The organism is Vibrio gazogenes (assembly GCF_023920225.1).
GTDB classification, from domain to species: Bacteria; Pseudomonadota; Gammaproteobacteria; order Enterobacterales; family Vibrionaceae; genus Vibrio; species Vibrio gazogenes.
Genome location: NZ_CP092587.1, coordinates 1,326,445 through 1,384,115 on the forward strand (window position 1 = coordinate 1,326,445; position 57,671 = coordinate 1,384,115).

Annotated in this window: 49 protein-coding genes and 1 pseudogene (2 of these 50 only partly in view); 30 read left to right on the forward strand and 20 right to left on the reverse strand. The window is 44.4% G+C overall.

Translation table 11 applies throughout. The annotated features are described in order from the left end of the window. The 5 genes from MKS89_RS06065 to MKS89_RS06085 all read left to right on the forward strand — a co-directional run. Positions 1-1,585: the 3' portion of a dipeptide ABC transporter ATP-binding protein gene (locus MKS89_RS06065; RefSeq protein WP_207521993.1), read on the forward strand. The gene continues 92 nt to the left of window position 1, outside the view; the window shows 1,585 of its 1,677 coding nt (coding positions 93-1,677); its start codon lies off the left edge, out of view; the stop codon is at positions 1,583-1,585. 14 nt (positions 1,586-1,599) lie between these two features. Continuing rightward, positions 1,600-3,174, forward strand: coding sequence for a hydantoinase/oxoprolinase N-terminal domain-containing protein (locus MKS89_RS06070; protein WP_072961004.1), 1,575 nt, complete (start codon positions 1,600-1,602; stop codon positions 3,172-3,174). Next, a complete protein-coding gene (locus tag MKS89_RS06075; RefSeq protein ID WP_072961006.1) occupies positions 3,167-4,240 on the forward strand; it encodes an S-methyl thiohydantoin desulfurase family protein in 1,074 nt (357 codons plus the stop codon). The genes MKS89_RS06070 and MKS89_RS06075 overlap by 8 nt, the downstream gene beginning before the upstream one ends. Positions 4,241-4,294: 54 nt before the next feature. Continuing rightward, the gene (locus tag MKS89_RS06080; RefSeq protein WP_072961008.1) at positions 4,295-5,869 is read left to right on the forward strand and encodes an ABC transporter substrate-binding protein; all 1,575 of its coding nucleotides are present in this window, start codon (positions 4,295-4,297) and stop codon (positions 5,867-5,869) included. Positions 5,870-5,934: 65 nt separating this feature from the next. After that, entirely contained in the window at positions 5,935-6,864 is a 930-nt protein-coding gene (locus tag MKS89_RS06085) for a DUF1177 domain-containing protein (protein WP_072961010.1), read from the forward strand. 17 nt (positions 6,865-6,881) lie between these two features. On the opposite strand, the gene MKS89_RS06090 is transcribed toward MKS89_RS06085, so the two are convergent. The 4 genes from MKS89_RS06090 to MKS89_RS06105 all read right to left on the reverse strand — a co-directional run bounded on the left by MKS89_RS06090 (position 6,882) and on the right by MKS89_RS06105 (position 14,387). After that, positions 6,882-9,242, reverse strand: coding sequence for a response regulator transcription factor (locus MKS89_RS06090; RefSeq protein WP_072961011.1), 2,361 nt, complete (start codon positions 9,240-9,242; stop codon positions 6,882-6,884). Between the two features lie 269 nt (positions 9,243-9,511). After that, on the reverse strand, positions 9,512-10,294 hold the full coding sequence (locus tag MKS89_RS06095) for a peptidoglycan binding protein CsiV (protein WP_072961013.1): 783 nt from the start codon (positions 10,292-10,294) through the stop codon (positions 9,512-9,514). 54 nt (positions 10,295-10,348) lie between these two features. After that, positions 10,349-13,813: a transcription-repair coupling factor gene (mfd, locus tag MKS89_RS06100; protein ID WP_072961015.1), complete on the reverse strand. Its 3,465-nt coding sequence runs from the start codon at positions 13,811-13,813 to the stop codon at positions 10,349-10,351. A gap of 7 nt (positions 13,814-13,820) precedes the next feature. Beyond that, complete coding sequence (locus MKS89_RS06105; protein ID WP_072961018.1) at positions 13,821-14,387, reverse strand: PilZ domain-containing protein; 567 nt, start codon at positions 14,385-14,387, stop codon at positions 13,821-13,823. A 164-nt stretch (positions 14,388-14,551) separates the two neighbouring features. On the opposite strand from MKS89_RS06105, the gene lolC reads away from it, so the two are divergent. The 3 genes from lolC to lolE are packed head-to-tail and all read left to right on the forward strand — an operon-like array spanning position 14,552 to position 17,687. After that, on the forward strand, positions 14,552-15,760 hold the full coding sequence (gene lolC / locus MKS89_RS06110; protein WP_072961020.1) for a lipoprotein-releasing ABC transporter permease subunit LolC: 1,209 nt from the start codon (positions 14,552-14,554) through the stop codon (positions 15,758-15,760). Then, positions 15,753-16,427 carry a lipoprotein-releasing ABC transporter ATP-binding protein LolD gene (gene lolD / locus MKS89_RS06115; RefSeq protein WP_072961023.1) on the forward strand — a complete coding sequence of 225 codons (675 nt, stop codon included), beginning with the start codon at positions 15,753-15,755 and terminating at the stop codon, positions 16,425-16,427. Before lolC ends, lolD begins: the two co-directional genes overlap by 8 nt. 12 nt (positions 16,428-16,439) lie before the next feature. Then, on the forward strand, positions 16,440-17,687 hold the full coding sequence (gene lolE, locus MKS89_RS06120; RefSeq protein WP_072961026.1) for a lipoprotein-releasing ABC transporter permease subunit LolE: 1,248 nt from the start codon (positions 16,440-16,442) through the stop codon (positions 17,685-17,687). A gap of 284 nt (positions 17,688-17,971) precedes the next feature. Here lolE and MKS89_RS06125 read toward each other — a convergent pair whose 3' ends face one another. Beyond that, complete coding sequence (locus tag MKS89_RS06125) at positions 17,972-18,481, reverse strand: DUF2062 domain-containing protein (protein WP_021020117.1); 510 nt, start codon at positions 18,479-18,481, stop codon at positions 17,972-17,974. Positions 18,482-18,573: 92 nt separating this feature from the next. Between MKS89_RS06125 and MKS89_RS06130 the strand changes: the two genes are divergently transcribed. Genes MKS89_RS06130 through kdsB form a run of 5 tightly spaced genes read left to right on the forward strand, consistent with a single transcriptional unit; the run spans position 18,574 to position 24,455 of the window. Next, positions 18,574-20,757 carry a DNA internalization-related competence protein ComEC/Rec2 gene (locus tag MKS89_RS06130; RefSeq protein ID WP_235862515.1) on the forward strand — a complete coding sequence of 728 codons (2,184 nt, stop codon included), beginning with the start codon at positions 18,574-18,576 and terminating at the stop codon, positions 20,755-20,757. Between the two features lie 17 nt (positions 20,758-20,774). After that, positions 20,775-22,523, forward strand: coding sequence for a lipid A ABC transporter ATP-binding protein/permease MsbA (msbA, locus tag MKS89_RS06135; protein WP_072961118.1), 1,749 nt, complete (start codon positions 20,775-20,777; stop codon positions 22,521-22,523). A gap of 3 nt (positions 22,524-22,526) precedes the next feature. After that, on the forward strand, positions 22,527-23,534 hold the full coding sequence (gene lpxK / locus MKS89_RS06140) for a tetraacyldisaccharide 4'-kinase (RefSeq protein WP_072961028.1): 1,008 nt from the start codon (positions 22,527-22,529) through the stop codon (positions 23,532-23,534). Beyond that, on the forward strand, positions 23,515-23,694 hold the full coding sequence (locus MKS89_RS06145) for a Trm112 family protein (RefSeq protein ID WP_021020121.1): 180 nt from the start codon (positions 23,515-23,517) through the stop codon (positions 23,692-23,694). The genes lpxK and MKS89_RS06145 overlap by 20 nt, the downstream gene beginning before the upstream one ends. Then, a complete protein-coding gene (kdsB, locus tag MKS89_RS06150; protein ID WP_072961030.1) occupies positions 23,694-24,455 on the forward strand; it encodes a 3-deoxy-manno-octulosonate cytidylyltransferase in 762 nt (253 codons plus the stop codon). The genes MKS89_RS06145 and kdsB overlap by 1 nt, the downstream gene beginning before the upstream one ends. 86 nt (positions 24,456-24,541) lie before the next feature. Here kdsB and MKS89_RS06155 read toward each other — a convergent pair whose 3' ends face one another. From MKS89_RS06155 to pflA, 5 genes are all read right to left on the reverse strand, one after another. Further along, positions 24,542-26,092 carry a SpoVR family protein gene (locus MKS89_RS06155; RefSeq protein ID WP_072961033.1) on the reverse strand — a complete coding sequence of 517 codons (1,551 nt, stop codon included), beginning with the start codon at positions 26,090-26,092 and terminating at the stop codon, positions 24,542-24,544. Positions 26,093-26,105: 13 nt separating this feature from the next. Beyond that, positions 26,106-27,377, reverse strand: coding sequence for a YeaH/YhbH family protein (locus MKS89_RS06160; RefSeq protein ID WP_072961036.1), 1,272 nt, complete (start codon positions 27,375-27,377; stop codon positions 26,106-26,108). 218 nt (positions 27,378-27,595) lie between these two features. Then, positions 27,596-29,530 carry a PrkA family serine protein kinase gene (locus tag MKS89_RS06165; RefSeq protein WP_072961039.1) on the reverse strand — a complete coding sequence of 645 codons (1,935 nt, stop codon included), beginning with the start codon at positions 29,528-29,530 and terminating at the stop codon, positions 27,596-27,598. 311 nt (positions 29,531-29,841) lie between these two features. Further along, positions 29,842-30,342 carry a YfbU family protein gene (locus tag MKS89_RS06170; RefSeq protein ID WP_072961041.1) on the reverse strand — a complete coding sequence of 167 codons (501 nt, stop codon included), beginning with the start codon at positions 30,340-30,342 and terminating at the stop codon, positions 29,842-29,844. 162 nt (positions 30,343-30,504) lie between these two features. After that, positions 30,505-31,245: a pyruvate formate lyase 1-activating protein gene (pflA, locus tag MKS89_RS06175; RefSeq protein WP_072961044.1), complete on the reverse strand. Its 741-nt coding sequence runs from the start codon at positions 31,243-31,245 to the stop codon at positions 30,505-30,507. A 345-nt stretch (positions 31,246-31,590) separates the two neighbouring features. On the opposite strand from pflA, the gene MKS89_RS06180 reads away from it, so the two are divergent. Beyond that, positions 31,591-33,471 carry a methyl-accepting chemotaxis protein gene (locus tag MKS89_RS06180; RefSeq protein WP_072961047.1) on the forward strand — a complete coding sequence of 627 codons (1,881 nt, stop codon included), beginning with the start codon at positions 31,591-31,593 and terminating at the stop codon, positions 33,469-33,471. A 155-nt stretch (positions 33,472-33,626) separates the two neighbouring features. Here MKS89_RS06180 and MKS89_RS06185 read toward each other — a convergent pair. From MKS89_RS06185 to dinG, 7 genes and pseudogenes are all read right to left on the reverse strand, one after another. Next, positions 33,627-33,845, reverse strand: a pseudogene (locus MKS89_RS06185) (transposase); the annotation flags it as partial. A 230-nt stretch (positions 33,846-34,075) separates the two neighbouring features. Continuing rightward, the gene (pflB, locus tag MKS89_RS06190; RefSeq protein ID WP_072961053.1) at positions 34,076-36,352 is read right to left on the reverse strand and encodes a formate C-acetyltransferase; all 2,277 of its coding nucleotides are present in this window, start codon (positions 36,350-36,352) and stop codon (positions 34,076-34,078) included. Between the two features lie 657 nt (positions 36,353-37,009). Beyond that, entirely contained in the window at positions 37,010-37,822 is an 813-nt protein-coding gene (gene xthA, locus MKS89_RS06195) for an exodeoxyribonuclease III (protein ID WP_072961056.1), read from the reverse strand. Between the two features lie 123 nt (positions 37,823-37,945). Next, the gene (rsmS, locus tag MKS89_RS06200; RefSeq protein WP_072961058.1) at positions 37,946-38,116 is read right to left on the reverse strand and encodes a pleiotropic regulatory protein RsmS; all 171 of its coding nucleotides are present in this window, start codon (positions 38,114-38,116) and stop codon (positions 37,946-37,948) included. After that, the gene (priC, locus tag MKS89_RS06205) at positions 38,113-38,670 is read right to left on the reverse strand and encodes a primosomal replication protein PriC (protein ID WP_072961061.1); all 558 of its coding nucleotides are present in this window, start codon (positions 38,668-38,670) and stop codon (positions 38,113-38,115) included. The genes rsmS and priC overlap by 4 nt, the downstream gene beginning before the upstream one ends. Further along, positions 38,667-39,446, reverse strand: coding sequence for a sulfite exporter TauE/SafE family protein (locus tag MKS89_RS06210; RefSeq protein ID WP_072961064.1), 780 nt, complete (start codon positions 39,444-39,446; stop codon positions 38,667-38,669). The genes priC and MKS89_RS06210 overlap by 4 nt, the downstream gene beginning before the upstream one ends. A 36-nt stretch (positions 39,447-39,482) precedes the next feature. Beyond that, positions 39,483-41,564: an ATP-dependent DNA helicase DinG gene (dinG, locus tag MKS89_RS06215; RefSeq protein WP_072961066.1), complete on the reverse strand. Its 2,082-nt coding sequence runs from the start codon at positions 41,562-41,564 to the stop codon at positions 39,483-39,485. 508 nt (positions 41,565-42,072) lie between these two features. On the opposite strand from dinG, the gene MKS89_RS06220 reads away from it, so the two are divergent. Further along, entirely contained in the window at positions 42,073-43,038 is a 966-nt protein-coding gene (locus MKS89_RS06220) for a porin (protein WP_072961068.1), read from the forward strand. Positions 43,039-43,210: 172 nt separating this feature from the next. Beyond that, positions 43,211-43,870, forward strand: coding sequence for a YccT family protein (locus tag MKS89_RS06225; protein WP_072961071.1), 660 nt, complete (start codon positions 43,211-43,213; stop codon positions 43,868-43,870). Between the two features lie 64 nt (positions 43,871-43,934). Here MKS89_RS06225 and MKS89_RS06230 read toward each other — a convergent pair whose 3' ends face one another. From MKS89_RS06230 to MKS89_RS06240, 3 genes are all read right to left on the reverse strand, one after another. Continuing rightward, positions 43,935-44,330, reverse strand: coding sequence for a YchJ family protein (locus tag MKS89_RS06230; RefSeq protein WP_072961073.1), 396 nt, complete (start codon positions 44,328-44,330; stop codon positions 43,935-43,937). Positions 44,331-44,417: 87 nt separating this feature from the next. After that, positions 44,418-45,164, reverse strand: coding sequence for a UDP-2,3-diacylglucosamine diphosphatase (gene lpxH, locus MKS89_RS06235; protein WP_072961075.1), 747 nt, complete (start codon positions 45,162-45,164; stop codon positions 44,418-44,420). A gap of 69 nt (positions 45,165-45,233) precedes the next feature. Beyond that, positions 45,234-45,728: a peptidylprolyl isomerase gene (locus MKS89_RS06240; protein WP_072961077.1), complete on the reverse strand. Its 495-nt coding sequence runs from the start codon at positions 45,726-45,728 to the stop codon at positions 45,234-45,236. A gap of 152 nt (positions 45,729-45,880) precedes the next feature. Between MKS89_RS06240 and cysS the strand changes: the two genes are divergently transcribed. From cysS to pal, 14 genes are all read left to right on the forward strand, one after another. Beyond that, the gene (gene cysS, locus MKS89_RS06245; protein ID WP_072961080.1) at positions 45,881-47,266 is read left to right on the forward strand and encodes a cysteine--tRNA ligase; all 1,386 of its coding nucleotides are present in this window, start codon (positions 45,881-45,883) and stop codon (positions 47,264-47,266) included. Between the two features lie 76 nt (positions 47,267-47,342). Continuing rightward, positions 47,343-47,864: a crossover junction endodeoxyribonuclease RuvC gene (ruvC, locus tag MKS89_RS06250; RefSeq protein WP_072961083.1), complete on the forward strand. Its 522-nt coding sequence runs from the start codon at positions 47,343-47,345 to the stop codon at positions 47,862-47,864. An 83-nt stretch (positions 47,865-47,947) separates the two neighbouring features. Further along, on the forward strand, positions 47,948-48,565 hold the full coding sequence (gene ruvA, locus MKS89_RS06255) for a Holliday junction branch migration protein RuvA (protein ID WP_072961086.1): 618 nt from the start codon (positions 47,948-47,950) through the stop codon (positions 48,563-48,565). Continuing rightward, positions 48,562-49,566 (forward strand): Holliday junction branch migration DNA helicase RuvB, encoded by a 1,005-nt coding sequence (ruvB, locus tag MKS89_RS06260; RefSeq protein ID WP_072961089.1) that lies wholly within the window; start codon positions 48,562-48,564, stop codon positions 49,564-49,566. The genes ruvA and ruvB overlap by 4 nt, the downstream gene beginning before the upstream one ends. Before the next feature lie 456 nt (positions 49,567-50,022). After that, positions 50,023-51,609 carry a cytochrome ubiquinol oxidase subunit I gene (gene cydA / locus MKS89_RS06265; protein WP_072961091.1) on the forward strand — a complete coding sequence of 529 codons (1,587 nt, stop codon included), beginning with the start codon at positions 50,023-50,025 and terminating at the stop codon, positions 51,607-51,609. 15 nt (positions 51,610-51,624) lie between these two features. Continuing rightward, entirely contained in the window at positions 51,625-52,761 is a 1,137-nt protein-coding gene (gene cydB, locus MKS89_RS06270; protein WP_072961094.1) for a cytochrome d ubiquinol oxidase subunit II, read from the forward strand. A gap of 14 nt (positions 52,762-52,775) precedes the next feature. Continuing rightward, positions 52,776-52,883, forward strand: a complete 108-nt coding sequence (gene cydX / locus MKS89_RS06275; protein ID WP_021020147.1) for a cytochrome bd-I oxidase subunit CydX — start codon at positions 52,776-52,778, stop codon at positions 52,881-52,883. After that, positions 52,876-53,178, forward strand: a complete 303-nt coding sequence (locus MKS89_RS06280; RefSeq protein ID WP_072961096.1) for a cyd operon YbgE family protein — start codon at positions 52,876-52,878, stop codon at positions 53,176-53,178. Before cydX ends, MKS89_RS06280 begins: the two co-directional genes overlap by 8 nt. Before the next feature lie 154 nt (positions 53,179-53,332). After that, the gene (gene ybgC, locus MKS89_RS06285) at positions 53,333-53,740 is read left to right on the forward strand and encodes a tol-pal system-associated acyl-CoA thioesterase (RefSeq protein WP_072961098.1); all 408 of its coding nucleotides are present in this window, start codon (positions 53,333-53,335) and stop codon (positions 53,738-53,740) included. Between the two features lie 2 nt (positions 53,741-53,742). Then, entirely contained in the window at positions 53,743-54,426 is a 684-nt protein-coding gene (gene tolQ / locus MKS89_RS06290) for a protein TolQ (RefSeq protein WP_072961101.1), read from the forward strand. A gap of 5 nt (positions 54,427-54,431) precedes the next feature. Then, on the forward strand, positions 54,432-54,872 hold the full coding sequence (locus MKS89_RS06295) for an ExbD/TolR family protein (protein ID WP_072961103.1): 441 nt from the start codon (positions 54,432-54,434) through the stop codon (positions 54,870-54,872). Positions 54,873-54,886: 14 nt separating this feature from the next. After that, complete coding sequence (gene tolA / locus MKS89_RS06300; RefSeq protein WP_072961104.1) at positions 54,887-55,897, forward strand: cell envelope integrity protein TolA; 1,011 nt, start codon at positions 54,887-54,889, stop codon at positions 55,895-55,897. A 34-nt stretch (positions 55,898-55,931) separates the two neighbouring features. After that, positions 55,932-57,284, forward strand: a complete 1,353-nt coding sequence (tolB, locus tag MKS89_RS06305) for a Tol-Pal system beta propeller repeat protein TolB (protein ID WP_072961106.1) — start codon at positions 55,932-55,934, stop codon at positions 57,282-57,284. A 31-nt stretch (positions 57,285-57,315) separates the two neighbouring features. After that, positions 57,316-57,671, forward strand: partial view of a peptidoglycan-associated lipoprotein Pal gene (gene pal / locus MKS89_RS06310; RefSeq protein ID WP_072961107.1) — the 5' portion only. The gene runs 187 nt beyond the window's last position; the window shows 356 of its 543 coding nt (coding positions 1-356); the start codon lies at positions 57,316-57,318; its stop codon lies beyond the right edge, outside the window.

Sequence of the window (57,671 nt, forward strand, 5' to 3'; positions counted from 1 at the left end):
GCCGGGCGAGCGAGTTGCCTTGATTGGTGAATCAGGTTCAGGCAAAAGTGTCACCAGTAAGTTCTTAATCGGCACACTGAATGATAGCCAGACAATTATAGAAAGTGGCGAACTGAAAGTTAACGGTAAAGACGCATTCAGCATGAGCTCCGTTGAGCGAGAATCGCTTAAAGGTTCTGTTATGTCGATGATTCAACAGGATCCACAAACATCGTTTAACCCAGTGTTCCGCATTGGTACTCACTTGGACGATATTATGAAGGCCGGTGACAAGCTGATGAACATCTCAAACAGTGCTGCGAAGAGGAAGTCACATATTCTGGATGTGCTTAAGAAAGTAAAGCTGTTAGATCCCGAGCGTGTGTATTCATCTTATCCTTGGCAGTTGTCGGGCGGAATGCGTCAAAGAGTGTTGATTGCGATGGCTTTGCTTCATCCGACTCGACTACTGATCGCTGACGAACCGGGAACGGCGTTAGATGTGACGACTCAGGATGAAATCATCAATCTAATCAACCAGTTGGTGATTGATGAGAAACTTGCACTGTTAATGGTGACTCACAATCTGGGTGTGGTACGTAAAACCGCAGACCGGGTTTACGTCATGCAGCACGGTCGTATTGTTGAACACGGTGTGGTTAAGGATATTTTTGCGCATCCCAAACACCCATACACAGTAAGACTGTTTAACGCTGTACCGAAGCTATATGTGGATAGTGATTCAGCACAAAACAATACAAATGAGTCTGTTCTTGTCAGTCTGGTGAATGTAGAAAAATGTTTTATCACCAAGAAAAACTGGCGTGGTCAAGTGGTTGACGAAGTTGCGGCTGTTAAACCGCTCTCTTTGGATATTCACAAAGGCGATACGTTCGGGATCGCCGGTGAATCGGGCTCTGGTAAAACAACCTTAGCACGTATGATTATGGGGATCATCGAGTCGACAAGTGGCAGCATCATGATTGAGAACCGTCACTTGAAATCATGGCGTCAAAAGAAAGCAAACCGCCACAGTATTCAGATGGTTCACCAAAATCCAGCGGCGTCTTTAAATCCACGCCGTACCATTGCTCAAATACTTGAGGTTCCACTGAAGTTTATTGCTCAAAGCGAAAAACGTCAGCCGGAAATCGAGCGTTTATTAACACTGGTGGAATTACCGCTGGAATATGCGGATATGTATCCGTCCAGCTTGTCCGGTGGTCAGAAGCAACGTGTGGCAATCGCACGAGCGCTTGCGGCTAACCCAACCATTTTGGTGTTAGATGAGCCAACTTCAGCCCTCGATGTGTCCGTACAGAAAAGCATTATTTCTTTGTTGGAAAAATTACAGCAACAGCTTGGTCTGACATACATCTTTATTTCTCACGATTTAAGTTTAATGCGCAATTTCTGTAATCGGGTTGCGATCATGTTCCGCGGGCAATTGATTGAAAGCGGCAACACGAAAGAAATTTTTGAACAATCAACACAGCTTTATACCCGAGCACTTATTCGAGCAATCCCTGTGGTTAGCGATGATGAAGAGCAACATAAGCCCAAGATTAGTGACGAAGATGCGATGCGAGTCTTGCAGCAGGGATGATTTAAGGAGAGACAATGACAACATGTTATAGAATTGGCATTGATGTTGGTGGAACCAATACCGATGCCGTATTAATGAATTACAACGAAGTCGTCGTAACGACTAAGCAGCCAACGACAGAAGATGTCACGACAGGGATAGAAAAAGCGCTTCGCATTATTTTAGAAACCTCTGGCGTTGCATGTGCTGACATTCTGGGAGTGATGATTGGTACGACCCACTTCACTAATGCTGTCGTTGAGCGTAAGCACTTAACCAAAACTGCCGTTATTCGGCTATGTTTACCGGCAACCTTGAGTGTTCCTCCATTTGCCGGGTGGCCAGATGACATCAAATCATTGATTGATGCAGGTCGCTACATGGTGAAAGGTGGTTATGAGTTTGACGGACGCAAAATCAATCCATTAGATGAAGTTCACATCAAAGAGATCGCTCTTGAACTGAAGAACAAAGGTGTTACTTCAGCAATCGTTAACAGCGTATTTAGCCCGGTGAATGATGATTCAGAAAAACGTGTTGCGGAAATCTTCGCAGAACTTTATCCCGAATGTCGTGTTGTTCTTTCTAATCAGGTCGGTCGAATTGGCCTGTTGGAACGTGAGAATGCTGCAATTCTGAATGCCAGCTTATTAGCGCTGAGTGAAAAAACTGTCGATGCATTTGCCAATGCACTGAAAGTGTGTGGTTTACATTGCCCATTCTTTATCACGCAAAACGACGGTACTTTAATGAACGCTGAGTTTGTTAAGCGATTCCCGGTTCTTACTTTTGCCAGCGGCCCGACCAATTCAATGCGCGGTGCTGTATTCCTTTCAGGTGAACAGGATGCCATTGTAGTTGATATTGGGGGGACGACGACAGATGTTGGTTTGGTGCAACAGGGCTTCCCGCGTCAGGCTTCATCAAGTGTTGATGTCGGCGGTGTGCGTACCAACTTCCGAATGCCGGATATGGTATCGGTCGGTTTAGGTGGTGGTAGCTGCGTGAACTTTAACCTTGGCATCATCGACAAAAAAATTGAAGTCGGTCCGCACAGTGTTGGTTACCGAATTACTGAAGAAGCACTGGTCTTTGGCGGTACACAGACAACTGCAACGGATATCGCTGTTGCTTCAGGTCGTGTGCAAGTTGGTGACGTTAGCAAAGTGACGGATATTGACGAATCACTTGTGGCACTTTCTCTTGAAGAAATAGACCGAATTATGCTCAACGTGGTTGAGAAAAACCGTCTTTCTTCAGCTCAGATTCCAGTCATCGTTGTCGGTGGTGGTTCTATTATCGCACCGGATGAAATTGGTGGTTTGAAAGCCATTAAACCAAATCATTTTTCAGTTGCAAACGCAGTCGGTGCGGCAATTGCTCAGGTGAGTGGTGAGGCCGATAAGATTTACAGTCTGACAAATTTAACGCGTCAAGAAGCGATTGATGATGCGGTGAATGTTGCGATTGAGAGGGCCGTTGCAGCAGGTGCGAGTGCGCAAAGTATTCAAGTTATCGACCAAGAAGATGTGCCGTTAGCGTATTTACCGGGGAATGCCACTCGTATTCGAGTCAAAGTGGTCGGAGATTTGGAGTTTAACCATGATTGAACTAACGAAAAATGATATTGAAGCATTGGAAATCGGTACTGCTATTTTGGGGACCGGAGGTGGTGGTAATCCGTATTACGGGAAGCTTCACGCGATTGCAGAAATGGAAAAAGGATCAAAAGTTAATCTGATTAGTTTAAGTGAATTAGATGATGATGCTCTGGTTATTTCGGTTGGTAACATTGGTGCGCCGGCTGTCTCCATGGAAAAGATATGTGAGGGTAACGAAATTGTTCGTGCGATTCGCGCTATCGAAGAAGACATGGGTAAGAAAGTGGATGCCATTATCCCGGTAGAAATTGGTGGGGCGAACGGTCTTCGTCCAATCGCTATTGCAGCGATTACCGGGTTACCTCTGGTCGATGGTGACGGTATGGGCCGCGCTTTCCCGGAAATGCAGATGACCACATACAGTATTTATGGTCACTGTAGTGTACCTGCTGCTATGTCAGATGCACATGGTAATACGGTGATCTTCAAGAATCTGGTTGATGAGTTCTGGTTGGAACGTTTAGCCCGCGCATGTGTTGTGCAAATGGGTGGCGGTGCCGGTATGGTTGAAGCGCCAATGAAAGGTAGCTTTGTTAAGAAATACGCTGTACCTGGCACTGTGACTCAGGCAACCAATCTTGGTTTGGCGGTGATGCGTTCACATGTCGAAAAAACCAATCCTATCGAAGAAATCTGTGCCCATGAAAATGGCAAGGTGTTGTTTGAAGGTAAAATTGTCGATCTGGAAAGAAACATGGTTGCTGGTTTTACCCGCGGTAAAGTGAAGATGGAAGGTTCTGGTGGATTTGCTCAAAGCCAAGCCTGCATCGATATTCAAAATGAAAACTTGATCCTGAAAGTTAATGAGGCTGTTGTTTGTAGTGTACCTGACCTGATTATCATCCTGGATATTGAAACTGGTCATGCGATTACGACCGAAATCTTACGATTCGGTCAAAAAGTCGCGGTGTTAGCGATTCCGTGTCACCCGTTGCTGCGTTCCGAAAAAGCTTTGAAGATCATCGGTCCAGCGGCGTTTGGATACCCGGAAATTCAATACGTACCATTTAACTAAGTTTTTTGGATAACTAAGGTCTTTTGACCTTTTACGATAAAGGAACTATCACATATGAAAACGACAATGGTTGCTGCGTTAACCGCAGCTGTACTTACCAGCAGTACCGCATTAGCAGAAAGCTATGATGATTTAACGGCGACAATGAACGTTATTCAGGTCGTCGGTAGTATTGACCCGGCAAAGGTGTCTGACTACACCGAATACATGATGGCAGTAAACTTGTACGATGGTTTAACGACGGCTGATACAACAGGTAAGATTGTTCCTCATCTCGCCAAAAGCTGGGATATTTCACCGAGTGGTAAAACATTTACGTTCCATCTCGACGAAAATGCTAAATTTCAGGATGGCTCTCCGCTTGAAGCAAAAGATGTGGTTTATTCTACAAAGCGCATGTTAACGCTAAACCAGGGCCCGGCTGGCTTCTTCCAGCCCTACCTTGATGCTGATGGGGTAAAAGCCACGGATGCTCACACAGTCACATTCACGCTGAAGCAACCATCGTCTGCTTTTCTGGCAATGACGCCGATTCTGTTCATTATTAATTCAGACGTAGCTCGGGAGCATGCGGGTAAAAATAAATGGGCGGAAGAATACTTAGCTTCGAACACGGCAGGTACCGGTGCGTACGAATTGGGTGAATGGCAACGGGGTAGCCGCATTATTCTGGAACGCAACCATGACTACTTCAAAGGCTTTACTGGTCATCCACTTGAGAGAGTTCGTATCTTGATCACCAATGATGAATCAACCATCAAAGCGTTAGCAAACAAAGGTGAACTTGATTTAAGTAGCACTTATCAGGCGAATGAAACTTTGTCAGCCATTGATAAGCTTAAAAATTATCATATCCAACAACTGAGTACAGCAAGTGGTTACTACGTTAAATTTAACAACCAGCTAGCACCGACAGACGATGTCAATATCCGTAAGGCGATTGCTCTGGCAATTGATTACGACCTCATTAATGAAGATTTGCACCCGGGTGAACCGATGGCGGGTCCATTGGCATCACTGTTTAAAGATTCGCACTTGGATACGCTTGTACCACCAAAACTGGATCTAGCGAAAGCAGCGGAGTACGTGAAAAAATCTAAATACGCAGGTCGCCCGATTCCTATTACGTTAGGTTATGTCGCGGGGTCTGCTTATGAAGAAGAAATTGCTCTGATGATGCAGGCGAACTTACAGGCAATCGGCTTTAAACCAACGCTTCAGGCTGACCCTTGGAGCCGTATTACTGAAATCGCAGCTAAGCCAGAAACGACACCGAATGTAAACCAAATCTTCTTTGGTCCAACGTATTCGTCACCGCTTTCCGTGTTCTATAACCAGTACTCTTCGAAATCTGCAGGTTCTTGGGCGTCTATGTCATGGCTGAACGATCCAAAAGTTGACGACATGATTGATGCGGCGGGTACAGAGTTAAACGATGACAAACGTAATGCGATCTATAAAGATCTGCAAAAATACATCGTTGATAATCAGGTCGATACATTCCTTCAGACGACTTATTACCGTATGGCGGTTAATAACTGTTTGAGCGATATGAAGTTCATTCCGATTCAGAGTTTCTACTACGATTTCTCTCACTTTAACTGGTTGTGTCGTCCGGCAGGTCGTTAATACACCATCATGCAGTGGAGGGAATCCTTCACTGCATTCCCCAGTGTCGTTTTAGGTAATTGATTATGTCGTTAAAGCAAACTATGACTGTGTTTGATTTGCTTGAAGATTCACAGGTAACAGGTCATGCTGTTGTCGCTCTGTTTGAGAACTTCGAGGGGGTCACTGCGACCACATACCCTGTCAAAGGGGATAAAGGCAGTACCGATATTGTGCGCATTGATATTCCGGGTACTAAAGGTAAAAAAGAGCAGGGTGATGCGCCGACGTTGGGTATTATTGGTCGACTCGGTGGTATTGGTGCCCGACCGGCAAGAATCGGTATGGTATCAGACGCGGATGGCGCGGTTGCTGCGATTGCCTGTGCTTTAAAATTGGCAACCATGCGTCAGCGAGGTGACTGCTTAGCGGGGGATGTGGTGATTACGACGCATATTTGTCCTTTTGCTCCCGTTCGTCCGCATAAGCCCGTGGACTTTATGGATTCACCGGTAACAACCGCCGAAATCTTACCTCATGAGGTGATTGACGAATGCGACGCATATCTGTCGATAGATACCACGAAAGGCAATCGTTATATCAACCACAAAGGTTTTGCTATCTCACCAACAGTGATTGATGGCTATATTTTGCATCCGGCTGATGATCTGATTGAATTAATGGAATTTGTCACTGGTAAAAAAGCCGTGTGCTTTCCACTGTCGACCGCTGATATTACACCCTATTCGAATGGTCTTCATCATATTAACAGTATTATGCAACCGGCAACGGCAACGAATAAACCTCTGGTAGGTATTGCTATCACAACCGAAACCTCAATTCCGGGTTGTGGTACTGGTGTGAGCCATGAAACTGATATTGCTGTTGTCAACTCGTTCTGTATTGAAGTGGCTAAGGCTTATGGGCGTAATGAATGTTCTTTTTATAGCGAAGAACAGTTTGAAGGGCTGAAGAAACACTATGGCTCGATGAGTCACCTGGTTCGTGAAAGTTAAGCCTTTTATGGCATCCCTTAATGAATCCAACCCTTGGCATTTGCTAATTGAACTAAAGCCTGGCGGTTTTTCAAACCAAACTGCCTGAAGATGTTCTTCAAATGAAATTTTACGGTACTTTCGGACAGTCCTGTGTATTGAGCAATTTGCTTATTCGAAAGACCTTCTGCTAAGCGCTGAATAATAAGCAGCTGCTTATTTGTCAACTCGGTGACATTGATTCGCCTGCCGCTGAGTTGACATTTTTCTTCCCAATGTAAAATCGCCTGCTCAAACTGAGTGTATTGAATCCGCTTTTTCTCATCCGCTTTTATTTTCTTCAGTATTGGATTCAGCCAATGCATTTCCAGTAGCAGTGGTAGCCACAAATTCAGCTTATACGCACGATAGAACAGTGATAGCAGTTTGGTGGTCACGATCGAGGTATGACCGTTGTGCCATAACAGTTTGATTTCCTGTAGTGAATAACAGATATCTGACCAAGCTGTATCATTTCGTTGATCCCAGTTTGTGTTTGGTGACTGGGGCGTTTTGTGGATGGCGATTAATCCAATATCGTTACGATAGTTAAGCCACTGATAAAACTCGGCAAATGTGCCAATCACCGTCACGTTACCGTCATGGATTTGATTTAGTTTGGTCTGTGCTTCTACCCAGCGCTCCTGCTGTTGCAGAATAAGAATCAACAACAGGTTGAAATAGAGCGTTGCATGAGGGTCTGAAAATCGGATTTGATATTCATAATGAAGTTCATCAAGAAGCGAAACAGCCTGTTCAAAATCATAATTGATCAGTTGTGTTGCAATACCGAAAAAGTCGAATTGGGTGATAAATTCCGGCCAGACTTCCGAGTGTTTACGTAAGATAGACACTTTATTCCATGATTTTAGTGCCGGCGAGCTTTCACCACGCATGAGCGCTATCATGCCATCGACAAGATCGATGAAGTTGTGCTCAAAACTCAACGTGTGATAAAAGCTGATGCGCTTAATATGACGCTTTGCTGCCTGACTGTGTTCAGCGGCAACATCAATATAACCCATACGCAAGTTAATCCGTGCCAGATTGAAATGGCAGTAGAAGATGAGGTATGGAATGTCATTTTTAATTGCGAGCTCCAATTCTTTACGCTGATATACCGCAGCCTGAAACCAGTCACCGAGGTTGCTATAGTGAATCGATACCATACCGTAGTAGTTCATAATCGCGTTTTCATCTGTGGACAGATGGAATTCGAGTTTATGTAACTTGTCGAGTTTAAAATCGTCGGAAGTTGCGGCGAAATAGGTATCGTATTTCGCTAGGATCAGGATGGCGATAGCTCGGTCTTGTTCGTGTCGATAGTACGGCTGCTTGAGCAATTGTAAGTTTTCGATAAAGCCACGCGCTTCTACAAATTGCTGGTTTTTAAACAGATAAATTGTTTTTGCCCAGCATAGTGACAGCTCACTCTCAATGACTTCAACCGGGAATGCATCAAGAATTTGTTTTAATTCAGAAAAACCATGATAGTACCCGTACATACCACTGCCACTTTGTTTGAACCAGTGTATGGCTAAGTCGATGTTTTGAGTATTGATAGCCGTTTGAATAGCGATGTATATTTGACCGCTTTTATAGTGGTTTTTAGCCACGATTCGCATCGCTTCCTGATAAATTCGCGGATCGGCTCTGGCGATGCTTTCCAGTGTGTTTCTCAGATATGGAATGCCAAGGATATAGCGCTCATCTCTGTCCAGCTCAATGAGCGGAGCGAGGTTTTCAATATGCGCATTCTCAAGTGGGACCAGATTTTTTTTGATACTGGCGCTAAAAGCCAGTGCGATCAAAAGTCGTTGTTCATGGTAAGACAGGCTTGGAAGAATTCTTGCCTGAATAAATTCCTGCAATGATTCTTTGTATCGCTCGCTATCCAGTTCTTTCCAGTTAGCAACCAGTACCGGCCAACCTTTAGTTTGTAAATAAATATCGCTGTAATTATCCGGGTACAACTGTGCGATTTCATGTTGAGAGAACAACAGCGAGTGTTGATCAATCAGGGTGATTTTTTTGTATAGCAGCGCTTCAGATATTAATTTGTTGTTGCCTATCCAGTTGGCACTAATAAATAAAGTCTGGTCTTTCGCTTCAAGCAGCGGACACATTTGTAACACCTGGTCCAGGTGCTGATAAAACGCTCTTCCTAGCGGGTCCCAAATTAAGTGACCACTCGGCTCGGTATCTTCAGGATTCGGGAGCGAGTTATAAATATCGCATTTCAGATAGTCAGAAAGTTGTTTTAATACCGTTGATTTTCCGCTGCCCGCCATACCATTTAAAATGACAATCGGGGATTTTTGGGTCGTGATGAAATGCAGGAGGGAGAAGCGTTCAATCATAATGTTACAGTCATGCTACGTTTTGTTCTCACGCTAACATAATGTTGGAGGAAAGCAACCGTTAACCATTGGTAGTAAAGGCAATTGACGGTTGTTGCGTATGAAAAAGTAGCTGATTTCGTGTTCAGCGCACAGCGGATGAAATTCACTATGCCACGACAACTTGACGCAGGTCTGATGAAGGTTGAAGGGAAAATTACCCGCTGAATAAGCGGGCAATTTTGATCGTGATGAACACCTCAAACCGTGTTTTACTCTTGATTATGTCGCTACGATGGATCCGGCACTTTTCTGACCTGTAAAATAATGCCCATCAGAGGATGATCGAAATAGAGGGTTTCACCACTGCGCATTCTGCGTTTTTGATCCAGTCGATACGACTTAAGAAAACGTTCTTCCGTGACCGTCGGAGAGATCGATTGAAGGTGACCAAACTGGACATTGTCATCTGCGTCCGTGGTATTTTGTGAAAAATCAACCGGGGTTTCTTCAACGGCAATATCCCGAACACTCGGTTCTTTCAGATCCAACAGCGCATCCACGTAGAGATAATGTTGTACATACACCTGTAATTTTCCATCTAGCTCATAAAGGGGCTTCGGCACTGCTTTTTCAACCGTATCTTCAATTGGAGATTGTTGGGCAACTGTCGATGGTGTGATTTCACTGCCGTCCGGATGAAACTGAGATGAGTAATCTTTGCCGGCTAAAATATGAAAAGTCGGGGCATCTGCTTTGCTTTCATCACCCTGACGCCAAGCCGTATGCAGCAATACTTGAAAGCCCGCATGATTTTTCAGGTTCTCTTCCTGCTTGTCCAACTTGTATTCTGAAGCCGGTAATAATGTGACACCTTTTTGGTTGAGATAGACCTGAGAACTCAGATCACCGGTATGTCGGTAATCTATCGGTGGAAGTACATTGGGCCATGTCTCATTGGTTTGTTCAGCATTCACGATGCGCTTAAAAATGATCACTTCAATGTCAAATTGGCGTTGTGCCCAAGAAGGCATGGCAATTAATAACATTAGCAGTGGGATCAGCTTATTCATTATGACTCCATTACGACCTAGAAGGTGATTCTTCATCATGATTGCTCCCTGATATCAGGAAGCCGGTAATATATTTTGCTGAAATTCATTCAGCATATCTCGGATAAAGCCCAGTCGCTGGCTTCGTTCTTCCAGCGGCAGGGTAAACTTAAACTTCGTTGGGCCATCCATTCCGTATTGTTTCGGTTGAGATTGCAAGAGTTGCACTAAATACGCGGGATTAATACTAGCATTAAGATCAAATTCAATGTAACCACCTTTACTGTGTGCTTCAATTTTCTTAATGTTCAGTGCTGCGGCTTCCAATTTTAGTTTACTGATTTCTAACAGGTTGAGCGCTGCATCCGGCAGTTTGCCAAAGCGATCAATCAATTCTACTCGCAATTCATTCAGTTCGTCAGGATTCGACACGCTTGCGATCTGTTTATACATCGACAGGCGGGTATTGATATCCGGAATATAGTCATCGGGAAGCAGGGCCGGTAACCGGAGTTCCACTTCTGTTTGCGTCTTCAGTAAGTCGTCTAGGGAAGGTTCTTTACCGGATTTTAGCGCCTCTACAGCCTGCTCAAGCATTTCCATATAAAGTGTGAAACCGACGGACTGGATTTGTCCGCTCTGTTCTTCACCGAGTAGCTCGCCCGCGCCCCGGATTTCGAGGTCATGGGTCGCAAGCGTAAATCCGGCCCCCAGATCTTCAAGAGAAGCCAGTGCTTCCAACCGTTTGACGGCATCTTTGGTCATCGCTTTCGGATGTGGAGTCAACAAGTAAGCGTAGGCTTGGTGATGTGAACGCCCGACTCGTCCCCGTAACTGATGTAGTTGCGCGAGACCCAATGTGTCGGCCCGGTGCATAATGATCGTATTGGCGGTCGGTACATCAATACCCGTTTCAATGATGGTCGTGCAAACCAGCAGATTAAAACGCTGATGATAAAAATCGTTCATAATGCGTTCCAATTCACGTTCACGCATCTGACCATGTGCCACCGTAATCCGAGCTTCGGGAATTAGCTTCTCAAGATCGGCTGCGACTTTATCAATCGTTTCAACCTGATTATGCAGATAGTACACTTGCCCGCCACGCATGACCTCACGTAACACCGCTTCTCGGATAATCGTTTGATCACTTTGCCGGACAAATGTTTTAACGGCTAAGCGTCGTGCGGGTGGGGTAGCAATGATGGATAAATCTCGCATCCCGCTCATCGCCATATTCAACGTTCTGGGAATCGGTGTTGCCGTGAGCGTGAGGATATCAACATCTGCCCGCATCGCCTTAACTTTCTCTTTCTGACGTACCCCGAAGCGGTGCTCTTCGTCAACAATCAACAGTCCGAGATCTTTAAATTTCAACTCGTTGGAGAGTAACTTATGGGTGCCGACTAAGATATCAATCTTGCCATCCGCCACGTCTTGCAGGATTTGTTTCTGTTCTTTGGCTGTTTTAAAACGCGATAGAACTTCAACGCGAATGGGATGATTGGCGAAGCGGTCTCTGAAGTTTTCAAAATGTTGCTGCGCCAGCAAAGTTGTCGGAACCAAAACCGCGACCTGTTTGCTATTATCCGTACAGACAAAGGCAGCACGCATGGCAACTTCAGTCTTACCGAAACCGACATCACCGCAGATTAAGCGATCCATGGCTTTGTTTTGACACATGTCTGAAAGAACTGCGTTGATCGCCATTGACTGATCATCCGTTTCTTCAAACGGGAAGCTGGCTTTGAACGTCGCATATTGTTCGCGATCCAAAGCGAAGACATGGCCCGGTTTTAACTCTCGTTTAGCGTAGACATCCAGTAATTCGGCTGCGACGTCCCGGGCTTTCTCCGCTGCTTTGCGTCGCGCTTTGGTCCAGCTTTCCCCACCCAGTTTATGAATCGGGGCGTTTTCATCGGCACCACCGGAATAGCGGCTAATCAGATTCAGTGCTGAAACCGGGACATAAAGCTTGGCTTCTCCCTGATATTCCAGCGTGACATATTCTGTGGTAATACCACCCACTTCTAATGTCTGTAGCCCGATATAACGTCCGATACCATGATCAATATGAACCACGGGCTGACCGGGTTTGAGTTCAGCAAGATTGCGGATGACCGCATCACTATTGGTGACTCGTTTGTCTTTTTTACGCCGTTGAACAACCCGATCGCCAAGGAGGTCACTCTCACAAATCAAAGCAACCTGTTGTTCACGCAGAATAAATCCATGCTCAGCCGTTCCGAGAATCAACGCATATTTTTCATCACTCAGGCAAGCATCCTGAAAAGACGGCAGTGTCGTCGGGCGTAATTTGATCCGTTGTAGCAGCTCGAGCAGCGCCTCGCGACGACCTTCCGATTCGACGGAGAATACAATTTGTCCCGTATGGGATTCAACAAACTGACGGAGTGCCGCCAGTGGTTCTTTATGCTGGTGCTGCGCTTTGATTTCCGGTAGCGGGGAGACTTGAAGATTGAATCGACCCGCTTTTTCAGTGACAGGTTCACTATGAACCTGAAATTGCGAAAAAGGCTTCAGCATGGCAAAAAGTTGATCTTTTTGCAGCCAGAGTTCGGCGGGTTCAAGCAGTGGTCGCAATGGATCGACACGTCTTTGTTCATAACGCTCATGAACATCACTCAGAAAGCGATCAATCGATGGTTCAATGTCACCGACGACAATCAGCTGAGTCTCTGCCGGTAAATAGTCGAAGAGCGTTTCGGTGTGATCGAAAAACAAGGGTTGCCAGTATTCAATGCCTGCCGGCCATATCCCTTTTGAGACCTGCATATAGACGGATTCAGGTTCTCTGGAGGCTTCAAAACGTTGACGAAATCGGCTCCGGAATGCTTCGATTGCACTGGCCGTCGTCGGAAACTCGTGAGCCGGCAGGAGCCGAACTTCTTGAATTTCTTCTATCGAACGCTGATTTTCCGGATCAAAGGTTCGAATGGTATCAATCTCATCATCAAAAAAGTCAAAACGATAGGGGAGGTCACTGCCCATCGGGAACAGGTCGAGAATGGCCCCCCGGCTTGCATATTCACCCGGGCCAAACACTTGATCGACATGACGATAGCCGGCATTTTCAAGTTGTTCTCTGAGCTTTACTAAAGAAAAGCGATCTCTTTGTTTGACGATCAGTGTATGTTGCAGCAAAAAATCGCGGGGTGACTGTTTTTGCAGTAATGTCGTCACCGGGATAATCGTCATCCCACCCGGTTGTTTGGGCAGATGATAGAGCCTTGAGATCCGATCAGAGATAATGTCCTGATGCGGGGAAAAGCTGTCATAAGGCAGTGTTTCCCAGTCCGGGAATACCGTGATGTCGGCTGAGTAGAATTGTTCGATTTCCTGCTGTAATTTCAACGCCATCTGCGGGTCCGCAGTGACGAGCAGCGTATGGTGTTGATGCCGATGGGACAGCTCTGCTGCCACCAGTGCGAGACTGGCACCCGTCAGGTTACCGATCTGTTTTTTATCTCCCGGGCCTTGAGATGCCGGAAGCGATAGAATGGGGTTTAAGCTGGTCATGAGTTTGCTATTTATTTCTTTCAAGAGAGCGACGACGGAGTAGTTTCTGCTGTTGATATAGAGCGGCTCGAATTAATAAATCTTGATCGGATTCTCTCAGGAGATCGTATTTCACGGTTACAAGATAGTGTTCATCTTCAACCTGACAGTTGCCAACATGAGCATAACAATATATTGCGGCAGGTGGGTGATCCAGAAACAATTTGACGCGTAGTAACGTATCGACGTCTATCGGATGATGGCTGACATAAGTACACTGACTGGCGCCAAACGATGCAGTCTGGTGGCGTTGCTGAGGGTCATCTTGCTGAGACAACATAAAGTTCAATAGCATGTTTAATTTGGTATTTTGATTATCCAGTAACTGAATGAGATTTTTAAAGTCATTGTTTTTCAGTTCCTGCCGGGCCACATCACCAAGTTGGTCAAGATGACTAAATTCACATGCAACAATAAATGGTACAGGGATTTCACTTTCAAATATCTCTTCAGAAGGAAATGATACCCCGGCCTCCAAAGGCTCAATATTGATTGTGAGTGCATGTTGCACTGTAAAAAACTCTTGTTCGACCATGGTTCATTCCTCATCTTTGCATGTTGATTATCGCTATACGAATGAACTAATCAAGGTATAGAGCTGTCATTTGTATGAATTAACAATGAATTGGCAAATTAATGCTACAACCAGAGTCAGTTTATCGTTAAAGTACCGTGCAATAGTCTTTATTGGTTTATAGTATGTTTCGTCCTGTTTCGGTATTTATAGGGTTCAGATATTTACGAGGACAGTCAGGTGATCGGTTCAGCCGTTTTGTTTCCCGCATTTCAACGGTCGGTATCACAATCGGCGTGTTAGCGCTGGTCACGGTTTTGTCGGTCATGAATGGCTTTGAGTCTCAACTGAAGAACCGAATTCTCGGGGTTTTACCTCATGCGGTCGTTTATCAGGGACATGAACGAACCCAATGGCAAGCAACGCCGCCGTCTTTTCTTAAACAGTTTCCCGCGCAGTCTTCCCCTGAACCTATTGTGCGTGGTGAAGCGGTTATACAAAGTGCCAGCGAGCTATCGGCCGGTATCATGCTAGGGATTGAGCCTCAGGACAACGATCCACTTGCGCAATACTTGATCATCGGAACGATGCAAGATTTACATGCCGGAGATTATACACTTTTCCTCGGCCATCAGTTAGCAAGACAACTGAATGTCTCTCAAGGCGATAAAGTTCGTCTGATGGTGACACAAGCGAGTCAGTTTACACCTCTGGGCCGTATTCCCAGTCAACGCAATTTTACCGTCGCCGGTATCTTTAACACCGGGTCTGATATCGACGGTCAACTGATCATTACCCATATCCATGATGCGCAGCGGTTGTTGCGCCTAAATGAGCATACCATTTCAGGTTGGCGACTGTCGTTTGCCGACCCTTTTATGGTCTCTGAACTGGCGAAAAAACCATTACCGCAAGGGTGGCACTGGAGTGACTGGCGGGATCAGCGCGGCGAATTATTTCAGGCCGTTCGGATGGAAAAAAACATGATGGGGCTGATGTTGGGACTGATTGTCGCCATCGCCGCTTTTAATATTATTTCTGCGTTGATCATGGTTGTGATGGAAAAACAGTCAGAAGTGGCGATTTTGAAAACGCAAGGGATGACGAATTTGCAGGTTCTGTTTGTCTTTATTGTACAGGGCGCCAGCAGTGGTATTGCCGGTGCGCTGAGTGGTGGCATTCTCGGCATCCTGATTGCGAGCTACCTGAATCCGATTTTACAGATATTGGGGGTGGACTTGATTGCGATGGGCGGTTCGTTACCCGTGATGATTCGGCCCGGCCAAATTGTAGTGGTGGAGTTGCTGACCATTGCTTTGAGTCTTTTGGCAACCTTGTATCCTTCACTTCGTGCATCATCCGTTCACCCAGCAGAGGCTTTACGATATGAATAATCTCCTTGAATGCCGCCAGATCACAAAAATTTATCGGGAAGGAGAGCTTGCGACACATGTCTTACAAGGTGTCAGTTTTTCGATGCAGCCTGGAGAGTTTGCTTCGATTGTTGGGTCATCCGGCTCGGGGAAAAGTACCCTACTACACATCTTAGGGGCACTTGATCAACCCACCAGTGGCGATGTGACGTTTTTAGGTCATGACATGTTGCAGCTTCGCTCCGCGCAGCAGGCTAAAATCCGCAATCAACACATTGGTTTTGTGTATCAGTTTCATCACTTACTCGCAGATTTTTCAGCATTAGAAAATGTGGCAATGCCGTTGCTGATTGGTGGTGAGTCAGTTGCAAATGCGACTCACACGGCGCAACAATGGCTTGCTCGTGTCGGGCTTGATCACCGGCTCTCTCATCGCCCGAGTGAACTTTCGGGAGGCGAGCGGCAACGGGTTGCGATAGCTAGGGCGCTGGTCAACAAACCGTCTTTGGTATTGGCTGATGAACCGACCGGTAATCTGGATCATCAGACGGCTCTGGCTGTGTATGAGCTGATGAGAGAGTTGAACGAAGATTCTCAAACTGCATTTTTAGTGGTCACGCATGATCAGGAACTTGCGGGGAAAATGAATCGTATTCTGACGATGAAAGACGGTTTACTGACGTCGTAAGGAGAGCACAAAGTGATTTCATCATTATCTCTGATGATTGGTCGTCGTTTTAGCCGTTCCAAAAAAAGAAACAAACTGGTTTCCTTTATTTCCATGTCTTCCACTCTAGGGATTGCTTTCGGGGTCGCTGTGATTGTGATTGGTTTATCAGCGATGAACGGGTTTGAAAGAGAATTAGATAACCGGGTTCTATCTGTGATTCCTCATGGTGAATTTGAGGGTGTCGAAGGGTCGATCCAAGCGTGGCCGGCCATGATGAAGAAAGTTACTTCTTTTCCTCAGATTGTTGCGGCTGCACCTTATGTCCGGTTTACCGCGTTGGCAGAGAAAGGCCAACAACTGAAAGCGATAGAGGTCCGTGGTATTGACCCAGAGATGGAGCGTCACGTATCTGAGCTTTCCCGCTATATCACGGGACAGACATTTACCAAGGCTTCTCCCGGCAAGCATCAGGTCATCCTCGGGCAGGGTGTTGCCCAACGTTTGGGTGTCCATGTCGGTGACGCTTTGACATTGATGGTGCCGAATATGTCAGGGGGAGCCAAATCACTGAAAGCCCCTCAACGGATACGGGTCACGTTGGTTGGCGTATTGGCACTGCATGGGCAGATTGATCACAATCTGGCATTGATTCCTCTGGAAGATGCACAACAATATACCGGTATTGGCTCAGCAGTGACCGGCGTATCCGTCAAAGTACATGATGTGTTCCGCGCAGAGCAAATTGTGCATCAGGTCGGTAATCAGCTCAATCAATATGTTTATCTACGAAGCTGGCAGCGGCAGTACGGCTATCTTTACCGGGATATTCAGTTAGTGCGTACAATTTTGTATCTGGTGATGGTTCTCGTGATTGGGGTGGCAAGTTTTAATATTGTTTCAACCTTAATGATGGCGGTGAAAGATCGCGCTGCAGAAATTGCGATTTTGAGAACGATGGGTGCTTCGGATCGCTTGATTCGGCAGATATTCATGTGGCAGGGGATTTTTTCCGGCGTATTGGGCAGTCTGTGTGGCAGCGTCATTGGCGTATTGGTTGCAACGAATCTCACCGGGCTGATTCAACAACTCGAGTCGCTCATCGGCCATCACTTTTTATCCGGTGATATTTATTTTGTCGATTTTCTGCCATCTCAAGTGGAAGTTCGAGATGTGGTGTTGGTGTCTGGGACAGCGATTTTATTGAGTCTGGCTGCAACATTTTATCCCGCATTGAAGGCGAGTCGTCTCAATCCCGCAACCGTTCTTTCTTCCCGATAGATTCCTTTCGATAGACACTTTTCTATAGATAAACAACAAGCGACTTCAGCATTGATCACGATCTGAAGTCGCTTTGGTGAGACTCTCCAACGCTTATTGCGTTGCCCTTCCTGAAATGTATCACCTGAACCGGGTAAAAAGTGGCGAGAAATAAAGTGTGAAGTGAATCGAGGATAATCATTCACTCATATCAACGCTTTCACACTTTTGTCACGGATGCCTCGTAATGACGAACACTTGTCAAGACGCTCTCTTTCTATCCGGTTATTTTAAATTCTATCCGGTTACTTTAATTGTCGCTTTTGCCAGCTTCTGACCACGGAGTAACGCCACAAACCATGAATCCCAAAGTAGCCGAGCAGAGCACAGACGACACCACAAATTAAACACCCTACAACCAGTGAGGGAGCAATAGTTGACATCTGTTGAGTGATATAGCTCCAAGACAGTTCAAAATGAAAATGTTGGGGCGGTTCATGGAGAACCCAAGCGCCCAGCTTATAAGCAAAATAGAAGAGGACCGGCATGGTGATCGGGTTACTGACCCAAACCAAGGCGACAGAGAGCGGGAGATTGACACCACATGCGATAGCAAGTCCAGCAGACATGATCATCTGACTGGGAAGCGGAACAAATGCCATAAATAAGCCAACGGCAAAAGCACCGGCAGCTGAACGACGGTTCAGACACCATAAATTGGGGTTATACAACACGTTACCAAAGATTCTCAGGGCTTTTTGCCGTTTGATTAGTTCCCTGTCTGGTAAGAATCGCTTAATTAATTTTTTAGGCATATAAAACGATGGCTCTTATAAAAAACAACTGGTTACTCAGTTCTTATTGTTTAACATTATTATCATCACCTTACTGGCCGAAGATGCCGGGTATGATTTATTGCTGGTGGGGTGTCTTGCTGCTGTTTCTTACTCTCCGAATTCATCAATTGTGGTACACAATCGGTATATGCACCGCATTGATATTGGTATTACTTCACGGAAATATATTTAAACGACAATCTGACATTCTATTTCAATCTAAGCACGATATTACCATAAACGTTAAAGTTGACAGCTTTTTTACACCAAATAGTTTTGGCTATAGTGCGCAAGCGCAAGTCTTATCGATAAATAACACACCTATTAGGTGGTGGATGCAACCAAAAGTCAAGCTATATACAGTTGGTCAATACGACCCCGGTGATATATTGAAAATGTCGGTAACGATCAAACCAATTACCGGTTTACTCAATGAAGCCGGATTTGATAGTGAACGCTATTTTTTCAGTCAAGGTATTGTGGCAAAAGTATTCGCTCGTTCCGATATTGAGGTAAAAAAGTCAGGAGATGCTTGGCGTTATCGGTTATTTCAGCAAGTGGCTCAGCAGCTCCGAGACGATCCGTTGAAAGGTATGATTCTGGCGCTTTCTTTTGCCAATCGTAATGATTTAACTGAGCAACAGTGGCAGGTTCTGAAAGAGAGTGGTTTAGCACATCTGATCGCTATCTCTGGTTTGCACATCGGTATTGCTTATTCATTCGGTTTTTTGCTTGGCATCCCCGTTTCTCGTTTAGGCCGATGCTGGTTATGGACACCGGTTATCTTGGGTGGCTGTTCAGCTTTGATTTACGCATGGTTAGCCGGTTTTTCACTGCCGACCCAACGGGCGATGCTGATGTTACTTATCCATATTGTACTCAGACTGAGCCATAGTCGAGTCAGTCTCAGAGAGCGATTTCTACTCACGTTAAGCGGTATATTAACCATTCATCCGTTTGCCGGTGTTTCAGCCAGTTTCTGGATGTCGTTTGCTGCGGTTTTCTTTGTCCTATATCTGGTGAATCAAGAAAGAGATGTTCTACACCGTGATCGCATTAGAAAACTGATACGACAGATGAAAGGGCATCTTGTATTAATGATCGGTATGTTGCCGGTCAGTGCTTACTTTTTTGGTGGGGTGAGTCTGATTGCACCCTTGTATAACTTGGTATTTATTCCTTGGTTCAGTGTTCTCGTGGTGCCTTTAGTTTTTGTTGGTTTGTGGGTCACGAGTTTGGGTGGTTCGGCCATACTCATATGGCAGGCGATTCATGGTTTACTTGAACCGGTTATGTGGGCTGCCAGTTTCGCTGGGCCGGCTTGGTTGTTTACCTCTTCTCATCTTATCGCTCTCTTGATTATTGCCACAGCGGTTGTGCTGTTTTGGCCTATCTTATCATCCCGTAGTCTCGGTTTTTTTCTGGTCATGATGTGCGGGTTTTCCGTTGGGCGTGACACAACAACCGACTGGCAGATTGACATTCTGGATGTCGGTCATGGTCTGTCGATCTTAATCGGGAGACATGGGCATTACATTCTCTATGATACGGGCAAAAGCTGGCCGGGAGGGAGTATTGTTCAGTCTGTGGTCACTCCCGTTTTAAGGCAGCGAGGGATTCGTCATCTGGATGGTTTGATTCTCAGTCATTTGGACAATGATCATGCCGGGGGGCGTTTTGAACTTGAAAAAATCTGGCATCCCCAATGGAAACGAGCCAGTGAATTTCTGCCGGGATATCAGCCTTGCGCGCAAGGGGATTCATGGCAGTGGCAAGGATTGACGTTTGATATTTTATGGCCGCCGGAACCCGTTGTAAAAGCGGATAACGATGCTTCATGTACGATTCGGGTTTCTGATGATGCCGGACATTCTATTCTGTTGACCGGTGATATTGAAAAGGGGAGTGAATGGCAGATGTTACAGCAGAATCTGCCACTGGGCAGTGACGTGGTGGTGGTGCCTCATCATGGCAGCTATACATCCTCTTCTTCTTTATGGGTAAAACGGGTCGGTGCCGAGTTAGCCATAGCTTCTTTGGCTGGGATGAATCGCTGGCATTTACCGAATAAGGGGGTCGTCAAACGTTATCAGCAAAATGGTACGCAATGGTTAGACACGGCCACGTCCGGTCAAATTCAGATCATCATTTCCGGTAAAAAACGCGAGGTCAATACAACGCGCAGCGACACCTTCTCGCCATGGTATAGGCAGACGCTACGTAAACAGGTAGAATGGCGCGGTTATTCTCGATGAAAAGTACCATGGTATCTATGTCAAATATAAATGATGAAACGACTTGGCAAACGTTTAAGCGTCTTTGGGTTTACATCCGCTTATATAAGTCAGGTTTGTTTGTTGCCGTTATTGCTCTGATTATTAATGCTGCGTCGGATACCTACATGGTTTCCCTGCTCAAACCCCTGTTGGATGAAGGTTTTGGTTCCGCTGAATCTAATTTTCTGAAAATACTGCCACTCATTATTTTAGTCATGATGCTGATCCGTGGATGCAGTGGCTTTGTGTCATCGTATTGCTTGAGTTGGGTCTCTGGGAACGTCGTGATGATGATGCGACGTAAAATATTTAACCATTTCATGCACATGCCGGTGAGTTTCTTTGATAAGGAATCAACGGGTGGATTGTTGTCAAGAATCACCTATGACACGGAACAGGTTGCCGGAGCCACGAGTCGGGCATTGGTCAGTATTGTCCGTGAGGGCGCCAGTATTGTGGGTTTGTTGGCATTGATGTTCTGGAACAGCTGGGAATTATCTCTGGTTTTGATTGTGGTCGCGCCCGTTGTTGCTGTGGCTATCCGGGTCGTGTCGAAACGGTTTCGGAAAATATCAAGAAATATGCAGGATGCGATGGGGCAGGTCACCTCGTCTGCTGAGCAGATGCTGAAGGGTCACAAAGTTGTTCTTAGCTATGGTGGACATGGTGTTGAATGCAAGCGTTTCGATGATGTGAGTAACCGGATGCGTCAACAGACGATGAAACTGGTCGCCGCTCAGGCAATCGCGAATCCTGTGATACAGATGATTGCTTCTCTGGCATTGGTAACGGTGTTATTTTTAGCCAGTGTGGACTCGATTCGTTCTGAACTGACTCCCGGCACATTTACTGTGATTTTTTCTGCAATGTTTGGTTTGATGCGCCCATTAAAAGCGTTGACGAATGTAACATCAGATTTTCAACGTGGGATGGCTGCCAGTCAGACATTATTCTCATTGATCGATCTGGAGACAGAAAAAGATACCGGTAATTACGAAGCTGAGGCCGTGACGGGATTGGTTCAAGTCAATGATGTGACGTTTACCTACCAAGGCAAAGAAAAGCCGACACTTTCACATATTTCTTTTGCCATCAAACCGGGCAATACCGTTGCTTTGGTTGGTCGTTCCGGTTCGGGGAAAAGTACTATTGCCAGCTTATTTACCCGTTTTTATGATGTTGACGATGGTGTGATTCAGTTAGACGGGCAAGACATCCGGGATTATAAATTGACCAATCTTAGGAAACATTTTGCGTTGGTCTCGCAAAATGTACACCTATTTAACGATACGATCGCAAATAATATCGCCTATGCTGCGGAAGGTATTTATACCCGAGAACAAATTGAACACGCAGCCCGGCAGGCGCACGCGATGGAATTCATTCAAAATATGCCCGCAGGTCTCGACACTGTGATCGGGGAGAATGGTGCCAACCTGTCTGGCGGACAACGCCAACGGATCGCGATCGCCCGGGCGCTGCTCAGAGATGCACCGGTTCTGATTTTGGATGAAGCAACATCTGCACTGGATACCGAATCAGAACGGGCAATTCAGGAAGCTTTGACTGAATTACAGAAGAATAAGACGGTTTTGGTGATTGCACACCGGTTATCGACGATTGAAGAAGCCGATGAAATTTTGGTGATTGATGAAGGTGAAATTATCGAAAGAGGTCACCATGTGGCGCTGCTTGAAAAGCATGGTGCTTATGCTCAACTTCATCGTACACAGTTTGGTAGCTAAATCGTGATTGAGAACATCTGGTTTAAACATCATTTTGTCGGTCGGTTATTGGCACCGATCTTATGGCCGCTGAGTCTACTGTATCGTTGGGTCAGTGAAGCGCGCAGAAAAGCCTATCAACAAGGACATAAACCAACTTATCGAGCACCGGTTCCGGTGATTGTTGTCGGTAATATTACCGCTGGAGGAAACGGGAAAACTCCAGTGGTTGTTTGGTTGGTGGAAGCATTACAGCAGATGGGGATGACACCGGGTGTCATTTCTCGGGGTTACGGCGGCAAAGCGCCACAATATCCATTACTGCTGACTCAAGAGACACCGGTTCACCACTGTGGTGATGAACCGAAACTGATACATCAGCGAACAGGCGCACCGGTTGCCGTGGCACCACACCGCGCAGATGCAGTGAAAGCATTATTAACACAAGGTGTGAACGTGGTGGTTGCTGATGATGGTTTACAGCATTATGCGCTGGCGCGGGATATTGAAATTGTGGTTGTTGATGGTCAACGGCGGTTTGGTAATCAGCGGTTTATTCCCTACGGCCCATTGCGCGAGTCACTGCATCGACTGACATCGGTCGATTTTGTCATTAACAATGGTGGTACACCTGAATCGAATGAGATTCCAATGACACTGACACCTCAGCAAGCCGTTCATCTTTGTTCCGGTATTCGTTGCGATGTTGCGCAATTAGGAAAATTAACCGCTATTGCAGGGATTGGTAATCCGTCACGTTTTTTTCAGACATTATTGCATTTAGGTGCGTCTTTGGTGACGACTCGAGAATTTGCCGATCACTATCAATATGATGTCCATGATATTGAGGGGATTGCAGAAGAAGCCGAACATGTCATCATGACGGAAAAAGATGCTGTGAAATGTCTTCCTTTTGCGCAAGATAACTGGTGGTATTTACCTGTATCTGCGACGTTCCAACCTGTGGATGCGCAAAAAATATTACGATCAATTGAAGAGGTTATTAAACACTATGGATCATCGTCTGCTTGAAATTGTTGCCTGTCCGGTATGTAAAGGGAAACTAACCTATGATAAAGAGCAACAAGAGTTGATTTGTAAATTTGATCGGCTTGCATATCCAATTCGAGAGGGAATCCCTGTGTTGTTGGAGCCAGAAGCACGAACTATGTCAATGGAAGAGGGGCGCTGATGACGACTGCCTATACGGTTGTGATTCCTGCGCGTTACCAGTCTTCTCGGTTACCGGGAAAGCCACTGGCTGATATTGGCGGGAAGAGCATGATCCAGCGTGTTTACGAACAGGCGATTCAGTCTGGCGCGGAACGTGTCGTGGTTGCAACGGATGATGAAAGAATTGAACACGCTGTGAAATCTTTCGGTGGGCAAGTCTGTATGACGGGTTCTGAACATGAATCCGGTACGGAGCGACTGGCGGAAGTTGTCCGAAAATTGTCGATTCCGGATGATCATATCGTCGTCAACGTTCAAGGGGATGAGCCGTTGATCCCGCCTGCGATTATTACGCAAGTGGCCGAAAATCTGGCAAGTCACAATGTCCCGATGGCAACCCTCGCAGTTGAAATTACTGACCGGGAAGAAGTGTTTAATCCTAATGTCGTCAAAGTTGTTACGGACCATCAAGGGTATGCACTCTATTTTAGCCGTGCAAGCATTCCCTGGGATCGCGACCAATATGGTCAGCAGCAGCCTGAAATTCATACCCCATTATTACGGCATATCGGTCTCTATGCTTATCGTGCCGGATTTATTCAGACTTATATCCAGTGGGCACCAAGCCAACTGGAGAAAATTGAGAGTTTGGAACAGCTACGTGTCCTTTGGTACGGTGAAAAGATTCATGTTGATGTTGCTTTGGAAACACCACCGATTGGGGTTGATACCGAGGCGGATTTGGCACACCTTCGCGCAATCATCGGTCAAAATCACTGATAAAAACGGATGGGGAAATCCCATCCGTTTTGTATGATAGCCGCGTGTTTCGTCACACGGACACGCTCTTTGTGGATTCAATCTTATTACGGTACTGAGAGCTGTGTCGTCTCCTTGCTTGGGCAAACGGCCAACCGCTCTCGTCTGCCGGTATCTTTGACTTCTTCCAGAATGACCTCAAATCCCCACAAACGATGCAAATGTTTTAAAACTTCTTCATAGCTCGGGTCGAGTGGAATACGATCATGAGGAACATACTGGAGCGTAAGAGAACGATCTCCTCGGACGTCAACATTGTAAATCTGAATATTGGGTTCAATATTGCTTAGGTTGTACTGTGCTGCGAGCTTTTCTCTGACTTTCTGATAACCCAGCTCATCATGAATCGCATTGACTTCAATAAAATTCTTACGATCATCATCTGTAATGGCAAATAGTTTGAAATCTCGAATAAGTTTAGGTGAGAGGTACTGACTGATAAAACTCTCATCTTTGAAATTTTCCATAGCAAAATGAACTGCATCCAGCCAATCGGTTCCGGCCAAATTCGGGAACCATTCTTTATCCTCCTCCGTTGGCTCCTGACAGATACGCTGAATATCTTTGAACATAGCAAACCCTAATGCGTATGGGTTGATACCACTGTAGTAGGGGCTATTGTACGATGGCTGGGCAACCACACTGGTGTGACTGTGAAGAAATTCGAGAATGAATTTTTCAGAGACCAGACCTTCATCATAGAGGTGATTTAAAATCGTATAGTGCCAGAACGTGGCCCATCCTTCATTCATGACTTGAGTCTGTTTCTGAGGATAAAAGTATTGGCTGATTTTTCTGACAATTCGGACTATCTCGCGTTGCCACGGTTCAAGTAAAGGCGCATGTTTTTCAATGAAATAGAGAATGTTTTCCTGCGGTTCACTCGGAAAGCGAATTCGCTCATTCTCAGACTTTTGTTCGGTTTTCGGGAGTGTTTTCCAGAGCTCATTCACCTGAGACTGTAAATACATCTCGCGTTGTTCTTGGCGAATCTTTTCCTCAGTAATCGATATTTTTTCCGGTCTTTTATACCGATCCACGCCGAAATTCATCAGAGCATGACAAGAATCTAAAGTATCTTCGACTTCGGTGACCCCATATTTTTCTTCACACTCGCGGATATAGTTTTTGGCGAATAGTAAATAGTCAATGATAGAACTGGCATCTGTCCAGGCTTGAAACAGATAATTTCCTTTAAAGAATGAATTATGCCCGTAGCAGGCATGAGCCATTACCAGCGCTTGCATGGTGACGGTATTTTCTTCCATCAGATAAGCAATGCAAGGGTCAGAATTGATGACAATCTCGTAGGCCAATCCCATTTGACCATGTTTATAACCTTGTTCTGTCTGAATGAATTTTTTACCGAAAGACCAGTGGTTGTAGTTGATCGGCATACCGATACTTGAGTAGGCATCCATCATTTGTTCCGACGTGATAACCTCTATCTGGTTGGGATAGGTATCAAGACGATAATGCTCTGCAACCCGCTTGATCTCGGTGTGATAGCGTTCGAGTAAATCAAAGGTCCAGTCCGGTCCGTCCGGGAGCCGTTTACTTTGGTGCTTGTCAGGTGTCGACTTTGTTTTGGTTACCATTCAAAAACCCCTCCTAAGCTGTTGTTTCTTTATGAAACAATTCCCTGAATACGGGGAAGATATCATCCACGGACTGAATATTTTTCATGGCAAAGTTATCAAAGCTTGTCTGTAACTTTTCATATTCATGCCAGAGTGTCTGATGAGAGCGGTGTGTGATTTCAATATATGAGTAGTATTGACAGCACGGTAGTAGGTTTTCAGTGAGTATTGAACGACAGCGAGGAGAATCATCTGCCCAGTTATCTCCATCAGATGCTTGTGCTGCGTAGATATTCCACTGATTAACCGGATAACGTTCTGCCACAATTTCATGCATCAATTTGAGGGCACTGGATACAATGGTTCCTCCGGTTTCTTGTGAGTAGAAAAATTCATGTTCATCCACTTCTTTCGCTTGCGTGTGGTGACGGATGAATACAACTTCAACATTTTTGTAAGTCCGGGTTAAAAATAGATAGAGCAGGACGTAAAAACGTTTCGCAATATCTTTAGTCGCCTGATCCATTGAACCCGACACATCCATCAGACAAAACATGACGGCTTGACTGGAAGGGATGGGGCGTTTCTCATAGTTTTTATAACGTAAGTCGAACGTATCAATGAATGGTACTTGATCGATCTTTTTACGGATATCCAGAATTTCCTGTTGGAGGCGCTTCTCTTCCAGAGGTTGTGCCGGTTCCTGATTCTGAATTTCTGCCAGTGTTTCTTCGAGTTCATGGAGCAGGCGGCGTTTGCCTGAAGTCATTGCTGTTCTTCTTGCCAGCGATTGCTGGAGCGAACGCACAATCGAAATATTGGCCGGTACACCGGCAGTCTGATAGCCGGACCGATGCGTTTTCCATTCGACGATTCGATTGATTTGCTGTTTCTTCAGATTCGGCAGAGCCAAGTCGTCAAATAAAATATCCAGATATTCATCTTTAGATATCTGGAAAACAAAATCATCGTTGCCTTCACCATCGGCACTGGCATCGCCCTGACCGGATCCACTGCCGCCACCTTGTTGCGGGCGGTCAATTTTGTCACCCGTGATGAATTGATCATTTCCGGGATGCACACGTTCTTTCAGGCCACCTTTCCCCTCATGGAAACTTGGCTCTTTAATATCTTTGCTAGGGATTGCAATGTCTTCCCCAGATTCGGTATTGGTAATTGAGCGACGATTCACCGCATCCGCAATCGACTCTTTGATTTGTTGCTTGTGGCGGCGGAGAAAACGTTGGCGATTCACCGCACTCTTATTTTTACCATTTAATCTTCTGTCAATAAATTGCGCCATGAATATCCCCTTTACTTAACATCACCGAACAACAACCTAATCGGGTCTATGAGTTGTCGTATGGTTCTCTCGGCATAGAAGCAGAAGCGGTTGATCAACTGTGTGTTTCTCAACGCGCCATTGTCGAGTTACACCGCTTTAAAGTTTATGTAAACACGTTAAAGCGGTGCCTTTTGATATCTACCTCCGATCACACCGAGCGTATGGTGCAAGATGATTTATGACGATTTACGAACACGTAAATACCATTCGGATAACAATCTGACTTGTTTCTCGGTATAGCCTTTTTCCATCATCCGCGCGACGAAATCATCATGTTTTCTCTGTTCTTCAGAGGATGTTTTCGTATTGAAAGATATAACCGGTAAGAGCTCCTCTGTATTGGAGAACATTTTTTTCTCAATCACAGTGCGCAGTTTTTCATAACTGGTCCATGCAGGATTTTTACCACTGTTATTCGCTCTGGCACGTAACACAAAGTTAACGATTTCATTCCGGAAATCTTTTGGATTACTGATACCGGCAGTTTTTTCGATTTTTTCCAGCTCACTATTGAGCGCGGAGCGATCAAACAGTTGTCCGGTTTCCGGATCGCGATATTCTTGATCCTGAATCCAAAAGTCAGCATAAGTGACGTAACGGTCAAAAATGTTTTGTCCATATTCAGAATAAGACTCCAGATAAGCGGTCTGGATCTCTTTGCCGATGAACTCAACATATCTTGGCACCAGATAACCTTTGAGATATTCGAGATACCGTTCGGCAGTATCTTGAGGGAACTGTTCCCGCTCTATCTGTTGTTCGATGACATAAAACAGATGCACTGGGTTGGCCGCAACTTCCGTCTGATCAAAGTTGAACACCCGGGAGAGTATTTTGAAAGCGAACCGTGTTGATAATCCGTTCATCCCTTCATCAACACCGGCATAGTCGCGATATTCCTGATAGCTCTTCGCTTTAGGATCGGTATCTTTGAGTGTCTCACCATCGTAGACCCGCATTTTGGAGAAAATGGACGAGTTTTCCGGGACTTTGAGACGAGACAGAACACTAAATTGTGCCAGCGTTTCTAAGGTGCTGGGTGAACAAGGCGCAAGAGACAGTTCACTGTGATCCAAGAGTTTTTGATAGATTTTGACTTCTTCCGAGACGCGCAAGCAGTAAGGCACTTTGACGATATAAACCCGGTCAAGGAATGCCTCGTTGTTTTTATTGTTCCGGAATGCTTGCCATTCTGACTCGTTCGAGTGAGCGAGGATCATGCCTTCAAATGGCAAGGCAGATAAACCTTCCGTTCCGTTATAATTGCCTTCCTGAGTCGCTGTCAGCAAGGGGTGTAGCACTTTAATCGGTGCTTTAAACATCTCGACAAATTCCATCAAACCCTGATTGGAGCGACAAAGCGCGCCAGAATAGCTGTACGCATCAGGGTCATCCTGAGAGAAATGTTCCAGTTTACGAATATCAACCTTACCGACGAGTGAAGAAATGTCTTGGTTGTTCTCATCTCCCGGTTCTGTTTTTGCGATAGCAATTTGATCCAGTATTGATGGCCGTAATTTGACGACTTTGAATTTAGTAATATCCCCGCCAAATTCATGGAGTCGCTTGGCTGCCCATGGGGACATGATGCTTCGGAGATAGCGTTGATCAATACCGTATTCGGTTTTGAGCAGCTCTCCGTCTTCACTGATATCGAACAGGCTGAATGGATGGTCATTCACCGGACTACGTTGCCCATTTGCACTGAGTACATAGATAGGCATCTGCTGCATTAATGATTTTAGTTTTTCTGCAAGTGATGATTTACCACCTCCGACAGGGCCGAGTAAGTAGATAATTTGTTTCCGTTCTTCAAGTCCTTGAGCTGCATGTTTCAGGTAAGAGACAATCTGCTCAATGGATTCTTCCATCCCGTAAAAGTCTTTAAAAGTATCATAACGAGAGATCACCCGATTCGAGAAAATACGGCTCAGGCGGGGATCTTTTGATGTATCGATGACTTTAGGCTCACCAATGGCTAATAGTAGACGCTCGGCAGCATTAGCATAGGCACTTTTATCTTCTTTACATAACTGTAAGAAGTCCTGTAGTGATAACTCTTCTTCCTTCGCTGCTTCATAACGCGCTTGAAAATGGTCGAATATACTCATAGCTCATTCCCTCTAAAATGTCTTGACGACATGTCAACGCTTCAACACAAATCGCACACTCTCTAAGATTAGTCGCTAATTAGCAATTCTGCTTAAAAAATATGCGTTTAATCAAAAAACTTAGTCTGCGTGATACTGGATGTTTAAATGATTTGTTAAATGAATGTTTTATCAATTTAACAAAAAATCGCGAAAGAGGGAGGGCATCGAACGGTCTCGATAGAAAGGTCGTGGTTTTCGTTTGAATGATGAATTCGGTGGGGCGAATTTTCGGGCGATACCTTGGTTATCGCCCGGATTTGTATGTGGTGTTATGCGTTAAAAATCTGCTGGAACTCAGAGACAGAGAGGTGATATTGACGGGGACACGATTGCCATTTCGCAGCCATACGACGATATTTATCCAGCATTGGTACCTGACTGTTAAACTGATGTTCACTCTGTTCAAAGTGGGTGTATAGCCCCTCTGAGTTGACTAAGAAACGAACATAGTGAACCAATTGCGTTTCAGTTGATAAATCAAAGCCTAAAAATTGCAGACGTCTTGCATCAATCTTGCCTTGATCCTCGCTAGCCAACTGCTTATAGGACTCTTGCATCGCATGGTACATTTCCATGATATTGATGATTTCACTGCATTCACTCTCTGGCAAACAGCCAAATTCTTTATTCAGCTCCCGCATGTGCAATTCATAACCACGTTCAATAATTGTTCTGAAACGCTTATATTTTTCTGCATTTTCGGGGTCAAGTTGTGTCATCAATAGATATTGATTGGATAGGATAAGGCGTTGAGCATTGGTCATTTCCATAGCAAATTCCTACTCGAATGATAAAAGATTGTTATCAATAGAATAACGTGAATTGTGTGCCTGAAATATGATCTTAATACGGATTTTATCGGATTTGTATGATTTGGTTACCGAGATGTTTCATCCCTTGAGCATCTCGGTAAGTGTAATTGTTTTGCGTGGTTAATATTTCACATTGGAATGATATTGACTCAAGATTGAAACAATATTATCCATAGTCTCTTTTGACGGGGGCTGAACACCATCAAGGGGGTAGTCTATGCCCATGGCTTCCCATTTATGTGCCCCGAGTTTATGGTAGGGAAGAAGCTCTATTTTCTCAATATTATCCATATCTTGAATAAACTGACCTAACTGATGCGCAGCTTCTTCATCATCAGTATATCCGGGCACAATCACATAGCGAATCCATGTTGTCTGACCGATTTTATGCAGGTAACGGGCGAAGTCTAATGTTCGATGATTGGATACACCGATAAGCTTTTGGTGAACCTCATCCTGCATATGTTTGATATCCAGCATCACCAAATCTGTGACGTCAAGCAGTTCATCAATGACAGGCGTATGTTTACGGACATAGCCATTGGTATCAAGGCAGGTATGCATGCCTTCTGCTTTGGCAGCTCTGAAAAAATCTCTGACAAATTCAGGTTGTAGAACCGCTTCACCACCAGAACAAGTGACACCACCACCAGAGGCATTCATAAAGTGGCGGTAAGATTTGGCTTCTTTAATGATCTCTTCGACAGAAATCAGTTTTCCTGCATGAACGTCCCAAGTATCTCTGTTATGGCAATACATGCAGCGCATCAAACACCCTTGCATGAATACAATGAAACGAATACCCGGGCCATCAACGGTGCCACATGTCTCAAAAGAATGGATACGACCTAGAGTTGACATGATGATTTCTCTTTGGAGGATTTACCCGTCATTTTATTACATTTCCATGTTTAGATATAGATCTAAGTCACCAGACCATACTGAATACGTGCGTTTTAGAATGTTGGTTTTTAAATGGGTAAGACGCAAAAATCATGTTGTTTTTAATAATTTTAATTCTGATTCTCATATCAGAAGAGTTGTGCAGAAGAGATCCTTCATTGCTTAAACAATTAGTTCATTTTTCTATATATATTTGTAGTAATTTTGTGACGTGTGTAATAAATTTGTTGATGAGAAAAGAATTGATATTGGTTCAAGAAATTTGCTTTTTAAACGCTGATTTGAGTGAAGGATAGTGTAGTCATGGATGTACTGAAATTATCACAAAAGCGGAAGATCGCTATTTTTATTGTTGTTTTATGTTTTGGTTTTTTAGCGATGGGGGGATTTATTGCACGCAAGTTATCGATGATGACATCTCAGTATGATTTGAGTGGGGAAATTTCCCAGGGGACAACCAAGTTATTTGCCTCTCAGACAGAATTATTGTCTCTGGCGGCAGAAAGAAATGCGCTCCAGATCAAAGATGTTACTCGCGTGACTGAATTACTGGCAGGGTTGAGTCACGGTATCGATAAGGATGTAACTTTTCTTAAAAATGCAGGCTTTGAGCGTGAAGGTAAGATGCTCTTTGAAGCCATGAGCCGATTTGAAAACGCGATGCATCCTTGGCTGAAAACTAAATCTGAACTGGGATTTAACTTCAGTGAGGGGAAAGAAGGTGAATTGACGCAGCTTGCTGCGCAGATCGAGGCAAAGATTGAAGAAACAGGGATGGTGACGATTCGTTCTGATTTTCGGGCGATGATCAAAGCTCAGCAAAATTATCTATTGGCACCGAGTGAAAAAAATCTCAAGTTATTCAATCGTGCGATGACAACCTTTATTAACACATCTAAGCTTTACGCAGCGATGTCGAGCTATCAATCGGAAGTTGACCAGTTTAAACAGACTTTTGCACGGGTTGGCGAACTATCTCAGCAAGTAAGAAATTATGAATTGGAACTCTCGGCATCAGAGCAAGCCGTTCGGCAACTGATTCAGAATACTTCAGAGCAATTAAAAACGGTCAGCCGTGATTATCAGCAGACCGCTCATCGGGAGGCGACACAAACATTATGGTCGGTGATGGCAGCTTGTGCAGCGCTTGCTGCGATTACCATTACCATCTTTATGACCCTGAGTTTATCTCTGACGCGCGCTTTGACGCAGACAAAAGTATTTCTGGATGCGTTGTCTCAAGGTGATTTATCAAAGCGTTTATCGATCTCGGCCAATCCAGAAGATGAATTTAATCAACTGGCTATTGCTCTGAATGATAGTTGTGAGCATCTAGGACTGTTGGTGAATAAAGTACAGCAGAACAGTCAAGCACTGTCTGGTGACGCCACTGATCTTAATGATGGCTTAGACCAGCTCATGTCTGCCCAGACTCAGATTGTCCGTCAAACCGATTTGCTCGCTTCTGCGACGGAACAAGTCAGTGCCACGACTCAGGAAGTGAGTAACTCACTTGAATTTGTGGCGGATGTGAGCCAAGCATCGACCATTGCAGCACAGTCAGGGGGCGAAATTATTGAGACTGCGATTCAGTCCATTCAGGATGTCGGCAACATTCTGAATTCAGCGACCGGGCATATTCAGCAGCTTGAGTCCGCTTCAGAGAAAGTCGATGCCGTAATGGACATTATCAATGGGATTGCTGAACAGACTAATTTACTGGCTTTAAATGCTGCGATTGAAGCAGCTCGGGCTGGTGAACAGGGACGGGGTTTTGCTGTCGTTGCTGATGAAGTTCGCAACCTCGCTGTCAAAACTGTCGGTGCCGTATCAGAGATAACCGAAACCATTGAGACAATGAAACATGAAAGTGCAGAAGTGATTCAGTATATCACTCAGTCTGAAGGTTCGATGAAACGTGGGCAAGAGCAGGGGCAGGAAGCGATACAGGCGCTTTCTCATATCACTGAAAAAACCAATGAAGCAGCCAATCAGACAGCAATAATTTTTGAATCAATCAAAGAATTGGCAGTAACCAGTCATTCGATGGCAGATAACATGGTGCAGATTTCATCTTCGATGAAAAACTTAGAAGATAATAATCAAAAGCTCAGAAAAACCAGCGAGGTTGTCGCTCAGCGTTCAACGCATCTTTCTGAGGATTGTCAGCGTTTCGCGGTATGAGCGCAGTCTATTATCAAGCTCTCGCATCTGCACATAAGCGATTGATCATAAAAAAGAATCCTCCGGCTTTGCCGGAGGTTTTTCATATGCGCCTATAAGGCTCTCCTACCAGCAGCGCCCTAACAGGCGCATCGTGATCTGACATTTGCATACGACTATTTCTTGCGACCCGTAAACGGGTTACCTGAATATGGGATCGACAGTTGCTCTCCCATTTTATCTTCCTCTAATTGATGTTTGATGTAATTTTGGATCTTGCCTGTATTTTTGCCTACTGTATCAACGCAATAACCCCGGCACCAAAACTCTCGATTTCTGTATTTGAACTTCAAATCCCCAAATCGCTCATAGAGCATCAAACTACTTTTTCCTTGAGCTAAGCTCTTCTCGTCCCCCATATTGGGACCCCCTTTCAATTTCTGTTTAACTCTTGTAGTTGCCAGACCACAAGATATTTCTAACAAATTGAAAGGGGTTTTATAACTGACTTATAGCTATAAGCTTGACAGAACCCCCAGCCTAGCTGGGGGTTTTCTTTGCACAAAAAAAGCTCCCCGAAGGGAGCTTCTTTATCAGGATTTGATATTAAATCAGATCTCAATGATTAAAGCGTTTCAGTGAATGTACGTGCAATCACATCAGCTTGTTGTTCTGCTGTCAGAGAGTTAAAGCGGACAGCATAACCTGATACACGGATAGTCAGCTGTGGATATTTCTCAGGGTGTTTCACAGCGTCTTCCAATGTTTCACGGTTCAAGACGTTAACGTTCAAGTGTTGACCACCTTCAAGGCCTGTTTCGTGATGGAAGTAACCATCCATTAGACCAGCAAGGTTAGAACGTTGCGCATCTGTATCTTTACCAAGTGCATTCGGTACGATAGAGAAGGTATAAGAGATACCGTCTTTAGCGTGGGCAAATGGCAGTTTACCGACTGAAGTCAGTGATGCAACCGCGCCTTTTTCATCACGACCATGCATTGGGTTTGCACCCGGTGCAAATGGTGCGCCAGCACGACGTCCGTCTGGTGTGTTCCCGGTTTTCTTACCATACACAACGTTTGATGTGATAGTCAGAATTGACTGTGTAGGAACAGCATCACGGTAAGTTTTCAGTGAACGGATTTTGTTCATGAAGACTTCAACCAATTGACATGCAATGTCATCAACACGAGGGTCATTGTTACCAAATTTAGGATAGTCACCTTCGATCTTGAAGTCGGTCGCAATACCGTCTTCATCACGGATAGGTGTAACTTTCGCATATTTGATGGCTGACAGAGAGTCGGCAGCAACAGACAGACCAGCGATACCACAAGCCATGGTGCGTTTTACATTCAGGTCATGCAATGCCATCAGGGAAGCTTCGTAGCTGTATTTGTCATGCATGAAGTGAATCGCATTCAGAGCGGTGACATAATTTTTTGCCAACCAATCCATGAAGTGATCCATTTTTTCCCACAACTCATCATAGTCCAGAACTTCAGAGGTGATTTTTTCCAGTTTTGGACCAACTTGAATTTTCAGTTTTTCGTCAATACCACCGTTGATGGTATAGAGCATGGTTTTTGCCAGGTTGGCACGAGCACCGAAGAACTGCATTTGTTTACCAACAACCATTGGTGATACACAACATGCAATTGCATAATCGTCAGATTCAAAGTCAGGGCGCATCAAATCATCATTTTCATATTGGATTGATGATGTGTCGATAGAGACTTTCGCACAGAAACGTTTGAAGCCTTCTGGTAGCTGCTCTGACCAAAGTACAGTAATGTTTGGCTCTGGTGATGGACCCATTGTGTACAGGCTGTTCAGGAAGCGGAAGTTAGTCCGAGTGACCAGAGTCCGTCCGTCAATTCCCATACCACCGATAGATTCTGTTGCCCAGATTGGGTCGCCAGAGAATAGTTCATCATATTCAGGTGTACGTAAGTAGCGAACCATACGCAGTTTCATGACGAAGTGGTCAATCATTTCTTGAGCACTTTCTTCAGTCAATTTACCTGCGGCAATATCACGTTCTAGGAAAATATCAAGGAACGTTGATGTACGACCCAGAGACATCGCAGCACCGTTTTGAGATTTTACAGCGGCCAGATAACCGAAGTAAGTCCATTGAATTGCTTCTTGAGCTGTTTCAGCAGGACGAGAAATATCACAGCCATATTTAGCTGCCATTTCTTTGATTTGGCCAAGTGCGCGGTGTTGTTCCACAATTTCTTCACGCAACTGCATTGTCATATGCAGATCTTCACCCGATTCAAATTTCTCTTGCAGAGAAGTGAACTGAGCGAATTTATCTTTCATCAGGAAGTCAATACCGTACAGTGCAATACGACGGTAGTCACCAATAATACGACCACGACCATAAGCATCTGGCAAACCAGTTAAGACACCTGATTTACGACATTTGATAATTTCAGGTGTATAGATATCAAATACACCTTGGTTATGTGTTTTACGATATTCAGTGAAGATTTTTTTCACTTGAGGGTCAAGTTCACGGCCATAAGCTTTGCATGAACCTTCAACCATACGGATACCACCATTTGGAATGATGGCACGTTTTAACGGTGCGTCAGTTTGCAAACCAACGATTTTTTCTAAATCTTTATTGATGTATCCCGCATCGTGTGCAGTGATGGTAGAAATAACGGAAGTGTCAAAATCAACAGGAGCGTGAGTTGAGTTTTCTTGTTTGATACCTTCCATAACAGCGGCCCATAGAGAATTGGTCGCTTCAGTACCTTCAGAAACTAGGAAAGACTCATCACCTTCATAAGGTGTGTAGTTTTTTTGAATAAAATCACGAACGTTAACTTCGTTTTGCCAATCTCCTGCGACAAAACCTTCCCAAGCTTTAGCAAATTGCTCTGCCATGATATACCTACCTTTATATAGTAGAGAAAAACACGTACTGACTTAGCTGTTGAGCCAACTTGTCTTTTGTTGAAAAGACCTCAGTACACTCTTCGAATAACAATATGGTTGAACACCTGATGGTATACATCAGTTTGATTAATCATATTGCGACTCTCACCACGAACCTCATCGTATGAATCGTAGCTTAGGATAAAAAAAACATACAAACCTTAAACTAAATCAATAAAACTTCAAAAATAGGGATAAATTTTGGTGTCATATTGACTTATACAATCGATCAATGGTTCAGAATAGACGGTGAAAAATCCATCTTCTCAGTATAGATGTTGTTGACGAAAGTCCCAATCCTGCGGGTGTGCGACCATAACCCGATACTATTTTTGCCATGTTTAGTCCCTTAGACCTGTGCAACATTGATTCTATCCCACCAATTCTGTTTTACCGACAATTTGTGATGACGAGATGAAGAATGGGTGTAATGGCCTGACATATTCGGATAATGTCTTGCTTATATAAAAGAAGATCAGTGGCGTGTTGTAATATCGGGGAGCCAGACTTATTCAGGGACGAAGAGCATAAATTGGTTCATGGATGTAAAATAAAAGGCCTCAGAAATGAGGCCGGTCAGTCGATGGCATGATGCCAGAGGTGTCGTTACCGCAGATTAAATGTACTCCAGATTGGCGCATGGTCTGACGGTTTTTCAATCCCTCTCAATTCATAATCGATTCCCGCTTCCTGACATTGCTGAGAGAGCGCTGCTGTAGCAAGGATGACATCAATTCTGAGCCCTCGGTTATCATCAAATCCGCGCGAGCGATAATCAAACCATGAATATTGTTCTGTTGCATCAGGATGAAGATAGCGGAAGGTATCAACCAATCCCCAGTTGAGCAGTGTCGCAAACCATTCTCGTTCTTCTGGTTGGAACGAACATTTACCGGTTTTCAGCCAGCGTTGTCGGTTTGGTTCCCCGATACCAATATCCAAATCGATCGGACTGATGTTGACATCTCCCATGACAACAAGGTGATCATCCGGCTGGTGATTCGCAGACAGATACCCCATCAGATCCTGATAGAATTGGCGTTTGTAAGGGAATTTTGTTTCGTGAGCAATATTCTCCCCCTGAGGGAAATAACCATTGAGCACTGTGAACGGTTTACCACTCGGCGTTTGGAATGTCGCCATGATCATTCGTTTTTGATGCTCAGGGGTATCACCGGGGAATCCATATTGTACTGAGACGGGGGTTTGCTTGCAGAGTAAAGCCACGCCATAGTGTGCTTTTTGACCATAATAGAAAACCTGATATCCCATGCTTTCCAGATCAGCAAGCGGAAAGACTTCATCGTGAACTTTTGTCTCCTGAAGTCCGATAATATCAGGCTGGTGCTTGTCGATAAGAGCCTGTAATTGATGAAGACGCGCTCTGAGTCCATTGATATTAAAACTAACCAATTTCATGATAAATATCCTTGAATTCTATTGAATAAGCGATGTTAACAGTCTGTTGTTTATCTGCAACTATTCGCTATCTGTAAGCTTTGCACGGAGAGTCTGGATGAAATCACCAAGTGATCAGCAATATTATACTTCAGTTGCAGCATTTAATTTGTTTTTGAGGTCTGCTTCTACCATCTGGATCGCTTCCAGAGCAATGGCTGGGTCGATGGCATTGGACTCAAGCAGATAAATCAAATCGACTGCAAGCTGTACGGGTTCAGGCGCCTGCTCTAAAGGGGGATGTTGGTCATTCATTTGAAGCCTTTTCTCTCTCTGGCGGTAATTTTATTCTCAATGCGCTGTCTGGATTGTTGACAGCGGATCAGACGTTGTTCCAGTGTCAGAATTGCCTGCTGACAAGAAGTTTTCTCTGTCAGACCCATCGATTTGGTTTCAAGTCGTTGTTCTTCCTCAAAGATCATTTCCTGCAAACGCCTTTCCCAGTCCTGATGCTGCGCTAATTCTTGATAAAGAGAACTGATTGATGTTTGACGAGGCAAACCATGACTCTCTTTTTTTCTCAGCTCCGCAGTAGCAAGTTCTCTCTGAATCGCATTCAACTGATTCAGGAGTCGTTCTGTCAGGTAAGTGGCTTGGGTTGTGGTCAGACGCTGATGTTCCTGACTCTGCACAATTTCATGATATGTATTTTTAAGTTCGGTAATACAAGGGACCAGCAAAAGAGACTTGCAGCGGAACAGCTGTGGATCAAACAGCGGGTTATGCTGTTCTCCGCGCTGTTCATCGAGCTTGATGGCTTGCTGTTCTAGAGAAAAAATTAAGTCATGTAAACGAGACAGATCAATCATAATGTATCAAACCATGCATGATATCCCAGCCGAATTGCGAGGATACTGACCACCAGAATAAAAACTGGCCGAATCAATGATGTTCCGAAACGAATCGCGGAATGAGCGCCGACATAAGCGCCAACCATCAGACAGACCCCCATTGTCAGCCCGAGTACCCAATTAATATGACCTAAAATTGCAAATGTCACCAGTGATGTCACGTTACTGGTTAAGTTCATGGCTTTGGCGAGACCGGAAGCAAATAAAATATTGAGTCGGTAAAGTGCCATCGAAGAGACCACCCAGAATGCGCCGACCCCGGGGCCGGCAATACCATCATAGAAACCGAGGCTCAAACCCTGTGGGATCTGCTTGAGTTTACTCTGCGGGGGTATGTTTGGATCCGTGTGCAACTTACCGTGTTGCGGATGATAAACAATCGTATACAGCGCTGTTGCCAGAATAATGATGGGGAGCACTTTATCCAGTAATGCGGTACTAATGAAATCAACAATAAGTGTGCCGACAATGGCACCGACGAATGTTGAAACAAAAACGTGTTTCCAGACTGCAGGGTGAAACATTTTTTTGCGGTAATAGGTAAAGGCTGCTGTTGATGTCGCGAAAGTTGCGGCAACCTTGTTGGTACCTAAGGCAACATGAGGTGGAAGCCCTAGAGATAATAATGCGGGGACGGTTAGCATACCACCACCACCGGCAATGCCATCAATAAACCCGGCAACAAAAGCAACCACTGCCAAGACAATTAAAAGCGTCGGCTCTAGAAAATCCATTAATTTGATTGGCCTTCTTATTTTTTCATCAACGTTTTACGGCTCGATGATGCGTTTAAATGGAGGCAGAGCATCCAGTAATGCTTTACCGTACTGTTTAGTGACAACACGGCGATCAAGGATGACAACTCTACCAGAATCTTCCTCATTACGCAGTAGTCTTCCCACGCATTGAATTAATTTTCGGCTGGCTTCCGGTACGGTGATTTGCATAAAAGGGTTACCGCCTTTGGAAAGGATGTATTCCGCATGAGCTTGCTCAATCGGTGATGTCGGCACTGAGAATGGAATTTTGGTAATAATGACGTTCTCCAGCAGCCGACCAGGCAAGTCCAACCCCTCCGAGAAGCTGCCGGTGCCAAAAATAATCGACGTTCCCTGATGTTCTACGGTAAAACGGTGTGTTTTTAGGATCTCTGTTCGTGATTTCTTTCCTTGAATCTGGAGTAGCCAGCCGCGTTTTTTAAAATCGGATTTGAGCGCGTCAGTGACTTGATTCATTTGCCAGTAGGAAGAAAATAGGACCAGTGTCGCTTGTTTTTCGCGAATTAACGCGGGTAATTGGTCAATCAGTGCCTGAGTATAATGAGGTGACTGCGGTTCCTGAGGCACATGCGGAATATATAATTCTCCCTGACTTGGGTAGTCAAACGGTGACGCCAAGGCAATGAACTGGGTTCCCTCATCCGGCTGGGCACTGATGCCGCTCTGATGACAAAAGAAAGCAAATGAATTCAAGGCTCGCAGCGTTGCCGAGACCATAATTGCGCCATAACAACGGCTCCAGAACTGTTGATCCAGCTTCCAGCCGATTTCTATCGGAGAAACGTGAACGGTGTAATCTCCGGGGAGAGATTCTGATGCTGTGATCCAACGCGCCATCGGTGCACCATACTCTCTCGGCGGTTCGGCCATCAAGGTCCATACTTGTGCCATACTGTCCAGACGTTGCAAGGATATCCCTAACTCAGCTAAAACAGGGCTAGCGATGCGATTACTAATTTGACCTTCCTGAATTCGTTCAGTAAGTAAATCTGCGACTTTAGCCGTTGCCTGACAGATTTTAATAGATGCTTTTTTCAGGGCTTTGGATTCTGTAAATAACCACTCTGGGAGTTCCCCATGCTCGAAACGGAGCACACCATCCTGACATTGTTCCGGTGTGAACTGTCGGGCCAGTTGAGATAATGTCGGAATTAGAATTTGAATCGCATTGGCAATTTCATCTTTAAAGCGTGATGCGCGGCTTTCATCTGTCAGCTGTACCCACTGCGCTAATGACTGATGGAATTTTTCCAGCCAAGATGCCGTACTTTTCAGAGTGGACGATGCCGCAGCATGATCGCGGGCAACATGGGGTAAATGGTGCGCTTCATCAAAAATATAAATGCTATTTTCCGGCTCCGGAAGAATGATACCGCCTCCCAGATCCGCATCAGCCATGACCAAACTATGATTGGCAATAATGACATCGGCTTGTTCTAACGTCGCGCGTGCTTTTTGAAACGGGCAATGGTGATGAATTGTAAACGCCGGATTGCAACTATGCTTGTCACTGACGATTTGTAGCCACATCGAATCTTCAATTGGGGTGGGCCAACTATCCCGATCACCATCCCACTTACCTGTAGACCACTGCAAATAGAGTTCTTTATAGAGAGAAATATCCTGTTCCGTCGGTGGGCTTTCAAATAGTGCCACTTGTCCTGACGATGTCTCCGGCTCACAAATCGCAGCCAGTTTTTCGGCACAGCAGTAACGTTGTCGGCCTTTGGCGATTCGAAACTGAAAATCTAAATCAGTCAGACGACGATAAAGAGGTAAATCTTTGTGGAGCAATTGCTCCTGTAATGCCACGGTGGCTGTTGCGATAATCAGTTTTTTATTGTTCAACACGGCAACCGGTACCGCTCCCATCAGATAAGAAAGTGATTTGCCAATCCCTGTCCCCGCTTCAGCAACCAGTAGCCGATTTTTTGCATGGTAAGCACCGCATAATGTTTTGGTAATTTCAGCAACCAGATAATTTTGTCCGCGTCGCGGGGTAAAATTTTCCATCTGAGCCTGCAGGTTTTGATAACTCTGACGGACCGATTTCTGAATTTTGGGTGTAATCATAATGTAACCTGATGGGATGGGGCGGACATACTAACACATACAGAAAACAGGAGAAGTTCCTTTAGATGTGATTTTTTTGCTCTAAATAGGGATCTTGTTCACAAATAATTTGCATCGTCAGGAACTTAAAATAAATTCAGAACCTGAAAAATATAAAGCCTTTAAGTTAGTTAGAAATTTTTATAAAAATCCAAAATTGATGTTTTTTCAGGATTCTTGTGGTTTTTTATGCTGTTTTTTTGATAAAAAATAGAATCGACCTTAATTTATAAAAATGGTCACAAAGTATGCGCCGTTGAGAATAATCGTTCTTAATTAATTGTTTTATAAGTATTTATTTAAATTTATTTTGTTGCTTTAGAATATTTGACACATAAGCTATTCTTTTGCAATCTAATCTCCGTAATTGAAATGGCGGTGATGAGGGCTTGATGTTTTCGTCACCATCAAAAAACAAAAGGGATCCAGATAAGGAATTCCTAATCTAAGAAAAGGCAGTGGATTAATTATGAAAAAGACTCTAATCGCTCTTGCGGTTCTAGCAGCAGGTTCTGCTAGCGCGGCTGAAATCTACAACCAAGATGGTGTTGCAGTAACAGTATCTGGTGCAGGTGAAGTTCAATTATATCAAGCATATGAAAAAGATGGTGAAGATGTATCAACTAAGTTGCGTCTTGACGACATGCAGTTGAACACTCACGGTACTATTGAAGTAGCTGAAGGTCTGAATGCAATCGTTGGCTTGGATTTCACTTTCGAAGATAATGATCACGCAGAAGGTAATGTTAAAACTGATGGCTCTTATATCGGTTTTGCCTATGCTGACTACGGTACAATCACTTATGGTCGTCAATATCTGATCACTGATGATTCTGGTATCGGTGCTGATTTTGAAGTTGGTAAAAAGCAGTATGGTCAACAAACTACTGTTGGAAAAGATGTTGTCAAATATGTATATGACAACGGCACTTTCTACTTTGGTTTGTCACACGATCTAGACGAAAGTGAAGGTACAACAGTTGACGCAACTTCTACAGATGGTCGTGTTGGTTTCCGTTATGAAGGCTTAGATGCTCGTCTGTATATCTATTCTGGTGATGATGTCGATTTGACTAGTACAACAACTGGTGATGAAGACTCATTCAATCTTGAAGTTACTTATGAGATGGATGCATTTAACTTTGCAGCATCTTACGGTCAGATTGAGCAAGATGATCAAGCTGGCAAAGAAGTTGCTGATATTGACATCATCGAACTGGTTGGTTCTTACACCATGGACAAAACCACTTTCTCTCTAGGTTATGTTCATAACGACGATGATACATCCAATGTAGATGGCGATAATATCTATGGTGTTGTTGTTTACAAGATGAATGCTAACGTTCGTACTTATGCGGAAATCGGTTTCTACGACGACAGCACTTCTACTGACTACGATCCAGCTTACACACTGGGTATGGAAGTTAAATTCTAATCATTGTTGATTCGAATACTTGCTAGTAAAAACCGTCTCAATTGAGACGGTTTTTTCATTGGTGAATTAGTTATATTGATCAAGGCATCATTATGTTTATCACCCGTATCCATCTAGCTACGGATACATTAGAATGTGTGTTACAGAGTTCAGTGAAAGGAAATAATCAACCATGTTGTTATGGAAAAAAGTGTTAGGGTCAGTATCCCTGATGAGTCTTTCAATGTTTGGTTTTTCGGTGCAGAGTCATGCCGCGACCATTTCCAGCCAAAGTGATGTTGAAATTCTTGCATTAGATGGGGTGAAAGTAAGTAAAGCAAATTTTACTAACCCCGATATGCTGGAAGTACAGGCAGGGCGTCATCAGGTGGTGTTCCGCTATTATGGTGATGTCAGAAAAGGGCAGCGCGATGTGATTTATTCGACAGCACCGGATGTATTTACCATTGACCTGAAGCAAGATGACAGCATTAAGATTTTAGCGCCACATCTGAACAGCTATACACAGGCCGAAGGTTATTTTCGTCGTGGTGCAGACTGGAAAGTTCAGGATCAACATGGCGATGTAAAATCGGTACGTTATGAGCCATTAACTGGCAATGGTATTATGCCATTTAATGATATCGAGAGAGCGGTTGCTCGACATAATGCCGAGCAGGGCAATGAGTTCGCGCCTCAGATGCAACAATCAGTCATAACTCCCAATATTGCTGCGCAAAAAATTACGCCCCCAAAAGGGGATGATACTCTGATTCAGACCATTCAGCTGTTGTATAACAATGCGTCTCCTGCTCAGAAGCAGAAAATTAAGGCGTGGGTTGCTGAGCAGTAATCACTCGTAATCAGGTTGATTTAGGAATAACCACCGTATTTGCGGTGGTTTCTTTTATTAGAAGTTATTCGTTTTCAGCAAATTCGCCGTCGATGTAATACCATCGGCCGTTTTCTCGGATAAACCGAGAACGCTCTTGTAGTGAATAATGCTCACCATTTTGTTCGAAATAAGCCTTGAAACTGACAAATCCTTCATCTGCATGATGGCCGTTTTCTGCCTCAAGCACCACCAGCTTGGTCCACTGGGTTTGTGTTCCTTGCTCGATCTCTTGGCGATCATTTTCCGCCTGACAACTCGGGTGATATGTCGCCACAATAAAATCAACTAATCCGAGTGCATAAGCACTATAACGTGCTCGCATCAACTGAGCTGGGCGTTTGGCTGCATCAGGAGAGCGATGTATCGGTTGGCAGCAGTTTTTGTAGTGGCGCTGAGAGCCACACGGACATTTCTTCATAGTGTTATCAATCGTGATGTGCTGGGTGAATGAATGATTCAAATCATGGGTTGTGAAAATAGAGCAATGCGATCACTTGTCAGTTCATCAACATGAGTCGGCTAATGACGAAACCGGCTGATGGACAAGGCGGTAACTCGCATCCTGACAGTATTCAAGCACAGATATTTCATGATCCCAATCCCCTAAAACAATGCGGGTTTTTTCAATCCCATCGAGATGGAAATGGTGAATATTGGGGCGATGTGTATGACCGTGAATCATCATATCAACTTGGTATTCAGTCATCACGCGTTCCACCTCGGCTTGCGTGACGTCCATGATTTCAATTGATTTTGACTGCTTGTCCATCCGGACATCTTGCTTCACTTTGCTCACGATTCGCTGCTTCAATGTAAAAGGCAATCGGTAATAAATCCATTGTAACCAAGGCTGATGAACTTTCTTTCTAAACTGGAGGTAACGAATATCTTCGAGACATAACGTGTCACCATGCATGATGACGACCGGTTTCCCGTAGAGATCAATACAAGTTTTTTCTGCAAGTAACTGGACTCCAGTTTCCTGGGCAAAGCGTTTTCCAACCAAAAAATCCCGGTTTCCTTGAACGAAATAACAAGGCGTTCCTGACGCGGTCAGATTTTTGAATGTCGTTCTAATGGTTTGTGCAAAAGTGTCGGGATCATCATCACCGATCCAAAAATCAAATAAGTCGCCAAGAATATAGAGCGCATCTGCTTGCGGAGCCCGATGTTGCATCAAGTGTTGAAAAGCAGTGGTTAAGTCCGGGCGGGCTGGGGTTAAATGGAGATCAGAAATAAAAAGTGTATGCATAAATTCGCTTGTCGGGAAAGGTGATTGATGCAGAACATTCGTATCTGCACCAATCAGATCAGTGATTGATTACGCTTCGATGGTTGTTCCGGTAATCAGAACTTCTTCCAGAGGAACATCTTGATGCATACCGTATGAACCAGTGCTTACGCCTTTAATCTGGTTGACAATATCCATACCATCAACGACTTCAGCGAATACACAGTATCCCCATCCGTCGAGACTTTCTGAGCTGAAATCAAGGAAAGTGTTGTCATTCACGTTAATGAAGAATTGAGAGCTCGCTGAATGGGGTTCCATCGTTCTGGCCATGGCGAGTGTTCCGACTTTATTACTCAGCCCATTGTTGGCTTCATTTTTAATCGGAGCTTTGGTTGCTTTCTCTTTCATGCCTGAAGCCATACCACCGCCCTGAATCATGAAACCGTCAATGACACGGTGGAACAGGGTATTATCGTAGAAATTTTCACGACAATATTGTAGGAAATTTGCACAGGTTTCAGGAGCTTTGTCCTCATGAAGCTGAATTTTAATATCGCCGAAGTTTGTATGCAGGGTGATCATCACGATTACCTTTCTATTTTTGTACAAGAAGCCGTGATTCTAACTTAGTTTTGGTGACATTCAAATGTTCTTAAAAGAATAGGATGACCTATAGACAAGAGCATTGTTATAATCGGATTATTCAGTAAATTACCATAACTTAGATAGAGATCATGTTACAAATATATAACACACTTACCAGACAAAAAGAGCAATTCAAGCCCATTACCGCCGGAAAAGTTGGCATGTATGTCTGTGGCGTCACTATATATGATCTCTGTCATATTGGTCATGGAAGGACGTTTGTATCTTTTGATGTCGTTGCCCGTTATTTACGTTATCTGGGATACGATTTGACCTTGGTAAGAAATATTACCGACATTGACGACAAAATTATTCATCGTGCTGCGGAAAATAACGAGTCGTGCGATGCGCTGACTGACCGTTTGATTCAGGAGATGTATGCCGATTTCGATGCATTGAATATACTCCGCCCGGATGTTGAGCCCCGTGCTACCGCATATATCGAGGAAATTATTGCGCTGGTACAACGGTTGATTGATAAAGGCTTTGCTTATATCGCAGAGAATGGCGATGTGATGTTTGAGGTGAGTCGCTTTGCTGAGTATGGCAAGCTTTCTCGGCAAGATCTGGAACAGCTTCAGGCCGGGGCTCGGGTTGATGTCGAATTGACGAAGCGTAGTCCGCTTGACTTCGTATTGTGGAAAATGTCTAAGCCGGGTGAACCTAAGTGGGAATCACCATGGGGTGAGGGTCGCCCGGGCTGGCATATTGAGTGTTCAGCGATGAACTCTTCAATCTTAGGGACGCATTTTGATATCCATGGTGGTGGCTCTGATTTGCAATTCCCACATCATGAAAATGAAATTGCCCAGTCCTGCTGTGCGTATGACACTGCCTATGTGAATACATGGATGCATAGTGGCATGGTGATGGTTGATAAAGAGAAGATGTCTAAATCTCTGGGGAACTTCTTTACCATCCGTGATGTATTGTCTCACTATGATCCAGAAACAGTGCGCTATTTTCTGATGTCTGGCCATTATCGTAGCCAACTGAATTATAGTGAAGAGAACCTCAATCAGGCTCGGGCCGCTTTGGAGCGTCTCTATACGGCATTACGTGGACTTGACCTCACCGTGGCAGCATCTGGCGGAGAGGCGTTCGTGACCCGTTTTGAAGCAGCGATGAATGATGACTTCAATACACCGGAAGCTTATTCCGTATTGTTTGATATGGCGCGAGAAATCAATCGACTCAAACAGGAAGATCAGTTACAGCAAGCCAGTCAACTTGCCGTTCGTATGCGGGATTTAGCCAGTGTCATCGGAATTTTGTCTCAAGAGCCGGAGAGTTTCTTGCAAGGTGATAGCGGTTCAGAAGAGGAAGTGGCAGAAATCGAATCGCTGATAAAAATGCGTAATGATGCGCGAGCAGCGAAAGATTGGGCGAATGCTGATCTTGCCCGAGACAGACTGACGGCAATGGGCATCATTCTCGAAGATGGGTCTGGTGGTACAACTTGGCGGCGTAAATAATTGCGGTACGGTTTTGAGAGGGCTTATGACGGAATAAGCCCTTTTTGTTCATCCGATTGAAGGCAATAAAATAAATATGTCGATCATTTTAGGAATTGATCCGGGTTCACGGGTGACTGGTTACGGTGTCATTCGCCAGCAGGGAAGAATACTGACTTACCTTGGCAGTGGTTGTATTAAAACGACAGAAAAAGCATTACCGGGACGATTAAAGCAAATATATGCCGGGGTTTCAGAAGTGATAATGCAATTTCAACCGGATGTTTTCGCAATAGAGCAGGTTTTTATGGCGAAGAATGCGGATTCTGCATTGAAACTCGGGCAAGCCCGGGGCTCTGCGATTGTTGCGGCTGTGAATGCCGATTTGCCGGTTTATGAATATGCTGCACGTTTAATCAAGCAGGCCGTTGTCGGAACAGGCGGTGCAGATAAAATACAGGTTCAACACATGGTTCAGCAAATGCTGAAGTTACCATCTAGACCGCAAGCCGATGCTGCTGATGCACTTGGTGTTGCTATCTGCCATGCAAATACGAATAAAACATTGATTGCACTTGCAGGGCAGGCGAAAGGGGCGCGGCGAGGGCGATATCGGTGAAATTTGCCACCTCCGAATACTGGCTATTTATCCAGTTATTGATTATGATCAATCAGACTCAACATAGATGAAAAGGAAAAATCGTGATTGGACGTCTTAGAGGCATTCTGCTGGAAAAGCAGCCACCAGAAGTATTAATTGAAGTTGGTGGCGTTGGCTATGAAGTTCAAATGCCAATGAGTTGCTTTTATGAATTACCCGAAGTAGCACAAGAAGCTGTCATCTACACACATTTTGTGGTCCGGGAAGATGCTCAACTTTTATATGGATTCAACAGTAAAGCGGAGCGTGCATTGTTCCGAGCTGTGATCAAAGCAAATGGTGTTGGTCCAAAACTTGGTTTAGCTATTCTATCCGGCATGACAGCTAGTCAGTTTGTTGAATGTGTCAAACGTGAAGATGTTTCGATGCTGGTTAAATTACCGGGGGTCGGTAAAAAAACCGCAGAACGTTTAGTGGTTGAAATGAAAGATCGCCTCGCTTCTTTCTCGACTTCTGAAATCGATTCGTTTGAATTGGTTCAAGATGCTGCGCCAATTCGTCCACAAGATACAGCCAGCCATGCAGAAGAGGAAGCCGTGAGTGCACTGTTAACGCTTGGCTATAAACCTCAGCAAGCTTCGAAAATCGTTGCTCAGATTGCCCAACCGGGTATGAGTAGTGAGACGCTGATTAAAGAAGCATTGAGAGCGATGGTATGATTGAGGCGGATCGTTTTGTGACACCGGTGAGCACACCGTTTAAAGATGATGAATTGATTGATCGTGCGATACGGCCGAAGCTTTTGGCCGATTATCGGGGGCAAGATCATGTGCGTAATCAGATGGAAATTTTTATTGAAGCTGCTCAGCGTCGTCAGGAAGCTTTAGACCATCTCCTCATCTTTGGTCCACCCGGTCTGGGGAAGACTACCTTAGCCAATATTGTCGCCAATGAAATGGGGGTGAATATCAGAACTACATCAGGGCCTGTGTTGGAAAAAGCTGGTGATTTGGCCGCTTTATTAACCAATCTTGAAGAGAATGATGTATTGTTTATTGATGAGATTCATCGCCTAAGCCCTGTGGTTGAAGAAGTCCTTTATCCGGCAATGGAAGATTATCAGCTCGATATTATGATTGGAGAGGGGCCCGCTGCCCGTTCAATTAAGATTGATTTACCACCTTTTACCCTCATCGGTGCAACCACGCGAGCTGGTTCTCTGACGTCGCCACTTCGTGACCGCTTTGGCATTGTGCAGCGGCTTGAGTATTATCAGGTTGGTGATTTGCAAAATATCGTCCAGAGAAGTGCAGAGTGTCTATCCTTATCTATTGAACCGGAAGGCGCTTTAGAAATTGCCCGACGCTCCCGGGGCACACCTCGAATAGCCAATCGGTTGTTGCGGCGAGTCAGAGACTATGCTGAAGTCAAAGGGGACGGCAATATATGTTCTGATACGGCAGATAACGCTTTAAATATGCTTGATGTTGATGTTCAGGGCTTTGATTTTATGGATCGTAAGTTACTGATCACAATTATTGATAAATTTTCCGGTGGCCCTGTTGGTTTAGATAATCTTGCGGCTGCAATTGGTGAAGAAAAAGATACAATCGAAGATGTTTTAGAGCCTTATCTGATTCAGCAGGGGTATTTGCAACGAACGCCCAGAGGTCGGATTGCAACAGAAAGAGCTTATTTGCATTTCGGATTCGAAAAATAATTTTTCGTGTATGATTCGAACAATATGCCGACGTGCTTGTGTGATATGTATCGCATTTATGGAAATTTATTAGGTAGCGAATAGATTGCAAACTTAGTATCAATGTTAATTGTTTGTATATTTATTGAGTGAGCAAAATCTATTTGTTACAAAAAAATATCAATTAACTCCCTCTTATTTTGATCTTAATCATTTTGTTGTTTTTTTACTGGCTCATCGAGTGTGAAACTTGATCTGAATCAAGACAAGCCTCGTGGATAAACCCTTTGAAAGCTTACGCATTTGACAGTAGTATTTCTGCAATATGTATTTTACTTGATTAATATTTATTCAAATAAAAATACACGTTGATGTAACAAATATTCTGCTTTTCTCGCATTTTTGACAGGTATGAATTGATAAAATTTGGTTGCTTTAATCTGAGAGGTGTCTTTCAGCCGACACAAAGGAGTTATCATGATTGACATAGTTGATCTATCGCGGTTGCAGTTCGCGCTTACTGCGATGTATCACTTCCTGTTTGTTCCTCTAACTCTAGGGATGACGTTTTTACTCGCTATCATGGAGTCACTTTATGTGATGACCGATAAGCAAATTTATAAGGATATGACAAAATTCTGGGGTAAGCTGTTCGGAATCAACTTCGCTCTGGGCGTTGCCACAGGGCTAACAATGGAATTTCAGTTTGGTACAAACTGGTCGTACTACTCGCACTACGTTGGCGACATTTTTGGGGCTCCTCTTGCCATCGAAGCGTTAGCTGCTTTCTTCCTTGAATCTACATTTGTCGGTTTATTCTTCTTCGGATGGGATCGACTTTCAAAACGTCAACACTTAGTGACGACATGGCTTGTTGCATTAGGTTCTAATTTCTCTGCTCTTTGGATTCTTGTCGCCAATGGCTGGATGCAAAATCCGGTCGGTTCCGACTTTAACTTCGAAACCATGCGTATGGAAATGGTGAGCTTTGCTGAGGTCGTTCTAAACCCTGTTGCTCAGGTGAAATTTGTTCACACTGTCGCATCGGGTTACGTGACGGGTGCAATGTTTGTTTTAGGGGTGAGTGCTTATTATCTGCTGAAAGGGCGTGATATTGCTTTTGCTCGTCGCTCATTTACCGTTGCTGCATCATTTGGCATGGCTGCGGTTCTTTCCGTCATTGTCTTAGGTGATGAATCTGGTTACGAATTGGGTGATGTTCAAAAAACGAAATTAGCTGCAATTGAGGCTGAATGGCACACAGATGAAGCGCCCGCAGCGTTTACACTGTTTGGTTTCCCTAATCAGGAGACGATGCATACAGATTTTGCAATTAAGATCCCTTATGTGATGGGAATTATTGCAACTCGTTCATTGGATGCACCAGTCAAAGGTTTAAGTGATTTACGTGAAGAACACCTTGAACGGATTCGTAATGGGATGTATGCATATGAGCTGCTCCAGAAATTACGTGCAGGTGATACTTCAGAAACGAATCGTGATGCCTTCGATGAAGTGAAGTCTGATCTGGGCTATGGCATGTTGCTGAAACGTTATACGGATGATGTAGCAAATGCGTCAGAAGAACAGATTCAGGCCGCTGCTGATGATTCACTGCCAACAGTCTGGCCATTGTTCTGGTCATTCCGGATCATGGTTGCTTGTGGTTTCATTATGCTGGTTGTCTTCGCTGCGGCATTTGTACAGACATGTCGTCAGAAAATTGAACAGAAAAACTGGGTGCTCAAAGCCGCGCTTTACAGTATTCCGCTGCCGTGGATTGGTGTTGAAGCGGGTTGGTTTGTCGCGGAATATGGTCGTCAGCCATGGGCTGTCGGTGAAATCCTCCCTGTCCATATTGCAAATTCTGCATTGAGTGTCAGTGAGTTGGTTATCTCCCTGCTTGCAATTCTTGCATTATATACAGCGTTCCTTGTTGCCGAAGTTTACCTGATGGTTAAATTTGCTCGCAAAGGTCCAAGTAGTTTGAAAACTGGGCGTTATCATTTTGAGCAGAATGGGACTTCAGCAACAGATCAAGTTAACCGTCAGGTAGAAGCTTAAGGCGAGGAGAAGAATATTATGGATTACGAAATCTTACGATTTGTATGGTGGATTCTGATTGGTGTGCTGTTTGTCGGCTTCGCTATTGCAGATGGATTCGATCTGGGGGTCTGTGCCTTGGTGCCGCTCATCGGGAAAAATGACACAGAACGTCGTGTCATGATTAACTCGATTGCACCTCACTGGGATGGTAACCAGGTTTGGTTGATTACTGCTGGTGGTGCTTTATTTGCTGCATGGCCTTTAGTCTACGCAACATCATTTTCCGGTTTCTACCTTGCAATGATTGTTACTTTGGCTGCTTTATGGCTCCGTCCTGTAGGGCTGGATTATCGTTCAAAAATTGAAGACACTAAATGGCGCAAGACTTGGGATATTTGCATCTCTATCAGTGGTTTTGTACCACCACTGATCATTGGTGTTGCATTTGGTAATTTATTACAGGGTGTTCCTTTTGAACTGAATGAATTCTTAATGCCAAGTTATCATGGTTCATTCTTCGGACTGCTGAATCCATTTGGTATTGTATGTGGTTTGGTCAGCGTCCTGATGTTTGTGCTTCAAGGTGCGTCTTGGTTACAAATGAAGATCTCTGATACTGTACATACTCGAGCTCGTAGCGTTGCTCAACTTTGTGGTGTGCTTGTCGCTGTTCTTTTTGTAGCTGCTGGTTTTTGGGTTCAACACATTGATGGTTATGTGATCACCAGTACAATGGATCACTTTGGACCGTCAAACCCATTGAATAAAGAAGTCGCTCGTGAATCTGGTGCGTGGTTGGCAAACTTCAATCAGTATCCATTGTTATGGTTGGCTCCCATTCTTGGTACAGCGATGCCATTGATTGCTGCCATTGCATCTCGAATGGAAAAAGGCGGTATCGCATTTATTGCTTCGAGTTTGACGAATGCCGGCATTATTTTTACAGCTGGATTTGCGATGTTCCCGTTTATTATGCCTTCAAGTCTGGCACCAAGTAATAGTCTGACCATATGGGATTCAACATCCAGTGAGCTGACGTTGCAAGTGATGACAGGCATTGCCTTTGTCATGGTACCAATTATTCTTGGGTATACTTGTTGGACGTACTATAAAATGTTCGGTCGTATCAATAACCAGTATGTCGAAGACAACAAAAATTCACTTTATTAACGAGGAGCTAAGTTATGTGGTATTTTGCATGGATTTTAGGCGTCTTACTGGCTTGTTCTTTCGGCATCATTAATGCACTGTGGTTAGAACATGCAGAGATGATGGATAAAGATAGTGAATGATTTCTCTGCCTTAGTTGCGCAGTGGCATCGTCCCATTGATCGTATCTTTTATCGAATGCTATTAATGGGCCTTGCTTTCTACCATGTTGCATTGCTGATGTGGAATCCACACACTTATGCAGCAACAATTGGTGGTTTTAATCTGGGAGTTGTCGCTCTGCTGATCTTGGCTATCTGTGCCAGCATGATCTTCGGAGTCGGCTTTAAGCCGAGACGATGGTTTTGGCAGATCTTATTTTCACCTTATCTCGCCGGATGCATATTGGTTTACTTCAGTTTGATTCGAATAAGCTGAATTCAATGACCAGTATCCTATCTATAAAAGAAAACGCAGCCTTCAGGCTGCGTTTTTTGTCCAAAAAATTAAAATTCATTCCGTCTCACTCATGCGAAAGTGTTTGAGTTGCGTTATAGTAAACGATTGTTGTGAATCCGTTGAGGGACGTTAAGTGCATCATTCTAAATCAGCTTTTTTTCGATTTCCTGTGACGATCTATTATGAAGATACCGATGCCGGCGGTGTTGTATACCATTCAAACTATCTTAAATTTTTTGAACGCGCGCGAACGGAAATGCTCCGAGAGCAGGGGGTATGTCAGCGAGAGTTATTGGAACAAAAAATTGGCTTTGTGGTCCGAAGCATGGAGATTGATTTTCTGAAAGCTGCGCGTCTGGATGACAACTTAGTCGTCTTAACTCAGCTAACCGAGAAAAGAAAGGCTTCTTTAATATACTGTCAGGAGCTGGTTAATCCTCATGAAGAGGTATTGTGTCGAGCAATAGTTAAGGTAGCATGTATTGACATGCAAAAGATGAAACCCCAAGGTATTCCCGACGCGGTATTTTCGGAGAAGTAACAGTGAGTGCTGAAATTTCAATACTTGATCTTTTTTTACAGGCTAGTTTTTTAGTCAAAGTGGTGATGATGATTCTCTTAGGCATGTCGATCATGTCATGGGCGATGATTTTTAAAAGAACCAAAGCATTATCGGCTGCTGAAAAGCAAGCTGCTTCATTTGAGGACCGTTTCTGGTCCGGCACGGATTTGGCTGTTTTATATCAAGACGTGAAAAGTAGAAAAGACCAATTGACTGGCAGTGAAGAGATTTTCTATTCCGGTTTTACTGAGTTCGCTCGGTTAAGAAAAAACCATGCTGGCGAAGCTAATTTCGTCATGGATGGGACCGCAAGAGCCATGCGAGTTGCTGTCTCCCGAGAAGTTGAATCATTGGAGACTAATCTACCGTTTCTGGCGACAGTTGGGTCAATTAGCCCTTACATTGGGTTATTTGGTACGGTATGGGGGATTATGCATGCATTCATTGCGTTAGGTGCGGTGAAACAAGCAACATTATCGATGGTTGCGCCCGGTATTGCTGAAGCGCTTGTTGCAACAGCGATGGGGCTTTTCGCTGCTATTCCTGCGGTGATGGCTTACAACCGACTGACAACAGTTGTCAGTAAACTTGAAATGAATTACGCGACATTCTCTGAGGAGTTTCATAGTATTCTTCATCGTCAGGCAATGACTGGTAGGGAGTAAGCTTTATGGCGGGTTACCAACCAAAGAAGCGTAAAATAACCGCAGAAATTAATGTGGTGCCCTATATCGATGTGATGTTGGTTTTATTAATCATTTTTATGGTGACTTCTCCATTTATCACTCAGGGCGTGGATGTCGAACTACCAAAAACCGAAACAGCGAAACCGGCATCCGATTTGGTCGGTGATGATGGTAGCTTTATTATTGTAGAAATTACTAAGGAAGGCAGCTTGGGGGTCAGCATCAATAATGAACCTTTCAAACGGGGACTATCCTTACAGGATGCAATTGTTCTGGTAAAAGCTGAGCTGAGTTTACATCCTGATTCACCTGTAGCAGTCGGTGGTGAGGCGACAAGCCCCTATGCGGAGATTGTACATGTGCTGGACGAGCTGAGTAAAGCTGGTATTCCAAAGGTTGGTTTGTTAACAGATATCAGGGAATAAGCAGTATAACCTTCATGAAAAAGAGAGAAGATAAGCGCTCAGGTTTTACAAAACCACTGATAATTTCTATCGTGTTGCATGCGATTTTAATTGGTTTATTGCTTTGGGGCGGACAGTTTTATCAGGAAAAGCCGCATCCGATCGGTAATATGGTTCAGGCGGTCGTGATTGATCCGGCATTGGTACACCAACAGGCGGAACAGATTAAGGCGACTCGAGAAGCAGCGGCCCGTAAGGAAAAGGATCGACTTGATCGTCTGCGACGTGAAAGTGAACGTCTTGAAGAGAATCGTCGAGCTGAAGAAGAGCGAATCCGGCAGTTAAAAGAACAGCAAGCCCGTGAGGCGAAAGCAGCCAGAAAAGCAGAGCAGCAGCGTAAGCAGAAAGAGCAAGAGCGACAAGCTGAAGAGCAGCGTGCCGCGAAAGCTGAGGCTGCAAGGAAAGCGAAAGAAGCTGCTATTGCAAAAGCGGAACAGCAGCGAATTGAACGCGAGAAAGCGGCTAAGCTCGCGGCAGAAAAAGCACGTAAAGAGCGTGAAGCCGCCCAGAAAGCAGAGCAGGAACGTTTAGCAAAAGAAAAGGCAGCAAAGGCTGCTGCTGAGAAGGCTCGACAGGAAAAAGAGCGCCTGAAAAAATTGGAAAAAGAAAGAAAGCAACGGGAAGCGGCCTTAGATGACATTTTTTCCGGTCTACAGGCTGAAGAGCAACAAAACTCTAGTGCTCGGAGTCAATATATTGCTAGCGAAGTTGGACGTTACGGAGAAATCTACAAACAGCTTATTCGGCAAAATTTACGCGTAGAAGATACGTTTAAAGGCAAAAATTGTCGGGTTAATCTGCACCTGATTCCTACAGGGAGCGGTGCAATTGTTGGTAGTTTGAGAGTGTTAGGGGGAAACTCGGCCGTTTGTGCTGCGACGCAGCGAGCGGTTGCGCAGGTCCCGTCTTTTCCTCTGCCAAAAGATGACCCGGATGTTATCAATAAGCTAAAAGACATTAATATAACCGTTGAACCGAATATATAATTTTGACTGAAGTATCAGAGAAAAGGAAAAGCTTGTGTTACAGCGATTGATTTTGAGTTGTATGTTCCTCGTAATATCAGGCATACACACCGCAAATGCAGCATTAGAGCTCGTCATTACTGATGGGATTAACTCAGCGAGGCCGATTGCGGTCGTTCCGTTTCAATGGGAGGGTAAGGGCCAGTTACCAGAGGATGTTTCAGGTGTAGTTGCTTCGGATTTACAGCGAAGTGGTAAGTTTAGTCCCGTTGCGACCAGTAATATGCCCCAGACGCCTTATGACGAGTCTGCTGTCGATGTGGATGCATGGACTCGACTCGGGGTCGATTCATTATTGACCGGAACCATCAAGCAAAATGCAGCGGGTAATTATGTTATCCATTACCAGTTGGTTGATATCGTTCAGGCGCAATTACTGAAGGGTAAAAGACAGTCTCTCACAGAAGATGGTCAACTTGTTGAGTCCAAAGATTATGTATTACTCAATAATATTGCGACGGTTTCACCGAAGCGTCTCCGTGAGTATGCCCATCGAATTTCTGATTTAGTCTATGAGAAACTAACCGGGGATAAAGGCGCGTTTTTAACGCGCATTGCCTATGTCGTTGTACATGACGGTGAAAAGTATCCTTATCAGCTGAGAATCTCAGACTATGATGGCTACAATGAACGGCTAGTTCTTAGTTCTAAACAACCGTTAATGTCTCCCGCTTGGTCTCCGGATGGTAAGAAGCTGGCTTATGTCAGTTTCCAAAATGGACATGCTGAAATCTACGTTATGAACATTTATACGGGGAAACGTGAAAAAATATCGTCATTTCCTCGTCACAATGGCGCGCCAGTATTTTCACCTGATGGTAAATCATTAGCCTTAGTCTTGTCTAAATCGGGAAGTTTACAGGTCTACATCATGGATTTAGCAACGAAAAAAATTCGTCAAATAACGCGGGGCAGATCAAATAATACAGAGCCTTTTTGGTATCCAGATGGAAAATCTCTGATATTTACCTCAGATCGGGGTGGTAAACCACAGATATATAAAGTAGATTTGTCTTCTGGCGTGACAAATCGTCTTACTTGGCAGGGCTCACAAAATTTAGGTGGGCAGATTACGCCTGATGGAAAATTCTTGATCATGGTGAATAAAAACCAGTCAGGATTTAACTTGGCAAAGCAAGATTTGGAAACCGGTAGTGTGCAAATTCTGACAAGAACTTTGCTCGATGAGTCTCCAAGTATTGCGCCTAACGGTGGTATGGTTATTTATAGTTCGATTTACAATAAAACCAATGTATTATCTATGGTTTCTATTGACGGGCGATTTAAAGCCAGGTTACCAGAAACAAACGGACGTGTAAGAGCGCCGGCGTGGTCACCGTTTTTGTAATGAGTCATGATTAAAAAATAAGGAAAAGAAGATGCAACTGAATAAAGTTCTTAAAGGGCTATTGATTGCACTACCAGTACTCGCGGTTACTGCGTGTAGTTCAAGTGATGATGCAGTGAGTGCCTCAGGAAATGAGACGACAACTAACCAATCTACATCCGGCTCCGCAGATAGCACCGATACAACTGTTGTATCACCCATGACTGATGATGGTAAGCTTTCTGAGCAGGAACAAAAAGATAAGGTTATGCAAGAGCAAACCGTATTCTTTGCTTTTGATAATTCAACAATTGCATCAGATTATAAAGATATGCTGTCAACTCATGCCTCTTATCTGAGTAATCATCCAAGAGTTCACGTTACGATTGAAGGTCATGCCGATGAGCG

Excerpts from the sequence above, each read along its gene's own strand:
- MKS89_RS06070 (WP_072961004.1), top strand. The coding sequence starts at position 1,600 with ATGACAACATGTTATAGAATTGGCATTGATGTTGGTGGAACCAATACC.
- MKS89_RS06075 (WP_072961006.1), top strand. The coding sequence starts at position 3,167 with ATGATTGAACTAACGAAAAATGATATTGAAGCATTGGAAATCGGTACT.
- MKS89_RS06080 (WP_072961008.1), top strand. The coding sequence starts at position 4,295 with ATGAAAACGACAATGGTTGCTGCGTTAACCGCAGCTGTACTTACCAGC.
- MKS89_RS06085 (WP_072961010.1), top strand. The coding sequence starts at position 5,935 with ATGTCGTTAAAGCAAACTATGACTGTGTTTGATTTGCTTGAAGATTCA.
- MKS89_RS06090 (WP_072961011.1), bottom strand. The coding sequence starts at position 9,242 with ATGATTGAACGCTTCTCCCTCCTGCATTTCATCACGACCCAAAAATCC.
- MKS89_RS06095 (WP_072961013.1), bottom strand. The coding sequence starts at position 10,294 with ATGAATAAGCTGATCCCACTGCTAATGTTATTAATTGCCATGCCTTCT.
- mfd (WP_072961015.1), bottom strand. The coding sequence starts at position 13,813 with ATGACCAGCTTAAACCCCATTCTATCGCTTCCGGCATCTCAAGGCCCG.
- MKS89_RS06105 (WP_072961018.1), bottom strand. The coding sequence starts at position 14,387 with ATGGTCGAACAAGAGTTTTTTACAGTGCAACATGCACTCACAATCAAT.
- lolC (WP_072961020.1), top strand. The coding sequence starts at position 14,552 with ATGTTTCGTCCTGTTTCGGTATTTATAGGGTTCAGATATTTACGAGGA.
- lolD (WP_072961023.1), top strand. The coding sequence starts at position 15,753 with ATGAATAATCTCCTTGAATGCCGCCAGATCACAAAAATTTATCGGGAA.
- MKS89_RS06125 (WP_021020117.1), bottom strand. The coding sequence starts at position 18,481 with ATGCCTAAAAAATTAATTAAGCGATTCTTACCAGACAGGGAACTAATC.
- MKS89_RS06130 (WP_235862515.1), top strand. The coding sequence starts at position 18,574 with ATGATTTATTGCTGGTGGGGTGTCTTGCTGCTGTTTCTTACTCTCCGA.
- msbA (WP_072961118.1), top strand. The coding sequence starts at position 20,775 with ATGTCAAATATAAATGATGAAACGACTTGGCAAACGTTTAAGCGTCTT.
- MKS89_RS06145 (WP_021020121.1), top strand. The coding sequence starts at position 23,515 with ATGGATCATCGTCTGCTTGAAATTGTTGCCTGTCCGGTATGTAAAGGG.
- kdsB (WP_072961030.1), top strand. The coding sequence starts at position 23,694 with ATGACGACTGCCTATACGGTTGTGATTCCTGCGCGTTACCAGTCTTCT.
- MKS89_RS06155 (WP_072961033.1), bottom strand. The coding sequence starts at position 26,092 with ATGGTAACCAAAACAAAGTCGACACCTGACAAGCACCAAAGTAAACGG.
- MKS89_RS06160 (WP_072961036.1), bottom strand. The coding sequence starts at position 27,377 with ATGGCGCAATTTATTGACAGAAGATTAAATGGTAAAAATAAGAGTGCG.
- MKS89_RS06165 (WP_072961039.1), bottom strand. The coding sequence starts at position 29,530 with ATGAGTATATTCGACCATTTTCAAGCGCGTTATGAAGCAGCGAAGGAA.
- MKS89_RS06170 (WP_072961041.1), bottom strand. The coding sequence starts at position 30,342 with ATGGAAATGACCAATGCTCAACGCCTTATCCTATCCAATCAATATCTA.
- pflA (WP_072961044.1), bottom strand. The coding sequence starts at position 31,245 with ATGTCAACTCTAGGTCGTATCCATTCTTTTGAGACATGTGGCACCGTT.
- MKS89_RS06180 (WP_072961047.1), top strand. The coding sequence starts at position 31,591 with ATGGATGTACTGAAATTATCACAAAAGCGGAAGATCGCTATTTTTATT.
- pflB (WP_072961053.1), bottom strand. The coding sequence starts at position 36,352 with ATGGCAGAGCAATTTGCTAAAGCTTGGGAAGGTTTTGTCGCAGGAGAT.
- xthA (WP_072961056.1), bottom strand. The coding sequence starts at position 37,822 with ATGAAATTGGTTAGTTTTAATATCAATGGACTCAGAGCGCGTCTTCAT.
- rsmS (WP_072961058.1), bottom strand. The coding sequence starts at position 38,116 with ATGAATGACCAACATCCCCCTTTAGAGCAGGCGCCTGAACCCGTACAG.
- priC (WP_072961061.1), bottom strand. The coding sequence starts at position 38,670 with ATGATTGATCTGTCTCGTTTACATGACTTAATTTTTTCTCTAGAACAG.
- MKS89_RS06210 (WP_072961064.1), bottom strand. The coding sequence starts at position 39,446 with ATGGATTTTCTAGAGCCGACGCTTTTAATTGTCTTGGCAGTGGTTGCT.
- dinG (WP_072961066.1), bottom strand. The coding sequence starts at position 41,564 with ATGATTACACCCAAAATTCAGAAATCGGTCCGTCAGAGTTATCAAAAC.
- MKS89_RS06220 (WP_072961068.1), top strand. The coding sequence starts at position 42,073 with ATGAAAAAGACTCTAATCGCTCTTGCGGTTCTAGCAGCAGGTTCTGCT.
- MKS89_RS06225 (WP_072961071.1), top strand. The coding sequence starts at position 43,211 with ATGTTGTTATGGAAAAAAGTGTTAGGGTCAGTATCCCTGATGAGTCTT.
- MKS89_RS06230 (WP_072961073.1), bottom strand. The coding sequence starts at position 44,330 with ATGAAGAAATGTCCGTGTGGCTCTCAGCGCCACTACAAAAACTGCTGC.
- lpxH (WP_072961075.1), bottom strand. The coding sequence starts at position 45,164 with ATGCATACACTTTTTATTTCTGATCTCCATTTAACCCCAGCCCGCCCG.
- MKS89_RS06240 (WP_072961077.1), bottom strand. The coding sequence starts at position 45,728 with ATGATCACCCTGCATACAAACTTCGGCGATATTAAAATTCAGCTTCAT.
- cysS (WP_072961080.1), top strand. The coding sequence starts at position 45,881 with ATGTTACAAATATATAACACACTTACCAGACAAAAAGAGCAATTCAAG.
- ruvC (WP_072961083.1), top strand. The coding sequence starts at position 47,343 with ATGTCGATCATTTTAGGAATTGATCCGGGTTCACGGGTGACTGGTTAC.
- ruvB (WP_072961089.1), top strand. The coding sequence starts at position 48,562 with ATGATTGAGGCGGATCGTTTTGTGACACCGGTGAGCACACCGTTTAAA.
- cydA (WP_072961091.1), top strand. The coding sequence starts at position 50,023 with ATGATTGACATAGTTGATCTATCGCGGTTGCAGTTCGCGCTTACTGCG.
- cydX (WP_021020147.1), top strand. The coding sequence starts at position 52,776 with ATGTGGTATTTTGCATGGATTTTAGGCGTCTTACTGGCTTGTTCTTTC.
- MKS89_RS06295 (WP_072961103.1), top strand. The coding sequence starts at position 54,432 with ATGGCGGGTTACCAACCAAAGAAGCGTAAAATAACCGCAGAAATTAAT.
- tolA (WP_072961104.1), top strand. The coding sequence starts at position 54,887 with ATGAAAAAGAGAGAAGATAAGCGCTCAGGTTTTACAAAACCACTGATA.